The following is a 57671-nucleotide window of genomic DNA, read 5'->3' as shown; positions in this document are numbered from 1 at the left end:
ACTTGCGGGCCTTCGGCATCTCCAGGAACCTCGTCCCGGCAAGGGACCTCGACGTACCTGTCATGAGGCGCAGCTCAACCCTCCGCTCTGAATTGTCCTTGAAGCTTCCCGCTCATGCAGTCGCGCCGGAGTTCTGCGTGTAGCGGAACGGCGTGCCGTCTATCCACATGCGGTGCAAGACGACGCCAATGCGTCGAGCAAGTGCAATCATGGCCCTCTTCGCTCCACGCCTGTGCGCTACTTTAAGTGCCCAAGATTGCAGCCAGTTCGGGGCACCACGGTGCATCAGGATCATCGCTGCCTGATACAACGCGGTTCGGAGCCCGCGATCACCAGCTCGCGTGATTTGTCCAACGATGTCCATCTCTCCGGATTGCGTGCGCCTCGGCGTAAGTCCCGCCCACGGTCCGACATCCTTCGACCGCGCAAAGCGGGTCGGATCATCGATCGCGGATTTGACTGTCAGGGCGACGATCGGACCGACACCCGGCATCGTCATCATCAAACGGCAAACATCGTCGTGTTTTGTCAGACCCGCGATTTTGGCATCCAAGTCAGCCAACTCGGCGCGCAACTGGGAACGCGCGCGCAGAAGAGCCTCAGTCGACGCGGACAGGATTTCATTTTGCTCAACCAGTTCCCTCACCCGGGCCTCGTACCTGATCCGGGTGACATGCCCGAGCTTCAGACCGAAGTTTCGCAGAACACCCCGCATCGAAAGCTCAAGGTTGATGATGGCCTGCTGAACTGACTTGCGCGCCGTCAGCAACGCGCGGATTTCCTGGGAGGACACAGATTTGCGGTGCACGGGCCTGTACCATCCCATTTGAAGCAAGCGCGCAATGCCCTGGGCATCGCGCCTGTCGGTCTTGATCGGCATGGCTTTCAAGGCTGCCTTCACTAATCGTGTTTCCATCATGACCACGTCAAAGCCAGCTTCTTCCATTCCCTTGCTCAGCCATTGGGACAAAGGTCCGGCTTCGAGCCCGATCGCATCGATCGAATATGACAATGACGCTATTGCACGTACCAATGCCTCAGGCTCGCTCTCCGCCTGTAATTCTTCAACAATTCTCCCCTGTGGCCCCAGCACACAAATCGCCGTGCTTGCCAGAGATACATCCAATCCGATAAATACATTCATGTCGTTGCCCTTCTATTCTTAGGAATTGAGGCGCATGGAAACATACGACCTCGTAGACGCGCTGCAGGCGCATCAAGGGCAACGGCACTTCAGATCATACTGACAAACAAGCGAAACCTGTCCGATTCGCCGAAAGCCCCATTACGGCATCTTTCCCTTTGGAGGGGTCAGCGGGCCTTCAGATTGTGCATCGTTTGTGAGGTTGGGCCCCCTGCCCTACCAGTCGGATGCCATCATAATGGTGAGCACGCGCATGGTGGTTGCAGGGTTGTCAGGAGTCTCAGCACCATACCGGAAATCGCTATCCGCTTCATAAAGATCGATTTTCCAAAAGACCTTTTGCCCCCGAATATCCACGGCCCCGAAGTCGTGGCATCCGTCAGGATCATTCTCGGGCTCAAAGACCTCAAACTCACCGATCGCCTTCACTGCTTCGTCCATGAACCCGTCTTCCGCTTCCATCAACGAGCGCGTGACATGCATACGACCGGGAATGGCGATGTTTGGAGGCGTTCCAAGACACGCGAATTTGCGGAAGGCATCGTTGTGCGCGGCAATCACAGTGATGTCGGGGCGATCTGTTGTCGAGGCTTGGGATGTGGTCATGGGTCTGTCCTTTCGAGGAAATTGAAAACACAAAACCAAAAGCTTGCTTTCACTCTTTGAGAACCGCCGCCTGCGACCGAGCCAAACTTCTCAAGCGGCCTGATCGGTGGCCCCTACCCTGCCCGCTTCCGACCTCGCGATCAGATAATCGCAGGCCTTCTGGGCATCGGCCGCATGTTTGAAGATAGCGGTCTTGTCCGAGCGCAGCACACGCAGCCAGTGATACAAGTACGACGCGTTCAGCTCTAGCGTATGCGCAGTGAACCCAAGCTCCTGCCCCAGAAAGCAGGACGTCAACTCGGCCACGATCTCTTCGCGGGAATAGGCTGTGTTACCAAATCGGCTGAGACCGTAGTCTCGGTTCAAGCGATGCGGCGCCTTGGTGGCATGAGCAAGCTCGTGCGCCCAAACCCCGTAAAAGTTCAGCGGGTCCTTGAAGCGCTCGATGCTTGGCATGAACACCTTGTCGACCGGCGGATTGTAGCGTGCCTCGGTTCCACCAAAGACCGTCGTAATATCGATGGCATCAAAGAACGCCTGCATATGCGGGATTGGCGCAGATGGCGCAGATGGCGCATGATCGGGGACCGAACAGGCATCCGGGTAAAAAGCGTCCGGCAAGCCTTCAATCTGGTCTGCGTTGAACACGCGATATGACTTCTGGAAACGAAAGACGCGGGCTTCTTCGGTATCGCCATCATTGGTGTCTTGCTCATCGTCCGACTGCGTTCGACTCTGGCCATAATAAACAACGACAGACGATCGTTCGCCTTTCCGGATCTTTGCTCCGAGAGTATTCGCCTGCGGCACAGTCATCCAGAACGGAGAGGTATATCCGGCCATCAACGTGCGCATGGTGAGCAGGAAGTTGTTAACGCCCTGATAGGGTTCAGAGTTGTGGCGCAACGGACGCGCACTGCCGCCAGCGGTCCAAGGTTTGCGCCAAGGAAGAACCCCGCGTTCTATGATGCGGATGAGTTCATTGGTGATGGCTTCTGATGCGTCGAATTTAGACGTGCGGGAACGGGCCATGGCTGGCCTCCTTTCGATGTTGAACTTGATTGGGGGAGTTAGGTTAGGTCGCGTGATTGATGCGCGGGTCATTGACGATACGAGCGCCAAGGCGTTCGACAAGATCCAGATATGTTAGAAGCGGTATCCGGCTGGAGGACTTCCAAGGTTCTGGATCAACCGTGCCATCCATTGTGACTTTTGGCAGGTTTGCGAAGGCGATGATGTCGCGAACGGTGCGGCAGTCGATCAGAGGCGTTCCAAGCCGGACAGCCAAGTCGGCGAGTGGGAAGCGTTCAACGGGGGCGTAAAGCGAGACTGTTGTCAGGCCGAGGTGAAGGATGGTCCCTCCCCCGCCGCAGCTGACATAGGCATTGGGGTTGTTGATCGCCGCCCGCAGGCAGCCAATATCGCGGCTGATTGTTTGGCGTTCCAGCCGATGCGCCGCATCAAGGTCACCAGTTCTTCTTAGCTCTCGATGTCGCCACCACGACCGTGCCTCTGCGCGCAGGATGCGCAATACTTCTGTTTGCATGCGAGGTTCCTTGTCAGGACAGACAGACCGGAATCCGGTCCAGACCCGTCAGGAACACCCCACAAGGGTCCATCAGACGGTCCTAAAACAAGAAGGAAACTTTCACTTTTCGGCAGCACTACTAACCAAAACAGTGTCTAACGGCCCCTACAGACTCTTTTTTCTTCTCATGGGCTGGAGCAATGTGTCCCAGGCCAAAGTCCCATTGGTAAGTCCTTGCAGTAAGTGGAATGCATAGCCACGAGGTTTCTTAATGCTTTCTATGCGCTCTAATAAGTAACCTAGGGTCATAAATGTTTTTGCTGGACCAAGTTTTTTAATGTCGAACCAAAGGTTACCTAAGTCGAGATGGTTTGCGATATCGCTCATTCGACGTTCACAATCTGTTTGGCTACGTGCTGTTCTCAGTTCAGCGCAGAGTCTAGGGTAGGCGCGTTCCATTTCGTCTGGACCAACTTCAATCCTAAATGAATCTTCTTCTTTAACTGACTGATTCAAATGAGGTTCTTTGTGCCCCTCATTTTTTGGGGCTGTGTCCCTCAAATTGTCTGTCTGATCAGGAGTAACTTCTTCAATGTGAGTGGTAATATTCTTCAACAAGGCCGTTAGAGCTTCTTCGGGCGAACGCCTGCGCAGGAGGTTTCGAGCAGTGTTGAAGAAGGCTTCAAGATCTGGGCGGGCCGGGAGATACCTCTTGAGGCTTGCCAGCGCGATTGCACACTTGTCTCGTAAGATTGATAGATTAGCATCGCGTTCTTTATGCGTTTGATTTATTTGAACAAATTCAGAATATCGCGCTGATAGCGGCATCAAAGAAAGTCCTGTGGCGAGCACTATACGGCCACTTGTGTCCCGTCGAGCCCATCTTTTACCGTTGGCGCTGGAGCGGCGCGACAGGAGGCCAAGAGAGACGAGTTTGGTGATGTGCCGTTCTACGGTTTGAACACTAACATGTGTCCGCCTTGCCAAGGCAACGTTGGATGCAAAGCAGATATGCCCGTCATCTTGTGCGGCAGAAATATGATCGCCCTTGATGAAGGAGATCATGGCACGCAGGAGGGAAATCGATGTCCCCTTGAGCCCCAAGGGCTCTCGAATGTCTTCTATGACCTGCAAGAGTGTCCACTTTGACGGGGCAATATCTCGCTGCCCCGCTGAATATACTGGCGAGTGGGCTCCATTTGGAGCCAGTCCTGTCATTGTTTTCATGATTTTGTCGGCAGACAAAAAATTCCCATGCGCTCGGAAGCGTTTTTTCTTGTTCGATGATTCGGGGACTGCTACCGTTTAGGTGTCTAGTCTAACGGCGCTTACGCGCTGCAGCCCTCGAAGCTCCGGCTTCGGGGGTTTTCTATTCGCCGTCCTCCTTTCTGCTTTGGCCTCGGGTGTCATCCTGCGAGTTTACAGCTGTAAACTCCTTATAGGATTTGGTGATGATGTCTTCGAGATGGCGGTCGAGCCATGCCCCGAAGGCGGCATCCTTGCCAGTCTTTTTAACGGCAAGGGTGACGGAAGAATTGCTAGATTTGATCGTAACGCCTGGTGCGGGCGTGACCGCCCTGCCCTCTTTTGGGCGTGCACCGCGTCGGGCGATCTCTGCCAAGAGCCGCTCCAGGCGATCATCTGATGAGAGATCAGAATCCAGTTTCGAGAGAATTGAAAATGCGGCGCTTGCGGTAACCTTCTTCGCGATGAAGGCGTCTGCAAGCGCCGTCCACTTCGGACGGCCTGACTTTTGGGCAGCGCCAATGGCGTCGCCGACATCGTCTGGAACATTCTCGGTGACTTTGGTGAGGTGGGATAGCCCAGGGGCTGAAAGGCTCAAGACTTGCCGCACCGTCTTGGTGTTATGCCCCGCAACCTGAATAACGGCTGCGAAGCGCGCTTTTTCATAAAACGACAGATTGCGGCGTGCAGCATTCTCGAGGCCCTTGGCAAGTAAGGCTGAAGCGTCATCAAGGTCTTCGACATTGGCGCGAACCTTCAGTCCCAATTCACGACAAGCCTTGAGGCGGCGGCGGCCATAAATGATCTCATATCGTCCGTCGCTACTCGAGCGGCGCACAAGGATGGGCACCTGTTGGCCTCCCTCTTCGATGCTGGTCTTGAGGGCTTCGAACCCGTCCCCCTCTTCATCCGAGTTTACAGCTGTAAACCCGTCAAGACGGTCTTTCGGACCCCATTCATCAATCAGCTTTGGATCAATCTCGCGGATGGCGGATAGAGAGCCTTGGAGAGCACCAAGTGCCGGAGCGCTGGTATTTGGTTTGCGCTCAGAGGTGCGTGGACCAGAATCTGCAATCGTCTTGGCGATGCCGGAGAGACCTTGAAGGGATTTACGGGCCATTAGTTACGCCCCCATGATTGGTGGATCATTGCTTCTACCTCTTTGCCGACAGCATCCATTGAGTTTTTCGCGCGATCATAGGTTGCGCGCGTCATTTCTGATTTCACGACCTCGTAGATCGATTGTTTGAGCATGGTAGCGTCGCTGATCGCAGTGCTTTTGAGGGCGGTCGCGCCCATGACGCGATCTTGAAAGAGCGCGCGCATAAAGGACGTGAGCTGTTGTGATGGGACGTCTGTCGGCTCATCGCGTGTGATCAGGAACTTAAAGTGATCGTATTGCAATTCCGCGCCTGCTTCTTCGATGACGCCCATATAAGCACCCGCCAGTTCCAAGAACTGTGCGGTTGAGGAGACGTCGAGCATGGATGGCGTGAGGGGTACAATCAAAGAGGTCGCTGCCGCCATGCCGGAAATCGTCAGGAAGCCAAGCTGAGGCGGGCTGTCCATTAAGACGACATCATACTGGTCTTCGACTTGAGCGAGCGCACTTCTTATTCGTGTGAAAAACGGCTGATCAGGGCTCGAGTTTACTGCTGATTCCGTTTCAAACTCTGACAGGAGCAGGCGGGAAGGGGCGAGAGACAGCCCTGGAAAATAGGTTTCGACGATTGTGTCGGCAAAGGGCACGGGATCGTCGTACCTAATGGCATCATAGACAGTTAGTCCGTCAAATTCGATCTCTGGGCTGATTCCGCACATGGATGTCAGTGAGCCTTGGGGGTCTAGATCAACAGCCAAGACCTTATAGCCTTGCAGTGCGAGAAAATGGGCCAAATGGATTGTCGTGGTACTCTTACTCGAGCCGCCCTTGAAGTTCATCAACTGCCAGACTTGTAGCTTATCTCCATCCCTCCGGCCGGGAAGATAACGACCCTTTTTGCGAGAGGTTTGTTCGAGGATCTGGCGGGCATTCCAGATGTCGCGTGCGGTATAGTAGCGACGTCCAGCGCGGATCTCTTGAGGCTCGGGCAGGGTGCCTTCACCGTGTACTTTGCGCATGAATTGACCCGATACACCCAAGAGTTCGGCGGCCTCAGGCGCGCTGAATAGGCGTAGGGATTTCGTGTTGTCGGGCGCGAAGGCCGACAACAAATGTTCGCGGATCGCCGTGGTGAGGCGCTCTGAAATATCGGTTGCCAGCTCCGACGGTCGGTTGGTAACGATTGGTGTCACGGGAATCATGTGGTTGCCCCAAATTGCTCAATATGGCTTTTTTCGCGCCACTTGGGGATAAAAGCTGCGATTCACAGCCTTAAGTCAATGCTTTTTTGCCTATTTAGTGTCTAATGTGCCGTCATCCGCTATATGGTGCAGCGTAGTGGATCAGTTTACAGCTGTAAACTTTGAGCGTATTTGGCTGGTTTCTCCACTTTTCCGCGGACGAATTTATCGTTGATTTGGGTTGCTGTTGTCCCCGGCTCGCGAAGCTGGGGTAAGTAACTCGTATGATTTAGATGGTCGTATCGGAATAGGGCAGGGGGGCTGCTTCGCATGCCGGTGGTCCGCGAGAGTGAAGAGGTGATGGTCCAAATTGCTCCGTTGATGGATCATCTTTCTAATTGTGAGTTCCTTTAGGTAGCGCAAAGGATCGTATCCCGAATGGGCGGAGACGCTGATTTTGCGGCTTCGGGCGCAGCCAAGAGCCTGGTCAGCGCCTAAGCGCTGATGTGCCAGTATCCTTGACTGAAGAGTCTGATCCAATCTCTTGCGGTAGCGGAATCATCAGAGACCTGTTCGCGTTTGGGGTGAAACCGGCTCGGATGAGGAGCCGTTGGGTCCGGAAGCAATCGCTCGGTCCGTGTAGATGCCTTCTCACAATCGGAGTGGTCGGCGCAGAAAAGCGTGATCAGTGGGGAAAGCAGATTCGGAATTGGCCTTCCAGATGCCAGAGTTGCACAGGTGCGCACGGATTTTAGATTGAGCCGAATTCTGTTGAGAGTGCTTTTCTGGTCCGGCCCGCGCTCCATTCTATTGCGGCGGGGTAGGGGGCGACTGTGGAGATGTCGGTGGCAGTCGAGCTGATCGACCGGTGCTGCTCCCAGACACAAGCTCGACACGGCACTTTGTTTCCGCTTATCAAGTGGTACGCCGTAGCTGATGGTTCGTGAGTTCTGGAAAGCTGCAAGAGACCCAATTTTAATGCAATCACGGCGTTCTCTGCCTCTTTGGTTTGGGACAGTTGGCCTTGATATCTTTTGCCAACTCATTTTTGACGAGCCTTCAGGAAGGTACGCGTACCAAAATTGAACGACCACAACATGGTCTTGGTTGTGGCTTTTGTGCGCGTGGCTACGTGTGAGGCCTCTTCGGAGTGGCGCTTTCGACCTAACTTTCGCGCATGTCATGTGCGGGATAGTTGGAATTTCTTGACGGGTGCCATAAAAAAATCTAACTATCTCGTATCTCAAGTGCGCGAAAGTTAGAATATTGCTCTATCTCATTGGCGAAAACCTCGACAAGGACCGTGCTCACTACCAAGCTGAGACAGGAAAACTTGTTCAACTTATGCGAGGCATCTATGTCGACGCCGACGCAGACATAGATGCAATTGTTCTGCGGAATGCGGTGCGGATTGCGCATTATCTTTATCCAAAGGCGTATCTCTCGGCAGCCAGCGCCACTCTGCTCGCACCTACGCGAGATGGTCGCTTATTCATAAGCGGGAAACGAAATCAGCGTACTCGGATCAGGTCTCTGGAGATCATCCAGAACGTAGCGCCAGATCAGCCAGCGGTCGCGACTGCCATTGTCGATGATGGGGCAGGGGAGTTCAAAGTCGCCGTCTCGTCGATGCGGCAGCGATTTCTTGAAGCTTTTCGGCAACGCAGCGAGCACGCCAGCGCGATTGATGAAGGGATGCGGACCGAGATCGCCGCGCGTCTTATTGAAGAATACGGCAGCCCGTCTGCCGCGGCGGATGCGGTTTGGGCGCTAGCGCGCGAAAACAAATGGTATCGCGAGGGGGAGCATGCAGAGCGATATTTGTTGCGTTCTGCTGTTGCGGTGGATGTTCGCAACGAAGCAGCACTAACGTTCTCGGTTGCTTGGCATGGGCAAATCGTCGGTCAGCTGGGTCATGACGGTTTTGAATGGCGATGGCAGCCGCAAGACAATTTCAACTTGCCGCTCGTGCAACAGCGGGTTCCTGGCAGGCTACCCCCCTTCATCCTCTCACTGTTGCCTGAGGGATGGCTCGAGAAGGTTCTCAAAGACAATGACGAGCGTGCGGTTCTGCGCTCGGGCAAACGATATATGTCCAACATTACGATCAGCGAAGACGCAACCGAGCTCGCATCGCTCCCCGTAGACATGCTATCCGTGTCGTTGTCCCGATATGCCCGCGACGGTTTGTTTACCGGAAACTATGCCGGCCCCGGGCGCGGCAAGCTTGAAGCAGATTTCGAGGCCGGGCTGGCGCGCCTTTATGAGCGGGCGGACACACCGCGCCTGTCTGGCGTTCAGATCAAGGCGCCAATGTATTTAGCGCAGGATGGCCAATTGTCGCCGAGCGCGGGCTTGCCGTTCACTCACATTTTGAAGCCGGCGGGAACTAGCGGATTTCAGGCGCTTCCCGTGATCGAGTATCTTGCCATGACTCTTGGCCGTGCTTCAGGGTTGGCGTCACCCGACATTGCTTTGGTAGCAATGCCGGATGACATGCCCCCTGCTTTACTGGTCGAGCGCTTTGATATTCGCACATCGCCCGAGGATGAACGCCGCTTTGCTTTGGAGGATCTGTGTTCGGTCCTCGATCTGCCCCCCGATGCGAAGTATGATGGAACAATCGAGAGGATAACGCGTGCTGTTCGACCGCTGTCGACATCTGCCGGGGAAGATCTTCAGTTGGTCATCAAGCGCGCCTTATTCGCTTGGTTGATCGGCGACGGCGATATGCACCTGAAGAATTTAGCGCTTCTAAAGATTGCCGACCCTGTTGCGGATCGCTTCAGCACAATTCGCCTCGCGCCGCTCTATGATGCGGTCACGACGCGGGTGTTCCCGAGTCTTGAACATGATCGCATGGCCCTGAAGCTGAACGGCAAAGATGATCGCTTGCGGCGTCGTGATTTTATGCAGGTGGCGGCGATCGCCGGCTTGGCTGCAACCGGTGTGGGCGAAGAGATTGATCATTTCTTGCAGGGCTTCGCCGAAGCCATAGACAAGATTTCTCTGCCTGATCTTCCCGGTATGGACCGTGATATCGAGGAGCGGGCAGAGGCTATGATTGCCCTTTGCAGGGAGCGGGTTGCGGCATTCACCTAAGTATAGCGGCTTTGTACTTCGGTAGAGCAAGGCGAGAGCGCTGAATTTAAAAAGGAAACTGTACTTCTACCTAAGCGATAGTGATTGCATCGCAAATCACGCAATCTAGTGTGTTCCGAAAGAGGGTTTCGTTAATGTCATCAATACTAAAGCTTTTTCGAGTTCTATTTTTTTACGCGCTCTATTTTTTGTTGTGCATGGTTGCCGTAGTGACCGTGTTGCAAGGTTGGCCTATTGGCGGTCAAATGCTCTTTGCCTTCGGCTTACCTATCGTTTTGGTCTGGTGGCAAGAAAAGAGACGATCCCGAAAAGTGGAAGCCAAAGTGCTTGCCGCGGAAAGCACAAACACAAGAGTAACTCAATCCGAGCCAGTGGCCCGCGTAAGTGCCCACGAAAAACGCACCGAGCGTGAGCGAGAGAGAACGCGCGAAGCGAATGCTCTTCAATCATCGTCGACAGCGCTGCCCAAACCACCAAAACAGGACTACTCGGAAATCGTGCGTGCCGGCCAGTCTGCGGCACCAGCACTTTCGGCAATCGCAAAGCAGTATGAGAACCCGCGGCCAACAGCACACAAGACGCAAACGAATTCACGTAAAAATGGCTGGATACCAGCGGCAGAGACCGTGACCGTTGCTGCGCGAGATATTGGCGGAATGGTCTATGTCGGCACGCCGCCATTGCTTAATCACCATGGCTATCGCGACAAATGCAGGGCCTACATCGACCCTTCTCTCTCCGTCGCGAGGACAGGGGACGATAGGGCAGGGGAGGGCATGTCATACTGGCCTGGGTATTCTGATATTTCAGCACGAAGCAGGGCGACCTATCTTGAATGGTTGGCGAGCGGCCGTTCTGATTCATCTTATGATCCGGGCTATATGTTCTTGTATTTTTACGGGTTGGAACGGAGATTTTTCGTCGATCAATCCAATGCTGATGCAAAGGATATCATCGCAGAAGTTCGGAGATTGATTTCCGTCTATCCCGAAAACCATTCGGTGAAGCGATACTTGGGAGAATTTCTTGATATCGCGACACTTGCCGAAACTGAGTTTGAGGCGCTGGAGCCGATCTTTGAACGCCAGGGTTGGGAGCTTCCTTTTTCGCTGAAGTATGCGATTGGCGCTCGTCTTGATAAGGGAGAAAACCTGAGTGCAGACTGGGTTCTGAGCTGGTTGATGTGCCATCCAGAAAGCCATTTGCGCACGCCAGCAACGCGGTGCCGTGATGAATTCCTGGCGTTGTTCAAGATTCGGTTCGACGATCGCTTTCCAAATGGGCTAAAGGTCAGCAAGCCGCGCAAACACCTCAAAGCAACGTATCGCGCAGCCTCAAGCGAGTTCGAAGGGACTCTCAATCCGACAGCCGACGGCAAACCCGTTCCTGATATTTCCGGATTGCGAAAACCGATCGAGATTGCGCAGGAAGTTGCAGATGAAGTCATAAACGATCTTGATAAGCTGAGCCGCTATCTTGGTCGGAACCCCGAGGGCAGGGGAAGCATCGAAGCGCACGCCCTCTTGCCACTAGATCTGTGGAGCCTGTTTCCGTCGACACAAATGGAAGCGCTGAAAGAGTGGGCGAGGGGGATCATGCAGAGCGGCGGACTTATTCCGCTGGCCGACGTGATCGAAAAGCTTGAAGGACAGCGTAGCACGAAGATTGGCAAGCGACAGCTAACAGGGGCGGCAGATGCTTTGGCGCGTCTTGGATTTGGGCTCGCACCTGATCCACGCTTTGCACTGCGTTCACCGAAACCGGAAGAACCCGTAGTTCTGTTTGATCTTGGCGAGCAGATCGAAAAGCTGGAAGATGTTTCGGCAAGCTATCAAACAGCGTTGATGGAGTTGGCTCTTGCCTCGTTTGTTGCCCATGCAGACGGGCGTATCGCCGATGCTGAACGCAAAGCGTTGGAGGCTCAAATCGCATCTGTTGAGGGGCTGAGTGAGCAAGAGCGGCACCGCCTTCAAGCAAATATGGTATGGTTCCTTGCTGTGCCGCCTGACATGACGCTGCTGCGCCGCAAACTCAAAGATGTTGGTGTGGAAGACCAAAAGGCGATGCGTGCGGCATTGGTGGGTGCGGCACACGCCGATGGCGTCATTCAATCCGAAGAAGTCGCCAGCATTGAAAAGGTGTACAAGGCATTGGGCCTTGATCCATCACTCGCCTATTCCGACCTTCACGCTGGAGAGATTGCAGACGCGCCACGCACTGTTCGTGCGGCCCAGCCGGGCAATTCTGGAGAGGCCATTCCTGAACGACAAAAGGCAACCGGGCCCGTACTGGATGCATCGCGGATCGCGGCCATCAGATCAGATACGGCGCGGGTGTCTTCTGTCCTAGGGCAGATATTTGAGGCTGAGGAAGAGGCAGAAGAGGGCAGGGACTCCAAGAGTGCAACGCTGTTTACCGGGCTAGATGCAAAACATGGCGCTTTGCTGTTGGATTTGGTGGGTCAAGAGAACTGGACCGAGGACGCATTCGAGCAGCTTTGTGGAAAGCATGGATTGATGCCGTCAGGTGCATTGGAGGCCGTCAACGAGTGGGCCTTTGAGACACATGATGAAGCCTTGTTGGATGAATATGATGGTTACGACGTGTCTCCGGAAATTGCGGATGCGGTAAAACAAAAATTAGAAGGGGAGGAGCGTCATGTCTAAATTAAAGCCACGTGAGCGCGATGCAATTGTTCAGGCGTTACGGGCGGGGGTCGTGCCAAAACTGGGCCTGCGTCATATTCAGGTAGGGCGCGTTCGCGAGATCGAAGAACTTGTGAAGGACATGGAACGTATCGCGGACGGCGGCTCCGCCATCCGTTTTGTTATCGGGGAATATGGATCCGGCAAAACCTTCTTTATGAACCTGATCCGTTTAGTGGCTTTGGAAAAAGGGCTGGTGGTGATGTTCGCTGATCTTGCACCCGACCGGCGTATTCACGCGACAGGTGGACAAGCGCGCGGCCTCTACGCAGAGATGGCGCGCAACCTGTCAACGCGCACAAAGCCCGATGGTGGTGCTTTGGCCAGTGTGGTTGAGCGGTTTGTCAGCCAAGCGCACCGAGACGCCGAGGAAAAAGACGTGCCAACGGGCACCATCATACGTGAGCGTCTGAGCCATTTTGAAGAACTTACTGGCGGCTTTGAATTTGCAGAGGTCATTCGCCGGTATTGGGAAGGCCATGAGAACGGGGATGACGAACTTAAGTCCGCTGCTCTGCGTTGGTTGCGGGGAGAATTCGCAACCCGCACGGATGCGCGCAAAGCACTTGGCGTGCGCACGATTGTCGATGATGCGAGCGTTTACGATCATCTCAAGCTGATGTCGGCATTTGTGTGCGAGGCGGGTTACAAAGGGCTACTTGTCGGCCTTGATGAAATGGTGAACCTGTTCAAGCTGACATCGTCCCAAGCGCGCAATGCGAACTACGAGCAGATTCTTCGGATTCTGAACGACGTACTTCAGGGCAGTGCCGAGAATCTTGGGTTTCTCATGGGAGGCACGCCAGAGTTTTTGATGAACACACGCCGTGGGCTTTATAGCTATGAAGCCCTGCAATCGCGGTTGGCAGAAAACACCTTCGCCCGCGATGGGCTCGTCGATTTGTCGGGGCCGGTTGTGCGGCTGGCCAGCCTGACGCCGGAAGATCTGTTTGTTCTGTTGGCCAATGTCAGACGCGTGATGCAGGATGATGAAACTGCCTTGCCGGATACAGCGCTGGAAGCCTTTATGAACCATTGCTCTGATCGGATTGGGGAAGCCTATTTCAGGACGCCGCGCAATACCGTCACTGCTTTTGTGAATTTGCTGTCCGTGCTGGAGCAAAATCCAGGCGTTGAATGGAGTGACCTGATCGAGAAGATCGACGTCTCAGAAGACCGAGGCGAGGATATGAGCGAAGTAGAGGAAACGACTGGTGCTCAACCTAATGGTGACGACGATTTGATCAGCTTCAAGCTCTGAGCCTCTAGGATGAGTAGCGCCTTTGACCAACTTGCCCGCCCCGTCCAGAAGTGGATCAGACAGCAGGGGTGGCGTGAGCTGCGCGACATTCAAGCGCGTGCAATTCGGACTATTCACGAAACTGACAACGACCTCATCGTCGCGGCATCGACGGCCGGTGGTAAAACAGAGGCCGCATTTTTTCCGTTGATCTCTCAGGTGCTGGATGCACCGGCAGAGGGCGGCGGGTTCGACTTGCTCTACATCGGACCACTCAAAGCGCTGATCACCGATCAGGCGGGGCGGCTCGAAGGCATCTGTCAAGAGGCGGAGCTTCCAGTGGTGCCGTGGCACGGCGATGTGTCGCAATCAGTCAAAACGCGCGCGATGAAAAACCCTAAGGGGATACTATTGATCACGCCAGAGTCGCTGGAGGCATTGTTTGTCCGTCGGGGCTTGGAAATCGCGCGCCTGTTCGGTGCAACCCGAGCTGTGGTAATCGATGAATTGCACACTGTGCTCGATAGTGAGCGCGGGGTGCAATTGCGGTCCCTGCTGACACGTCTTGAGTTGGCGATCAAAAGGCCCATCCGCCGGATTGGACTATCTGCGACGCTCGGGGATATGGATCTCGCCCGCGCTTATCTGCGGCCTGACAATGCGGAAAACGTCGCATTGATCGAAGCGGAGGGTGGAGAAGCTGAACTTAAACTCCAGCTGCGTGGCTATCTTTCCGGTGGAGAAGACGACAACACCCCATCTGCCACGGATGCTGTCGCAGCGCATTTATTCGAGCATCTAAGGGGAAGCGACAATCTTGTGTTTGCAGGCTCCCGCCAACGTGTCGAGATCTATGCTGACCGGCTGCGTGATCTTTGCGAGCAAGAGCACCTTCCCCAAGAGTTCTACCCGCACCATGCCAGCCTTTCACGCGATCACCGCGATTTTGTTGAACGGCGCCTGAAAGACAGCAGCAAACCGACCACAGCTGTCTGCACGTCCACACTAGAGCTTGGCATCGACATCGGCGATGTGACCTGTGTCGCCCAAATCGGCGCACCCTTCACCGTCGCAGCCCTGCGGCAGCGATTGGGACGTTCAGGACGTAGGGAGGGCCAGCCAGCCATCCTTCGACAATACGCGGTAGAAACGAGGCTCACTTCGGATAGCAGCTTTGTGGATCGTCTGAGACTAGGCCTGATCCGGTCGATTGCGATGATTGATCTGTTGTTGGAGGGCTGGTGTGAACCACCCAAGCCGCAAGCGCTGCATCTGTCGACACTTGTCCATCAAATCCTTTCAGTGATCGCACAACGGGGAGGGGCTCCGGCAAATATTCTATACAACGTGCTGTGTCGCGAAGGCCCGTTTCGGCAAGTCACCACAGCTATGTTCACTGATGTGCTGCGCGCGCTCGGTAATCCTGAAACTGGCTTGATAGAGCAAACGGACGGGGGGTTGTTGCTCTTGGGCCAAAACGGAGAGCGGTTAGTCGAGCATTATAGCTTTTACGCGGTGTTCAAGACGCCCGAAGAATACCGGCTGGTTTCAAACGGTCGGGATCTTGGGACATTGCCAATCGACAACATCCTCTCACCTGGGATGATGCTCATCTTTTCCGGACGCCGTTGGCTGGTTCAGGAAATCCATGACCGGGAAAAGGTAATTATGGTCAAACCTGCCAAAGCAGGTGTGCCGCCTGTCTTTGGTGGGGACCCGGGCGAGATCCATGACAAGGTAATCGCGCGCATGTTCGATGTGTTGGAGGGCGATACCAAGCCCCTCTACATGGACGCGAATGCGTTTGAAATGCTTGAGGAGGCGCGGCTGAACTATGCGCAGATGGGGTTTGCTAACGGGTCGCTTGTCAATTTGGGGGAAGAAACATCAATTATCGCAACACGAGTAGGGACAATGAAAACGACAACCTTGGCGCTTGCGCTGAGAAGCTTTGGGTTTTCTGTCGAACAATATGATGGTTTCCTTCAAGTGGAAGCTGGGGAAGAAACTCCGCCATTAACCGAGGTTCTCAACAGGATTGGGGAGGGTGAAGATGTTGATCTATTTGCAGGCGCTGGAAACCTGCTGACCGAGAAGTTTCACCCGCATTTGACGCGCGAATTATTGGAGTTGGATGCGATTTCATCTAGGCTTGAGCCAAAATGCCTTGAAAGTGTAGTCACAGCTCTTGCTGCCAACGCTAGGGCGAGAAGTTGAAGTTCGGTGTGAATTCCAAACTGATTTTTTGGCTGACCAGAGCAAGCGGCTTTCAGGCCCGTCCTTGGCAATCCGATCTCACTATGATCTTCATTTAACTGATTGTAATATAATAAGCGAAAGAACGCAGGTAGAATCGTGAGTTGCTGTTATCGAACACATATCGACGCTGTTTTTCAACTTTTTGCCGCGGAGGTATGCTTTTGACAGATCGCAGCGCTGTTCCCACAATCCGTGGTTATTTTTATCAGTTTGATCGCTCGATCCTGAGCATTCTTGAACTCGCCGAAGCTACGGAAAGCGTGGCAATTGAATGCATCGAAGACATCGATGTGCGAACAGCGACGGACTTCACTGCTGTCCAATGCAAATATTACGAGAAGACCGAATACAATCATTCGGTAATCAAGCCAGCCATAATTTTTATGCTTTCGCATTACAAAGACGGTCTTACGGCAGGCCGGCCTTCGATAAAATATAAGCTCAGTGGCTATTTCGAGTCCGGTCAAAGCAAACTCGTCATGCCGTTCAATATTGATTTCCTCAAAGAAAATTTCCTCACCGTTACATCGAAAAAAATCACTGAAAAAAAACATGAGGAATTGAACGTCAGCGATCAAGAGCTCAAGGGCTTCTTGGAAGCCCTCTCGATCGACGTAGATGCCGCAAAGTTCGACGACCAGTTCAATACCATCATCGGTGCGCTCGCCAAGCGGTTTGATTGCTCGCTCTTTACGGCCGAGTTCTTCTATTACAACAGCGCACTTCGCGTTATCAAGGAATTGTCGACCCAAACCGATGAAGCCTTGCGCATCATCACAAGGCAAGAGTTTCTTGAGCGAATAGATACATCTTCAATCCTCTTCGACGAGTGGTTCGTCGCCAAGAGGGGAAAAGCCAAGTATTATCAAAAGCTCCGCAATGAATTTTTCGTCAATGGATTGAATATCTCATCGGCAGATCGGCTCTTCATTATCCATGTGAGCGAAAGTTCGTATCAGAGGGGCGCTGTTAAAGGCCTGCTCAAGACAATTTCACGGAAGTACTCCAAACTATCACCGCGAGAGGCGAAACCGTTTTCGCCGTACGTTTTGCTCTGTGGCATCGACGATGCAGAGATCGCAGCCCTTAAGCAGGAGTTGCACAATGAGAGTCTTCGTTTCCTCGACGGATATGATTTCAAAGACGCCGAGTTTGACGGAGCCTCAATCTCTCGCTCTGCGACTCACAGCAACGGTCCTGATTTGCGAATATTTTCCTACCTGTTTGAAGCACAACAGACTTTTCAATCTTTCCTACGATCCCGGGAAATTTATGAATTTTATGAAATCACGCCCGTGGCTGACTTTGGCGACGACGCCATAAAGCACGTTAGGCTCCAAGTTCCAGACTATAAAGATATCGAAAGCATAATTTAGGGGTAAATCTATGAGCAATGTAAAAGCTGAAGTGGTCGCGGTGTTCCCTGACAAGGTTAAGATTGTTGTCGATGATCTCGAAAATTTTCGTGTAGCGGAAGAGTCTTTGCGGGTTGGATCTTATCTTAAGATATCTGACAACGAAAACGCTGTTCTGATTGCAATTATTGAAAATTTTCAGATTCAGGCTCAAGACGACGGTAGCCGGGACTACGTGATCGACGCGTTTCCGCTCGGTGTTCTGCGCGATAAAAAATTCGAACGGGGCGGTGACGCCCTTGCAATCCCACCAAAGACGGTTGAGCCCGCCACTATAGACGACATCCGGCTCATCTATGGCAGTGCATTACCTTTAAACGATCGCTTTTGCTTTTCAAGACTGGCGACGAACCAAGAAGTTGAAGTTCCAGTCGACGGGAACAAGTTCTTCAATAAGCATATCGCTGTAGTCGGTTCGACTGGTTCCGGGAAATCTCACACAGTGGCGAAGATTGTTCAGAACGCTGTAGCTGAGAAGGGCGATTATGCCTTGAACAATTCGCACGTGATCATATTCGATATCCATTCCGAGTATCGAGCGGCTTTTCCGGACGCGAATTTTTTGGACAGCGCAAATCTTGTGCTTCCCTACTGGATGCTGAGTGGCGAGGAACTGGAAGAGTTCTTTCTTGATACCGAGGCGAACGATCACAACCAACGCAACGTGTTCAAAGATGCTGTTCTTCAGAGTAGGAAGGCCCAGTATTCTGGTGCCGAAGACGTCAAGGAGCGGATCCATATGGATACGCCTCTTCCTTTCAACATCCGTGATGTTCTCAAGCACGTGATTGCTCGGAATGGCGAGATGATTGATACTGGCGAGGTCTTCGCCTCCGGAGCAAAGAAGGGCCAGACGAAGTTCACCCAAGGTAGCCTCAATGGGCGCCTTACAAATTTTGTGAACCGGCTTGAGAGCAAGATCAACGACCGCCGGCTCGAGTTTTTTTTGGGGGAGAAGTCGCAAACCATCACCTTCGAAGAAACGCTCCGCTCAATTCTCGGCTACAGTACAGAAAAGCCAAAAAATGTTACTGTTATCGATCTGAGTGGCGTCCCTTTTGAGGTTCTTAGCATTACGGTTTCGCTGATCTCGCGTTTGATTTTCGAGCATGGATATTTTTACAAGCGGTTGCGCTCTGCGGCTGATCCAAACGAGAAGATCAACAATGACGCGCCCATCCTTCTCGTTTACGAGGAAGCGCACAAATATGTACCGAATAGCGATCTTTCCAAGTTTCGTGCGTCGAAAATGTCAATCGAACGCATTGCCAAGGAGGGACGGAAGTACGGCGTTACTTTGCTTCTCGCGAGCCAAAGGCCATCAGAGATCTCCGAAACCATTTTCTCGCAGTGCAACAGTTTCATTGCGATGCGTCTGACTAATCCCGTTGATCAAGGATATGTGCGTAAGCTTTTGCCGGACTCACTGGGTTCTCTGATCGACAAAATGCCAGCCTTCAAGCAGGGAGAGGCGCTGCTTGTCGGAGAATCGATCGCACTTCCATCTGTGGTGCAGATTGATGTTTGCACAACTGGGCCGGCATCGACGGACATTCCCTATTGGGCTCTATGGAAAGAACAGTGGAAGGACCTTGCCATCCATGAGATCCGGGACGAGTGGCTGCGGCGCTAATAGTTCAGGCAGTCTGCGCTTGGATACAGATAAGTGCTGGGCGCAGTCTGTGCGACTTGTATGAGCAAGTGATTGGCTAATCGATCAGAGAAACGTAGTCAAAGGCTGGCTATTTCTATCGATGAACGACCTTACTGAGAAGACCAACTGATAACTTGTTGTATCAACAGAAAAGCCGCATCTTTCGCGGAAACACGGACGGAACATAATGCGCCTTCTCGTTTCAGCTGACATTCACCTTGGATCACCCATCCGATCCGTGGCGTTACGCAACCCGGACCTCGGCGACCGGCTGAAACAGGCCAGCCGCGATACTTTTGCCGAGATCGTCGATCTGGCGATATCGGAACAGGTCGATGCGTTGGTGCTGGCGGGCGACATCTTTGACAATGGTTACCCGGACCTGAAATCCCGCGCCTTCCTGATTGCCCAGTTGGCGCGTGCCTCCGAAGCTGGTGTGCCCACGGTGCTGATCAGGGGTAACCACGATGCGCTGTTAGATCACAAGGCGCATGGAGATTTGGGGCCGAACATCCATCTGCTGCACAAGGGCGCACCAACGGTCGAGATCGGCGGCACGGCTTTCCATGGCCTCTCCTTTGATGCGGCCCATGTGGCGAAGAGCTTCCTTCCCGATTATCCGCGACCGGTGCCGGGCAAGCGCAACGTGGGGCTGATGCATACCTCGCTTGACGGTGCCCCGGGCCATGATCCCTATGCACCCTGCGCCGAACGGGACCTGATGGCGCATGGGTACGACCTCTGGTGCCTCGGGCACATTCATGCACCTTTTGAGCGGGTCGATGGACCGATTCTGGCGGTCATGCCCGGTATCCCGCAGCCGCGTCACTCTGGCGAGCGCAACGGTGGTACCGTGACCTTTGTGTCGCTGGGCGAGGGCACGCCGGAGTTCGAACGCCGCGCCATTGGGCACCTTGGCTTTTCCGAATGTGCGCTGGATCTGAGCGCCTGTGCTGACCAACAAGAGGTCTTGCGCAGCTTGGGAGACGCGTTGATGTCCGCGCAAGTGCCGGAACGCGATATGGCGGTGCGCCTGCACGTCACTTCGGATCGCCACGGGACAGAACTGGTGACGGAACTGGCGGCCGAAGTGCTGGATAGCATCGATCGCGTATTCCTCGACAAGGTCAAATCTGTCCCGCCGCCCCGCAAACCGGGTGCCGAGACCGACGATCTTGTCCGCCTCATGCAGGACGAACTGGCCGAAGAAGGCTTTCGACAGGCCGCCCTGCAACAGCTTGAAGAACTACGCCTCGCCCTGCCATCCGAAATCATGGACGAGTTGGATGAGGGCGGGCTGGATACGCTTCTGGAGGAAGCGATTGCGGAAGTCTCTCTGACATTGCACGCGGGGGCCTCGCAATGAGGCTGAACCGGTTAGACCTGATCCGCTATGGCCGTTTCAAAGACGCCGAGATTACCTTTCCAAAGCGTGACGAAGGCGTGTCCGACGTGACAGTGATCTTTGGTCCGAATGAGGCGGGCAAGTCCACGGCCTATCACGCCTTTCTGGAATTGCTCTTCGGGTTCAAAGGCGGGGCGCACCCTTATGCCTTTCGTTTCGACCGAAGTGACCTTTTGGTAGGAGCAGAACTTGACCTGCCTGGCCGCGGGGTCATGGCTTTGCGCCGAAATAGCAAGAGGTCCCAATCGCTGTTGGACGCAAATGACCGCCCAATAAACGAGGCGATCTTGTCGGGTGCTTTGTACGGCTTGACGCGAGATACATACGAGGAACGGTTTTCGCTCAACGAAAAGGGTTTGCGGGAAGGCGGAGAACGGATCGCCGGGGCGCAAGGGGACCTTGGCCAGCTCCTGCATGCGGGTCTCTCTGGCCTGACAGGCATGGCACAAACGCTGGACGCGTTGGCGGAGCGGGCCGACAAATTTCACAAGAAACGCGGTCGAGGGAACGCTCTTAAAACAGGCAGTGACCGCCTGAAAGAGATTGGTCGCGAGCTGAGGGCTGATCGCCTGACGACCGAGCGAGAGCGCAACCTGCGTCATGATCGGGACCGGGCTGCGGCGGAGTTTGAGGGGGTCGATGCCGAGCTGCGGCAAGCCCATCAAAGACAAGCTGCGTCGAAAGCCGCAGAGGTCTGGTACGATCTTACCGAGGAGAAAGGGCAGCTGACAGAGGCCTTGGTCGATTTCCCCGACGGCCCCGAGCTTCCTCCTGGCGCGGCAGAGCGCGTGGCGGGCCTTGTCGAAAAAATCGCGGCGCAAACGATCCGGATCACGGAGGCGGAAGAAGAGATCACCAAGCAAGATCGGATCATCGCAGACAATCCGGTCGACATGCTGGCCCAACTGTTGACGGCAGAGTTGGAACGGCTCGATCAACTGACCATCGACGGAGCGCCGCTGATGGGGCGGGCCAGCACTGCGCGGGCCGATCTTGCCCGGCGCAGCGAAGATCAGGAAAAACTCAGTAGCCAAATAGACACCGTTTTGCGGCTCCTCCAGGTGCCAGATGCGCCGGCATCCACAATTGCCTTGGAGGCAAGCGTTCTTGAGCATCTCGCGGCTGCAGTCCAGGAGTGCTTGACCGCTAGTATTTCAGCGGACGCCGCGCGAAAGGCCGTCGAAGCAGCCCGCGTCCAACAGGGCGATGCGCCCGCTGAACCGCAAGACTTGACTGCGCTGCGAGCCGCCTTCGATCTTTGGAAGACTGTGGCCGATCTTACCGCGTTAGAGACTGATCAAAGCCAAGCTTTGGCGCGTCTGACTAAGGTCACTGCTGGTCTGCCGGGGTCCTGGAAAGAACTGATCTCCGAGGGCCTTCCGACGCGCGAAACGCTCGACGAAGTCGGTCGGAACTGGGCGGCCCTGGCCGCCGACCTTGCGTCGGCGAGCAATGACCTCGACGCGCGCGCGGCAGAACTGGCCGAGGCGCGGGGCGACCTTTCCGCGCATGAGGCTGCACCTGACGCTGTTGACATCGTCATTACCGAAGAGACCCGGCGTCGGCGTGACATGGTATGGCAGCAGCACCGGGGCGATCTGACCACCAAGACCGCGGATCAATTCGAGGCGGCGATGTATGCTGATGATGGCACCCGCGCGCATTACCTGACCGGCGCAGAGGCCCGGCAGCGACTGCTCGCGGCACAAAGTCAGGAGCGGACCGCCGACGCAAGGCATGGAACCGCAAAGACGCGTCACGACGACCTGGTCACTCTCCGTGACCGCCTGTCGGAGCGCTGTTCCAGATTGGCGCTTGCACTAGGATTGGAAGAAGACGCGGCCCCCTCAGCCTTCAGCGCGCGCCAGCAGACACTGAACGCAGCGGCCGAAGCTGCTGCCGATCATTCCAATGCGAAAGAAGCGTTAAGAGCCCGTCTTGCCCATCAGGAGGCGGCCCGCGACGCGCTGATTGGTGCTGCGCGGCCCCTTGGACTTGACCCTGCGAAAGGTGCTCTACCCACTCAGGTACAACGCGCATTGACTTTGGAGGATAGTGATCGCAAGGCTTGGGCGAAATGGCAGGACGGCGAGAAGACTATAGCCAAGCTGGACAGCAAGTCGGAGGAATGCCGAACCGACTGCGAAACGGCGCAAGGGAAGCTTGACCGGTTGACTGCGGCGCTGCCTCTGCCTGATCACTCTCTTGAGGCAATTCGAGCCGCTTTGCCGCACCTGCGCAGCCTGCAGCAGCTTTATGGCGAGCATCAAAAGCTTTCCGCTCGGATCGAGGCCTTAGAGAAGGCGGTTGCCGCCCTTGCCGATGGCGCGCAGAGTCTGAATCGGATTTTGGATGATCCTGAGGAAGAGCCTGATATCGACCCCGTTCGAGTCATCGACCGTGCGCGTGTGCGCGTGGCGGCATCCATGCGGGCTGACGAAAAACGAGCTGAGGCCACATCGCGACGCGATGAAACCGCCAGCTTAAAAAGCCGCGCAAAGACCGAATTTCAAGCCGCAATCGGTGACCTAGATGGCTGCTTCAATGGGCAGGGCGGGCAAGACCTCGCGCCGCGCGACAGGGTCGCAAAGTTGGTTGAACGTGATCGTCTGCGCGCAGATAAGGCAACGGCGGACCGCGATCGGCAGAAGGCCCGTGATAGTGTAGACGCCGATCTCTTTGCAGAGGAACTGAACCGGATGCCGGACGCCACACGCGCAGCAGAGCTGGAACAGGCGTTGAAAGATGCGCAGGACTCCCGCGATACCGCCCGAGACGCGCAGCGCGAGGCTGCCCGCCTGTATCGCGAAGCTTTTGAGGCTGCCGACCGCAGCGATCTCGCCACCGAACAGGCGACACTGCTAGAAGAACTCCGGAGCGGCGCGCGTCAGGCGGCTGTAGCTCGGCTCGGGGTGCTGGCGTCGCGCGGGGCGCTGCGTCGACTTGCGGCAGAGCGGCGCAGTGGCATGCTGCGCGACGTCGAAGAGGCCTTTGTCACCATGACCGCTCCCAAGTGGAAAGGAGTTGATGTTTGGAGCCAGGCGGAAGGCGAAAAGCTCGTCGGTATCCAACCTAACGGCAGCACGGTTCCAGTTGAACAGATGTCAACGGGCACAATGGGTCAGTTGTATTTTGCGCTGCGCCTCGCTGGATATCGCAGCTTTGCCCGCGAGCCGGGCCCACTGCCGATGATCCTTGACGACATCATGGAAACCTTTGACGATACGCGCGCGCGAGCGGCCTTGCGGCTTTGTGCCGAGATCGGCACGAACGGACAGGCAATCCTCTTCACGCATCACGCCCATCTGGTCGAATTGGCACGCGACACCATCAAGGGGGTGACTGTCGTGAACATGCCAGACTGACAGGTTTGAGTAGGCCCCGGATTTACTCTTGCAAACTGGTATGGAAACAGGAAAGCAGAGTTCAACACTATCAGCCGAAGAGGTCGCCTGTGCCCGAAGAAGTATCCAGAACTTCGTAAAAACCAGACATGTGCAGTAAGAAGTCGTCGCCTAGGCTTCGGTAAGAAAACTCAAACGTTTCAATCGCGACGCGACGCTGTCCCGCTACCTCGGAATATTCGACAAGTTGGAGAAAGTGTGGCTCGGAATGAGGTGGCGACGCAAGTGTGCTGACTATCGCCATCCGCTGGTTTTGCTTAAGGGCTGGTTGTTTATAGGGATAGACGAAAACACAAAACACGCCTTTATCTGTCTTATAGCTAAAATCTGGTGCGATAGTTGCCTGTCGTTTACCGAAAGAAACCGTCTTGCGACCATCTTTAACATGTTGCGCTCGATCAAAAGGTATTGACTTGCACAGCGCATTGAAAATCGACAGCTTTGCTTTGGCCTCGCCGGGACCATCAAGAGACTCCAGAAATTTCTCAGCCTGCTCGTGAGGAATGCCTTTTAGATAGGATATGCACGTCGAGTATAGGCTATCGTAGTTCCAGGTTCCTCCAGATTGTGCATCATAGTCATCAATTTTGGCTTTCAAGCGTGCCACTTCCTGCGCTGTACCCGGCTTTCCATACGCACTTGGGTTGAATTCGCGAACGCCCCGTAGAAAATCTGTCTTTGATTTTTGTGGCAAGCAGAAGCTCCTGTCTATTTCACCTTATCAAAATCTCGAACCCACAAATTCTGGTGCAAGCGGGATGGCATTCTCGTTAAGATGCTTCCGGATAGTCTCTCTGTCTGAATGGTCGAAATAGTAGGGTCCGACGAGTTCCTTCTCGACAGCTTTTGCTAAGTCTGTGACATCGCTGGCTAGACGAAGCAGCCCTGTCCACTTTGCGTCCTCATCGAGAATCCTGCGGGTCTTGTCCGGGGTCATGAGAGCAATCGCCGTACTACGATCTTTGCTTAATTCATCAAGCCAGCGTTCAACACCTGACAGTACCATCAGATCGCGCGCTACTTGGTGGGTAATATAATGGCTGGGGCAATGGTAGATCAGGCTACCGATATCGTAGCTGCTCAGCTCGATGTCGGCATCAGAGTCGTTTTTGAGGTTCTTGGCCAACCTGATACCCATACGCGCTCCGTCGTTCGTTAATCCCGCCTTTGCCTCAATTTCAGCAATGTACCGAAATGGATAATTTTCAATATGCTCCAGAGTGTATTTGTTGACGATTTCTACGCCGCGAGACGCTTCATCAAGAGACCGCTGATAGTCTGCCGAGTCAAGCCAGTTAGCTGGAACGACATCTACTTTACGTCTGAAACCGCCATCGCTGAGTGCAATGGATTTCGCGGGTGTTTTATCGACAGTCGCACCCCAGAAGCGTCGATCTAGGACAATTTCTGATTTGCGCCGCAGGTCTAAAACGGTGTCTTTCACATTTCCTGAGAAATCGACGTAGGATTTCAGACTGCTTACGCACGGGCTCACACGCAAACAACGCCCTTCCATTACAAGAAGATCAACGTCGCTGGCACCTCGGATATGGACATTAAGCGGGACGGAACCTTGAAGTTTGAATTCCGGATAGAGATGCTCATCGCGAAGCCCTTCACTTAGGTTCCGTTCAACTTTCTCTGCTTCTTCATGCGAAATCTGCGTGGACCGTGGATCGACCTCCTGCATCGATCCTAAAGCATACTTCGTTGCCTTGTTGGCCGTTCTCTTCTCATAGGCTTCGCCATGCCCGGCAGACATTAGGACGGTGTTATTGTCATCCATTCGGCGCGAACGGAGCCGCGAAAGTCGTTCGTCAAAATCACGCGGCATCCGGCGCTCTCCTTTTCAAATTCATAGTTCCATGCGTGAAGCGGCCGCCGCCGTTGAAATACGATCCCTCAGCCGTTTGGAGATCAGGTGCGAACAACAGGTCGCAGTGACCTATGTGTGCCTGAAGCTCCGCCTCACCTGGTTTTGGTTTATTGCGGTAGCTATAGATTAGTCTGAATCCAGCGCGACCTTCGGGCAGGATGGCCGCTGAAACGCTATGAGACTGGCTTTGCGCTGTCTTTAGCCAAACGAATATTCGCTCATAGCGCTGTGTGATCTCGATCTTTCCCGCCCAGTCCCATTGAGGTTCGTTATCCTGGTCATACGATTTGCCTTCTAGATCCCATGATCCTGATATGTCGGGAATGCCAACCACCGAACGGACACCCTTCCAACGCCATCCAGATCGGTCAAAAAGCAAGAAAAGAGCACCGAAAACAGCAGCCCCAGTCAATGGCCAGAAGACAATTTCAGGCACATCTATCAGACCACGATCTTCTGCCAATGCAAGCAGCAGGCCGACACCGACGACTAGCCCGCCCGCGATCAGGCCAGCTGCAAAGGATATCCACATCCCAATTTTGGATCGGCTGTGACCGACAACGGAGTACTCATGTTCAGCCAAGGTAGAGACCTCATGATTTTCGGCCCATATTGTGAGTCGGGGCCGCAGGACCCCAAGATGTACCCCACTCTGCGCAAATTTTCAATCCGAAGGCGTAGATGTTTTCACTTTTTGTTCTAGCCGTAGCTGAAGGTATACTTTGTCGGGTTTTCGTAAGTTACGATATGCGACTGGTCACCATAATTCCTAGTTATCGTTACCGATAGACCGAGGGGCTGGCGTCTGATGAGGTCAGATCCAAAATATTAGATAAGAAACCTTACAAACCGTCAGTAATTGACCTGTTCGAAGCCGTAGTTTCCTTCGTAATCACGCCAATCAACGAAGACCGAGCGATGGAAAATGCTCGGGCAATTGTATCCCCATCGTTCAAGGCCAGTATGTGCCTCAGGCAGTGCCGTTGGAGCAGACCGAGCCCATGAAAAATCACCTTGGGTTCCATAGGTGCCGAGGTAAATGGTAGCAGATCGGTTGCAGTCTCCGTCGCGGCCGGACTCGTTTTGGCGTGCATATCGGACATCGTAAACGCGGATTGAGCGTACAAAGTTGAATTGGGGGCCGCTGATGTCGATGTCGGCGCGGTCTTGGACCAAATGGAGCGCAAATCCTTCCGGAAGCAGATGAGGCTTTGGTCCGGCAATGTCGAAAACGGCATTTTCAGAAGGCAGAGGTTCGGTTGCTGGCGACAGAAGTGGTCGCGGGCGATCCTGACTAGTGAACATGATATCGTAGAAACGACTTCGATTATCTGACGGGGCATCTGGATCATAGGATGCGCCCATTGGGCACCGCCAAATCTGCAATGGCGGCTCAACGGGCCAAGGCGTGATCCGGCGGATGAATTCAGCGCGTGCACGGGCACATGGAACTGACGCTGGCCAGCCGCCAGAGAGGCACAGCAAAATTGCGCAATCGATCTGATAAGTTTGAGCCTGCACACGATTGGCAAGGCCTACGGACGAACCAACAAGTGCAAGTACGGCGACAATTGAGTATTTTCGAAATCTGCGAAGCATGTGAAGCATCCTATCGAGTAGGGTGCAAGCAGCATGACTTCATTAGTATATTATTGCAACTCTAAATATATTATTGATAAAAGACGCATAATCAGTCTTATGTTAAATATAGCGTAGCAAGCTGGATATTAAGCAAATAATATTGGCTCAAATTGGCAGATTTCGCGGTAGCAGATAAAAATTATGTGGACCACCACATCGTTGAATTGATCATTCTGCAGCAACATTACCCGTTTCAAACGCCCCTTCAGATTGCCACCGTTGCGCAATTTCACCTAAGGATTCGAGCACTTGGCGCAGATCGTCACCTCGCTCAGTCAGACCATAGGTAACCGCGGGTGGGATCGTTTGAGTCTGATCGCGCCAGATCACTCCGGCCGCCTGCAACATTCGCAACCGCTCCGTCAGCACACGGGTTGAAATTCCCGGCACTGCCCGTTTCAGCGCCCCAAACCGCTGTGGCCCAACATCGTTTAGGACCCAAAGAATATAAGTTGTCCACGGCCCCATCAGCAGGCGCAAAATGGAGTCCATGGGACATGCGGGCGGTATTTTCTGTTTCATTTTGAGTTTCTCCAAGGGTAGTTACCTTTACGTGCCTACTTCCCTTTAAAAACTAAGGCGCTTTATAATACTAGAGTGAAAAGAAAAACCTAGCAAGCATGGGCGGGCTGGATCGTCAGGCTTCGCTCGCAATAAAGACGAAAGGATGCAGTACATGCCCCGGATGCCGACGATGTTCATTCCACACGGTGGAGGCCCATGTTTCTTCATGGACTGGGACCCGCCAGAAACCTGGAACCGACAGCGCGAGTTCCTTGCGGATTTACCGGCAACATTGCCGGATGCCCCCAAGGCGTTGCTGGTGATTTCAGGCCATTGGGAAGAGCAGCAGTTCACAGTGCAGAAAAACCCGGCCCCGTCGCTGTTGTTCGATTATAACGGGTTTCCACCTCACACCTACGAACTGACTTGGCCCGCGCCTGGCGACCCCGCGCTGTCCGACAGGGTGCAGACGCTTGTCGAGGCGGCCGGGTTCCCCTGCCCCGTTGATGAGGCGCGCGGTTACGATCACGGCGTGTTCATTCCGCTCAAGGTGGCCTTTCCGCAGGCAGACATTCCCTGTGTGCAGCTTAGCCTGCGCAGCGATCTTGACCCAACTGCGCATATTGCGGTCGGGCGGGCACTGGCGCCGTTGCGCGACGAAGGTGTGCTGATCATTGGTTCGGGCAACACCTATCACAACATGCAAAAAATGATGCGTGCGATGCGGGGTGGTGTCACCGATGCCGTGAACGGGCAGGAATTTGACCGCTGGCTAAGCGATACGGCCACCCGCACCGATCCAGCAGAGCGTGATCAAATGCTGGCTCAGTGGGACGCCGCCCCTGGTGCCCGCGATGCCAACCCGCGCGAAGAACATCTGATTCCGCTGCATGTTGTCGCGGGGGCCGCCCTTGCCGACAAAGGCGTGAAAACGCTGGAGGATCACGTGCTCGGAGCAGTCGAAAGCGCGTTTACCTTTGGCTGAATCCCATCAGACGCTTGAACATCCAAATCCAACCCGAAAAATCGAGGAATACCCAATGACAAACATTCAAAACGGCCCTTTCATCGTCACCGGTGCATCCGGCCAGCTTGGCCGACAGGTCATCGACAATCTGATTGCGGCCGGTGCCGGTCCGATCATCGCCGTTTCGCGTTCGCCGGAAAAGCTGGCCGATCTGGCTGACAAGGGCATCGAGGCCCGTAAGGGTGATTTCAACGACCCCGCATCGTTGAGCGCGGCTTTTGCGGGTGGCAAGCGTCTGCTGATCATTTCGACCGACGATCTGGAACCAGGCAAGCGACTGGCAGCGCATAAAAACGCCGTTGCAGCCGCGACGAAGGAAGGGATCACACATATCGTTTATACGTCATTGACAAACCCGGTTGAGGAAAGCCCGATCACGTTCGCCAAAGATCACAGCGACACCGAAGCGCTAATCAAGGACACCAGTGTCGACTATACCATCCTGCGCAACAACCTTTACACCGATCTGGTGCTGATGGGTGGTGGGCAAAGCATTGGAATGGGGCAACACTTCGCCGCTGCTGCTGAGGGGAAAACCGGCTATGTTACTCGCGCCGATTGCGCCCGCGCCGCTGCAGCGGCCCTGATGCAGGAAACCGGTTCAAGCGTTTTGGACATCACCGGCCCCGCGGCGCTTTCCCAAAGCGACATCGCGGCCTTCCTGTCGGAAATCTCGGGCAAGGATATCCCCTATATCCCGATCTCAACCGACGATCTGGTCCAGGCAATGATCGGCGCTGGCTTGCCAGAGTTCATGGCAAAGGTTTTTGCGTCCTTCGACGAGGCGATGGCCAAGGACTATCTGAGTGTTGCAACGGGTGATCTGGAAAAACTGACCGGACAGGCCGGCCAGTCGGCGCGTGATTTCCTGATTGCCAACAAGGCGGCCCTGCTCACCCCACCGGCGCAATAAGGAAACCATGATGAAGCTTTACAACGCCAATTTCTCGCCCAACGCCCTTCGGGTGCGGGCGGTTGCCCTGGAACTGGGGATCGATCTTGAGATCATCGAGGTCGACATACGCGGCGGCGACAACCGCAGCGTGGAATTCCTGTCGATGAATCCCAATGCCAAGGTGCCGGTGCTGGCAGACGGCGATTTCGTGATATGGGAATCCCGCGCCATCAATTCCTATCTGGCAAGCAAGAAACCCGAGCGCGGTCTTTATCCTGACGACCCAAAGGCCCGGGCAACGGTGGATCAGTGGCTTTACTGGCAGACAATTCACCTTGGTCCGGCAATTCAAAAGTTGTCGTTCGAGCGGTTCCTGAAAGCGAAGTTCGGCATGGGAGAGGCGGATCAAAGCGTCATAGACGCCGAGTTGAAGAACGTAGATCAGTTCCTAGCAGTGCTGGAATTCGGCCTTGCGGGCAAGGATTGGATCGCGGGCGATCTTAGCGTTGCGGATTTCGCGCTGGCCTCGACATTCATGTACCGTGTGCAGTCTGATATCTCGCTTGACGATCTCCCGAACGTCGCGGCCTGGATCGAACGGCTTGAGGCGCGCGCTTCGTGGAAGGAGGCGTTTGCACCTGTTCGGGCCCTATTTGGCGTTTAGAATCCACGGAAATATCTGCGGGGGCGAGGTATTCGCCCCCGCCCCAAAGAAGGCCATATCGTGCAAATAGGCATATACACATTCGCAGAGTCGGGCGCCGATCAAGCTGGCAGCGTCAGCCCTTCCCAAAGGCTGCGCAATCTGGTTGAGGAAATCGTGCTGGCCGATCAGGTCGGGCTGGATTGGTTCGGCGTTGGCGAACATCACCGCCCCGACTATGCAGTTTCAAATCCTGCTGTAGCGCTGGCAGCGGCGGCTACACAAACCAAAAACATCCGCCTTTCCAGCGCCGTCACTGTGCTTAGTTCCGATGATCCGATCCGCGTCTTCCAACAGTTTTCGACGCTGGACAACCTGACCCAGGGGCGCGCCGAGATCATGGTCGGGCGCGGTGCCTTTGTTGAATCCTTTCCGCTGTTTGGTCATGCGCTGGATGACTACGACGGCCTTTTTGCTGAAAAACTCCAGCTTTTGATGATGGTGAACGAAGCCGAACACATAAGTTGGCCTGGCACAAAACATTTGCCTGCGGTCGATCATCAGGGCGTCTATCCACGTCCCTATCAGGACAAGCTGCCGATCTGGCTGGGTATCGGGGGAACCCCACAATCGGCGGTGCGGGCCGGCACACTTGGCCTGCCTCTTGCGCTTGGTATAATTGGCGGGGAACCTGTGCGGTTTGCGCCTTTGTTCGATCTTTACCGCTCTGCCGCCACCAAGGCCGGGCACGACCCGGCCATCTTTGAAACCTCACTGAATGTGCATGGGTTTGTGGCCGAAACCAGTCAAGCCGCCCGCGACATTTACAGTGGCCCGCATAACGAGGTCATGACCCGACTTGGCGCAGAACGCGGATGGCCCCCGGCAACCCGTGAACAGTTTGATACCATGAGCGGCCCCAGCGGCGCGTTGTTCGTGGGCGGCCCCGCAGAACTGACCGACAAGATCCTCGCCCATCATGAAATCTTCGGCTTTACACGGATTACCATTCAGATGGCGATCGGGCGGCTCGATCAAAAATCCCTGATGAACGCGATCGAGATCCTGGGAACCCGCGTTGCACCGGACGTCCGCAAGGCTCTGGGGTCCTAACCATATAAACCAGAAAGGCTGGAAATGTTTGAACTGACGCCCCGCATCGGCCCGCGACCAGAGACTACCGATTGCGCGCCTCACGAGCAGGTAAGCCAAAACCCCGATGCCAGTACCTATCAAAAGCTCAAAGAGCGCGCATTTGATTTTCCCTTTGTCGAGCGTCGCCCCAGCATTATCTCTGTCCCCGGAGCCGAAGCTCTTTGGCTGGCACATGATCATGCCCACGGCTGTCAAGAATCTTTTATGGTGGGAAATGAGTTTGCCCATGTGCATCCGCATTATGACGGCTCCATGCATCTGATGCTGCCAATCGAATGTACGCTTGAACTGTTCGCTAAAGGATGGGGCGAGCCGCACCCGATGGCGGCCTCAGGCATGATCCCCGCAACCGCCGTCATGGTGTTCGCCGCGCGGGACACAGCCGAGATCGAAACAGCATTGAAAATCCTCGCTACGTCTTATGATTTCGCGCGTGGAAAACTCTCAAACCCCGCGTCGATCCGGCTGTGAAGCTGGCTCCCCCATGTTTCTGAACGCATTTAGCGCCCGAGCTGGCGCATTAAACCTGAGCAAAATCTGCGAACTTTTGAGCGGAGGACGAGGCGAAATGAGTTTCGGTCAATTTCAGATGTTCGTGACAAGTCAGAGTAGTTACACGTGCCAGATCGATACCGTGGGGTTTCGTGCCAATGGCACCGCAAAGTGCGTTAACCTCTCAGTTCAACAAACACGTTAATTCATCCGGAATCCAGTTCTTGCCGTCTAAAGCCGCTTGGCAATTTCTTCCAACATCACTTCGGTTGCGCCGCCGCCAATGGCCTGAATACGCGCGTCGCGAGACATCCGTTCAACCGGGGTTTCGCGCATGTAGCCCATGCCGCCGTGAAACTGAACGCAATCATACATCACCTTGTTGACCAGATCGCCGCAATAGGCCTTGACCATCGAAACCTCTTTGACACAATCCATCCCCTGAGCGTCTTTCCACGCCGCGCTGTAGACTAGTTGCCGGCCAGCCTCGACCTGGGCGGCGCGCTCGGCAAGTCGGTGACGGATCACCTGTTTGTCCCATAGAACACCGCCAAAGGCAGGACGATCCTTCACATAATCCAGCGTCAGTTCGATGGCTTTCTGCGCCTCACCCATGGCCATCGCTCCCAGAACCGTTCGTTCGTTCTGAAAGTTCTTCATGATGGCGTAGAAACCCTTATCAACCTCGCCCAGAATATGGTCGCCTGTGACACGGACGTTGTCAAAAACCAGTTCGGCAGTATCCGAACACAGCCATCCAGTCTTGTTCAGCTTCTTGCCGACCGAAAATCCCGCTGTGCCTTTTTCGACTGCAAAGATCGTGACCCCGCGCGAACCTTTTGCTTCGGTGTTGGTTTTGGCAGCGACGAAAAACAGATCGCCATGCACACCATTAGTGATGAACATTTTGGTACCGTTGATCACCCAGCCATTGCCGTCGCGGACCGCGCGTGTGCGCATTCCTGCCACGTCTGACCCGGCACCGGGTTCGGTTACGGCAACGGCACAGACGCTTTTGCCTGACGTGATACCCGGCATCCAGCGTGCCATTTGTTCGGGTGTACCTACATTGGCCAGATGCGGACTGGCCATATCCGTGTGCACCAGCAGGTCAGCTGAAAAGCCTCCGAATGTGCAGCGGCCCAGCTCTTCTGCCAGCACGACGCTGGCCATCGTATCCAGATCCGCTCCGCCATATTTCTCAGGGTAACGCATTCCAAGAAAGCCCAGCTCGCCCATCTTGGCGAATACCTCGCGCGGGACTTTGCCTGCTTCTTCCCAGGCGTCGCCGTGCGGCACGATCTCGGCCTCGACAAAACGGCGGATTTGCTCGCGCAGCATGGTCAGTTCGTCGGAAAAATATGGGTTGGTCATGGTCATTCCTCGGGGTCGATGGTGATCAGCACGGCGCCCATATCGACGTTTTCTCCGGCTGCATAATTGACTTGGGCGACAGTGCCCGCACAGGGCGCGGTCAGGGTTTGCAAAAGTTTCATGGCCTCGATTACAACAACCGGTTGTCCGGCGATGACAACATCACCGGGTTGGGCCAGAACGTCCGAGACAAGGCCGGGCATCGGTGCGCGCACCTGATTGCCGCCACCCAGTGCGGCCTCGCCAACCCCTTGAATGATCCTGTCGCTGTCCAGAACAACAAACGAGGCGCGACCGGTTTGACCATCCAACGAAACTTTCTCACCGTCGATTTCGGCGCTTGCGCTATGGCGCATGCCGTCAGTTTCATAAGACAGTATGCCGCCACGCAGGCTGGCGTTTTCCATTTCAATAGGGGCCAGATCATGAAGGGTGACGATATAGGTCCCGTCGCGCCCCTCGATGCGGGCATCTTCACCGTTGATCCGGTAAATGGCGCCACCTGGTCGACCGGACGGTTCGGTCACGCGCCAGGCACCCAATGCGGTCCAGGGATCATGTCCGCCCCGGTCATTGCTGGCCAGAAAGTTTGTCAGAACGGCCTCGGCCCACTGATGGTGGCCGGGTATGGGCGCGTGCCAGCCATCGGGATAAGCCGCACCAAGGGATGCGGTGCTGTGCGTTCCGGCGACAAAATCCGGCAAGGCCAGAAGATCGCGCAGAAAGGCGATATTGGTGCCGGGCCCGGTGATGTGATACTTGGCCAGCCCCTGATCCAAAAGCCGGATCGCCGACGCGCGATCCGGTGCCAAACTGATCAGCTTGGCCAGCATGGAATCGTAATAATGGCTGACAATGCTGCCCGCGCGCACACCGCTATCGAGCCGCAAGCCGGGCATGTCGGGGGCGGCGTAGCTGGTGATTTTTCCGATCTCGGGGCGATAGTTGTTGGCCGGGTCTTCGGCGGCGATGCGGGCCTCGATCGCCCAGCCGGAGCAGGTGATATCGTCTTGCGCGAACGGTAGCGACTCGCCCCCGGCGACACGCAACTGCCATGCGGCAATGTCGATGCCGGTGACCGCCTCTGTCACCGGATGTTCCACCTGCAGGCGGGTGTTCATTTCGAGAAAATAGTATTCGCCGGTATCGGCATCCAGCAGGAACTCAACCGTACCCGCGCTGTCATAGCCGATGCCCTTGGTCAGCCGCACCGCGCTTTCCAGAAGGCTGGCGCGAACGTCGGCTGGCAGTAGTGGCGCAGGTGCCTCTTCGATCACTTTCTGATGGTTTCGTTGCAGCGAACAATCGCGTTCAAACAAGTGGCGCACATTACCCTGCTGGTCCGCAAGGATCTGCACCTCGATATGGCGCGCGGTGCCGACATAGCGTTCCAGCAAAATCTGGCTATCGCCGAAGGCAGCCTCAGCCTCGGCCCGAGCGGCAATCAGTTCGGTGGTAAAATCGGCCAGATCATGCACCTGTCGCATACCGCGCCCGCCGCCCCCGGCGCTGGCTTTGATCAATAGCGGCACGCCGATGATATGCGCCTCGGCCAGCAGCCGGTCGTCGGACTGATCATCGCCGTAGTAGCCCGGCACAACCGGCACGTTTGCCGCAACCGCAACCGCTTTGGCCGCGATTTTTGAGCCCATCAGCGCAATGTTTTCCGGCGACGGTCCAACGAAGACCAGACCGGCATCAGCGCAGGCCTGCGCGAAACCTGCATTTTCGGCCAGAAACCCATAACCGGGATGAACAGCCTGCGCGCCGGCCTGTTTGGCAGCCGCAATAATCCGGGCACCATCCAGATAGCTCTGGGCGGCCTCGGACGGGCCGATATGCACCGCCGTCTCGGCGGCAACCACATGCGGTACCTCCCTGTCCGCGTCGGAATAGACTGCGACTGCGCGCAGGCCCAGACCCTGACAGGCCCGCACAAGGCGCAGGGCAATCTCGCCCCGGTTGGCGATCAAAACGGTTGAGAAATTCATTTGCCGGTCCGCCATGGGGGCAGTGTCTTGCCCAGAAAACTGTTGATGCCGGTGGTGCCTTCGTCGGTTTCCCATGCGTCCGCCAGGCGATCGGCGGTATAAATCATGCTGTCGTTGATACTGTGGCTGGCGACGTAGGCAATCAGTCGCTTGGTTTCACCGACTGCACCCAAGGCCGCCTCAAGATGGTCGGCGATGATCGAGTCAATCCGCGCGTCCAGATCGTCAGGCGTTACCGTTTCGTTCAGCAACCCGATCTTTTCGGCATTTGCTGCGCTGAACAAGGCCCCCGACAGCATCGTGGCCCGCGCATTGGCCGCGCCGATGCGTGCCACCACATGAGGCGAGATATTGGCCGGGATCAGCCCCAGACGCACCTCTGTCAGACCAAAGCGTGCGGTATCGACACCCACGGCGATGTCACAAACTGAAATCATCCCGACCCCGCCGCCATAGGCCGGGCCCTGGATCCGCCCGATCAGCGGTTTGGGCAGCGCATTCAACGCATTCAGCATATGCGCCAGCTTGCTGCTTTCGCGGATACGGGTGGCACGGTCGGCTGCGGCATTGCCTTTGAACCAGTTGAAATCACCTCCCGCGCAAAAGCTTTTGCCTTCGCCGGTGAGAACAACAACCCGGACGCTGTCATCCGACGCCAACAAATCTGCGGCTTGTTTGAGCTCGTCAATCAGCTGACCGTTCAACGCGTTGTGCTTGGCAGGCCGGTTCAGCGTCAGGCGCGCCACGCCGCGCGTGTCCGTTTCAACAGTGATGGTCTGGAATGTCCGGCTGGTCATAGTACGGTCCTACATTCGGTAAACTGGGGAGTGTCCCATTGCATCAGGTGTGCTGGACACGATCGACAGACAAAGACCCAACACATCACGGGTTTGCGCAGGCTCGATGATGCCATCATCCCAAAGCCGTGAGGTGGCGAAATACGGGTCCGATTGTTCGCCGTACTGGGCGCGCACGCGGGATTCGATTTCGTCCAGTTCTTCTTGCGTGGCGGTGGGGGCTTTGACATTGGTCCGGCGCAGTTCCAGCATCACGTTGCTGGCGATATCGGCCGACATCGTGGCCAGCACCGCGCTTGGCCATGCGAACAGGAAGTTCGGCCGAAAGCCGCGCCCGCACATGCCGTAATTGCCCGCGCCATAAGAACCGCCGACGATGACCGACAGCTTGGGCACCCGCGCGACTGCCTGTGCGTAAACCATCTTGGCGCTGTTCTTGGCTATGCCTTCGCGCTCGGCGACAGTTCCAACCATGAAGCCGGTGATATTATGCAGAAACAGAAGCGGGATGTTGCGCTGATCGCAAAGGGTTATGAAATGCGCGGCTTTCAGTGCCGATTGCGATAATAGCGCGCCGTTATTGCCGATTATCCCTACCATATGACCATGTATGCGGGCGGTGCCGCAGACAACCGTTTCGCCCCATTCAGGTTTGAATTCGCTGAAACCGCTGTCATCCACGGTGCGCGCAATAATTTCGCGCACGTCATAGGGCATTTTGGGATCGGCGCTGATCACCCCGCCAAGCTCTGATGCGGGGTATCGCGGCGACAGCACCGGCGCGACCTTTGCTGGCTTACGCTCAAAATTCGTCTCGCCGATCAGGGTGCGGGCCAGCGCCAACGCCTGGTCTTCATCCGCCACCAGATGGTCGCTTACGCCAGAGATCCGCGTGTGCATCGCGGCGCCGCCTAGAGTCTCGCCGTCAACCTCTTCGTTGATCGCAACCTTGACGATTGACGGGCCGCCCAGATGGATGCGTGCGTTGCCATCAACCATGATCACCTGATCGCTGAGCGCCGGAATATAGGCACCACCGGCGGTACAGCCGCCAAACACCACCGATATCTGCGGCAATCCGGCAGCCGACATGCGGCACTGGCGATGAAACGAATTTCCGAAATGGTCGCGGTCGGGGAACACCCGGTCCTGTTCCGGCAGATAGGCCCCGCCGCAATCCACCAGATAAAGGCAGGGCATACGGTTCTGTTCGGCGATCTCCTGCGCGCGCAGGTGTTTTTTCACTGTCTCGTGGAAAAAGCTGCCGCCCTTGACGGTAGCATCATTGGCGATGATAACCACATGCTTGCTCTTCACAAGGCCGATACCGGTAACGATTCCGGCCGCGGGGACCTGATTGTCATACTGGCCCCAGGCGGCAAGTGGCGACAGTTCCAGAAAGGCCGTGCCCGGGTCGATCAATCGGTCGATCCGGTCGCGCACCAGATGCTTTCCGCGCTCATGGTGGCGGGCGCGCAGCTTTTCCGCGCCGCCAGTTGTGGCAAAGGCCATGCGTGTTCGCAGAGTTCCCAACAAGGTTTGTGATTGCGCCCAGTTTTGTTCAAAAACCGGGGATCGGGTATCTATCCGGGTTGCGATGCGGCTCATGTGTTGTCTCCGCTTTGGCTGAGAATCCCGTTCAAGAATGTGTCGGCATAGTCATCGGCAAGATCCTCGGCGCTGCCCTTCTGGGGGTCGAACCATTCAAGCGTCGCGTTCAGCGCGCCGATCAGCAGCAAGCGAAACCGGGGCAGATTGACATCGCTGCGGATCGCGTCCCGCACCTTCAATTCTGACAACAGATTATCCAGGAAAGCCTCATAGGCGCGGCGAACCGGTAGGTTGGCGTCGCGCACTACAGGTGGCACTTGGCCGAAGATGCGCACGTTGGCCGAGGTGTAAGCGCCATGTTCCAGCAAAGCACATAGATGCCCACGGAGTACTGCACGAAATACGTCACGCGCGGGCGCATCTGCACTCAAGGCCGCCACCCTGTCGCGGACCTCGTCATGAACCGCTTGGATTCCTGCATCAAGAATTTCCGTGATAATGTCATCTTTAGAGGCGAAGTGATAGTAAATGCTGCCGGCCTTGATCCCCGCGGCCTCGGCGATCATGCGCAGAGATACCGCCCCGTATCCTTGGCGGCCTAACAGCAAGGCGGCCGCATCCAGAATGCCCGTGCGGCCTACCTCGGCGTTTTGTGCAACTGTTTTCGAGAGTGCCATCGTGCCCTACAAAAATTTACCTACCTAACACTTGTTAGGTGTCGGGCGACATCCTGTCAACCCGGTTTCAAAGTCAGGTAAAATTCTTGTGGCCAATGATATAGACCGTGCCTGTAAAGGACGCTATATGCCCTGCCGTGTCGCCGCTGACCGTCACTTCGTAGACCGCGATCTTGCGAGACCGAGAAACTTCGGTTGCTGTCGCGGTCAATACATCCCCAAGCCGGGCTGCGGCGTTGTAGGTGATGTGAACGTCAATGCCTGCCGCCAGTGTGCCATAGCTGTTCGACGCCACCCCAAAGGCACAATCCGCGACTGAAAAAATCGCGCCGCCATGGCAGGTTCCGTTGAAGTTCAGACTGTCCTGACGGACCGGCATCCGGACAATTGCATGACCGCGACCCATCTTGGCCAGTTCAGCGCCCAACGACTGCATATAACCGTCGCGCGCCACAAATTGCGCCTTCAACAGTTCAAATGACGGTAGGTCGGTTGCAGAATCATCCATTGTCTTGGCTTTCGCATAGTCGCATCAGGACCTTTGTAATTGCATCGTCCAGACCGATCCCTGCCTGTTGAAGGTCCGAAACCACCGCGTCGATGGTTGCGCATGTATCGTTCAGAACGCGATGTTCTGCATATTTGGCGACGGATTGTGCCAGCAAGCGCCGGGTACGCCCGCCAAGGGCATCACGCGGGCCTTTCATTTTGCGCGTCGCGGCCCGGTGATCGACTGCGTCGGCCAGTTCGCACAGGCCCGTCCGATCGACTGCATTGGTCGCCAGGACCGGCACTTTCCAGTCGCCCGGCGCACGCAGGGCCAACATTGCCTGCAACTGACCAACTGTCCGTTTGGCCAGCGGCAAATCGGACTTATTGACGACCAGAATGTCGGCGATCTCGAGAATGCCTGCCTTGATCGCCTGAACGTCATCCCCCAGGCCCGGCGCCGAGATGACAATCCTGACATCCGCCATTTCCGCCATCTCGACCTCGGATTGCCCTGCACCCACGGTCTCCAGAACGATCACGTCAAAGCCCGCAGCGTCCATAAGGTCAGCCACCCGCGCGGCCGAAGCCGACAGGCCGCCCAGATGCCCCCGCGATGCAAGCGAGCGGATGAACACGCCGGCGTCCATCGTGTGCTCTGCCATCCGGATCCGGTCACCCAGAACCGCGCCGCCGGTAATCGGGCTGGAAGGATCGACAGCGGCGACTGCGACTGTCCGCCCCCGCCCCCGCATTTCCCCGATGAACGCATTCACCAGCGTCGATTTTCCAGCACCCGGCGGGCCGGTAAAGCCAACCACGATCGCGCGGCCCAGATGCGGCTGGATTGCTTTCAACAGCGCACTGACAGTTGGACCATCACGCTCGACGATGCTTATTGCGCGGGCAAGTGCGGCGGTTTGTCCGGCCAACAGACGCGCCAAAAGCCCCGGCTTTTCGGCGGTTTGATCCTGCACGGTGATCAGGCGACTACAAGCGGTTGGCCAAAGCCCAATTCGTCCCGCAACACCTTGACGATTTCACCCAGTGTGGCGCCAGCACGCACCGCGTCGATCTCGGCGGCGAAGACGTTGATATCTTCGGACCGCGCGGCCTGACGCAATTCCTGCAATGCATTGTTCAGCAAAGCGGGGTCGCGGGCAGCCTTGATCTTTTTCAGCTGCTCTACCTGTTGTTTCATATGTACCTGCGAGGGGCGCTTCAGGAAAGGTCGGGCCGAGGCGTCTTCATCCTCTTTGAATGCGTTGACGCCGACAACGATCTGTTCGCCGCTGTCCACCTGATCCTGGAATTCAAGGGCGCTGGCCCCGATCATTTCTTGCACAAAACCGCTTTCGACGGCCTTGAACATGCCGCCTTCCGCGTCAATTTCCGCAATGACATTCAGGATTTCCACCTCCATCGCATCGGTCAGGGATTCAACGTAATAGGACCCACCCAACGGGTCGATCACATCGCACAAATGCGCCTCGTGTTTCAGGATATTCTGGGTGGAAACGGCAACCTTGGCAGAGTCTTCGGTAGGCGTTGACAGAACTTCATCATAGCCGTCCGTGTGCATGGATTGCAGCCCGCCAAGGATGCCGGCCATTGCCTGTATCGTTACCCGCGCGATATTGTTCAGCGGCTGTTGCCGGGTCAGATCGCAGCCCGATGTCTGGGCGTGAAACTTGAACCGTTTGGCGCGCGGATTGGTGACCCCGAAACGATCGCTCACAAGCCGGTTCCAGATACGCCGTCCGGCGCGGAACTTGGCCACTTCTTCAAAGAAACTGATCGAGATGTCGAAAAAGAAGGTGAACCGTTCAAGGAATTTTTCCGGGTCCATCCCGCGCGCTTTGCAATCCTCGGCGTATTGGATGGCGGTGGACAGCGTCAACCCCATCGCCTGTGCCGGGGTCGCCCCGGCCTGTTGCATATGCTGGCCAACGATCGAAAAGGCGTTCCAGTTCGGCACATGCTCGGCCAGATAGGCGGCGGTGTCCAGCTGCACCCGGCGGGCACCTTGCAAAGACAGGCGATAGAACATGTGGTTGGCGACGAAATGCGAGATGTAGTCGCTTTGGTTTGACGTTCCGGTGACCTTTTTCCAATCGATCCCGCGCTTTTCGGCCACCACCAACATCTGCGCCAACATGGTGAACGGGCTTGGATCGTTCAGACCGATCGAAATCTCGTCAATCGGGATGTCTGCCAGACATATGTCCATGTCCTCTTCGGTATTGATAATGGTCCCGCAAGTGCCCAGAATTTCTGGCTCTACCTCATCACAGTCGATCCCCCGGTAGACCGAATTGCACGGTATGATGCTGAGTGCGCTGGCCCCTGAGGCCAGTATTTTCTTGATCCGCCCATTGAAATCCACCGGACGGCCCAGCCCGATCAACTGGCGCTGCGACCATGTGCGCCCGCGATGCATCGTTGGATAAATGCCGCGCGTCATCGGATCGGCGCCTGGAAACCCAAGTTTTTCGTTATAGGCACCATCGGGATCGTCCGACGGCCAGTAAAGCGGTTCGACCTTGATGCCAGAGCGATTTCTGACCGGTTTGTCCTCCCCGATCAGGGCGTGATAATTCTGTTGCCACTCGTCAAATGCAGCTTGGTGTGTACCTTTTCCGGTCGACATCACGGGCTTGGCTATCTTGTTCATCACTTCTGCCTTTCTCTAGTCCAAAGGGCGTTCGTTGCTGGCGGCGATTGCAAGTCTTTCCACCTCGGTGACAATGTCTTCGCGCACGGCTCCAGGGTGAAACACCTTCGAAACGCCTGCGGCCAACAGATTCGCTTCATCTTCATCGGGTACAATGCCGCCGACTACGACGCGCACATGGCCCAACCCGGCCGCATCCAGCGCGACCATCAGCTTTGGAACCAACAGATGATCGGTTGCCAAAGAGCTGATGCCGATGACATCCACGTCCTCTTCGAGCGCCAGCGCCACAACCGCGTCGATGGCCTGCCAGGGGTTGGTATAGATCACTTCCATGCCCGCATCGCGCAGATAGGCCGCGATGATGCGACTGCCGCGGTCGTGCCCGTCCAGTCCGATCTTGGTAACCAGCACCCGCGCAGGGGCCAACAGAACGTCATTCATCCTCAATCCTCCTCGAAACTGGTTCACCTGACGCATCTGTACGGGCCGCTTCGCTGGCCCCTGCCCCGACCAGCGGCACGTGCAGATTTTCGATGAATTTACGGGCAAGTCCGGCTGGTGTATCGCGACCCTCGCGGTACCAGACTGGCGTGTGATTCATTGCGCCAATCAGCATCAGCCGCAGAACGCTTCGGTCGGTCTGTGGCGGCAATGGCAACGCATCGCAAAGCCTCGTGAACCGCGCCTCGTATTGCCGACGCAAGCCAACCAGAGTCTTTTCCGCGTCGCTGAAATCTGACGGCAACGTTCTGATCACGACATGGGCATAGCTGCTTGTACCCAGCAGCATCGCCAGGTGCGCCTCGCAGGCGGCCTGCAAGCGCACCCAGGGGTCCGCGCCCGCGGCCTCCAGGGCTGTATCCACACTGGCGCTTATCCGCTGCACGCCTTCTTCGAATACGGCGACAAGCAAATCATCTTTTGATGCGAAATGATAATACAGCGAACCGGGCAACATGCCGGTTGCCTTGGCGATATCGCGCGTTGACGTACTGGCAAAACCCTTTTCAACAAACTGCTGCGCCGAGACGTCAAGAATGAGTTCTCGGCGATTGTTGCTTCTGGCTTTGGGTGCCAAGGCTGTCATCGTGATTCCTTAAATAAGCAAACGATTGCTTGGTTATTTCGCCAATTGTCAAATTTGTCAACAAAGGCTTGCAGTGAAATGCCTTGCATCAATCAGATCAGTAAACCTTTAAGCAGTCTCGCCGAAGGCTTTAGCCCGAGCTGATCTGAAAAATGGGGCTTTCCGGCGCATTCAGACGAGCGTGTTGTTTTACTTCGACAGTCCGCCAAGAAGCAGTTTTTGCAGAATTTCGACAAGTTCGGGCAACGAGATATTTCCCTCCTGCCCCGCCTTTTTTGGGTCAAACCATTCAACGGTCCAGTTCAATGCACCCAACATGACCTGCCGCAAAGGGACGATCCTGATATCGGAACGCAAGCAACCGGAGTCTTGCGCATCTTTCAGAATGCGGTCCCAAAGCTGCGCATATTCATGGCGCACTGGCCAATGGCGAGCGCGCACATTACTGGGCAGTTGACCATAGATTCGAATATTTGCCGAAGTGAATTCACTGGCCTGAAACAGACACTCCATATGTGTCTTGATCGCTGCAGACATTCTGCTCAGGTCATCAGGAAACTTTTCCCAATCAGAAACGGTCCTAGTCACACCCTTCAATAGATCGCGCAGCCCCAAATCCAGCACTTCATCTAAAATGTCATCTTTTGACCCGAAATGGTAGTAGATGCTGCCGGCCTCGATCCCAGCCTCGGTCGAAATGGCCCGCATTGTTGCCGCTTTGTAGCCACGGTCGCGGATGATCCGCGCGGCCGCAGATAGCACTTGCATACGTGTACGTGCTGCCTTGTTGGTATCGGCTTCCGGTTCAAAAATCTGCCGGTCGCGATGCCGGGGGACAAGAACCAGAGCGTGCTCTTTTGTGGCCATCCCATCCAGCAATAGCCTTGTAACCCGCTCGGACAGTGTTGCGACGGGAAAACGCTCCGTGTCATACCATTCGACCGTCCAGTTGAGCGCGCCGAGCACGAACTGGCGTACAGGCCTGATCGCGATATCGGTGCGAATACAGCCATTCTGCTGGGCTTCTACCAAGAAACCGTTCCACAGGTCGGAATATGCGCGTCGCAGCGGCCGGTGTTTTTGGCGTAACTCTTTGGGTAGCGTCGGAAAGTTGCGAATATTGGCGGATGTAAAATCGCTTTCAGACAAAAGAAAGGTCAGGTGTGTATCGACCATCTCTGACAGGACCTGTCGGAAATCCTTGTCCTGCGCCCTAGCCTCGGCCAGAACCCGCGACGCCTCGACATAAAGGCGGCGCAACCCAAGCTCCATAACTTCACCCAGAATGTCTTCTTTGGACGAAAAGTGGTAGTAGATGCTGCCAGCTTCCATATTTGCAACTTTGGCGATTTTGCGCATGGTCGCGGCATTGTACCCTTCATTGCGGAAAAACTGTGCCGCCGCCGCGAGGATCGTCTCTCGCGTCTGCTCGGACTTACTTGGCTGTCCGTCATGCAGCACAGCGTTTTGGGGTTTGGGCGTCATATTCATGGGTAAATACCTCTGGACACACCGATATCAAGCAGATAAATTCAAACAGATGTTAGATTTTAGCCCGTGCGCGACTAAACAGCAAGGGCCCAAGAGGAGTTACAGGATGCGTGGACTGCAAGGTAAAAGAGTGATCGTCACAGGTGGTGGCAGTGGGATTGGACGCGAAGTGTGCAAACGTTTCGCCGAAGAAGGGTCCGAAGTTGCGGTGTTTGACCTCAATGCGGACGGCGCGGCCGAAACCGTATCGCTTATTGAGGCAAATGGTGGGAAGGCCAGCGCCTACACGGTTGATATCGCGGATCGCGCCGCAGTCGATAGCGCTGTAACTGCATTCGAAGCGGGCGGGCCTATCGATGTTCTGGTCAACAATGCGGGCTGGGATGTCGCAAAGCCGTTCCTCGATACCGATGTCGCGCTCTGGGACAAGATCATTGCAATAAACCTTTATGGGCCGCTGCATATGCATCACGCGGTACTGCCCGGAATGGTTAAGAATGGGGGCGGTCGCGTGGTCAACATTGCTTCGGATGCCGGGCGTGTCGGATCGTCCGGGGAAGCGGTTTATTCGGCTTGCAAGGGCGGAATCATCTCTTTTTCGAAAACAGTCGCACGCGAACTGGCCCGCAAAGGTGTGCAGGTGAACACCGTATCTCCAGGGCCGACTGACACAGCGTTGTTTGCAAGCTTTGCCGAAGGCGAAGCCGGCGTAAAGATTGCCGAAGGCTTGAAACGCGCCATTCCGATGAAGCGACTTGGCCAGCCCGAAGATTACCCTGGGATTGTCTGCTTCCTAGCGTCGGAGGACGCTGGGTTCATCACAGGTCAGGTCATTTCCGTGTCGGGCGGCTTGTCCATGCACGGCTAGGCATTTTAGTCGGGCGCGTGCGCCCCCTGGAAGGTAAATAAAAGAACTACCTCCTCAACTGGCCGCGCTACGGCGCGGCCTTTTTCACAAGGTCCGACATGTTTGATCCCGCCGATGATATCCGTAAAAACAGCAATCTTGCCGGTTTTCTGAACCATTGTGGCGCGGATACATACGAAGACCTGCTTGAACGGTCCAACGCCGACCCCGATTGGTTTTGGTCTAAGATTATTGATCTTGCCGGTATCCGGTTCTCGCATCCCTTTCATACACTGCGTGACTTCACCGGCGGCCCCGAGAATATCCGCTGGGCCACCGGTGCCACGCTCAACCTGACGCAAACATGTCTCGACGCGCGAATTGACCTTGGACTTGGCGGCAAGACCGCTATTGACTGGGTGGCAGAAGACGGGACCACCCGCAGCTGGACCTACAACGATCTGGCCGAGCAGAGCGCCCGTGTCGCCGGCGCTCTGGCCGCCCGGGGCATCGGCGCGGGCGATGCGGTTGGCATCTATATGCCGATGATCCCTGAAATTGCGGCCGCGTTTCTGGGCATTGCCCGGTTGGGAGCCATCGCTGTGCCGTTGTTTTCCGGTTTCTCCGCTCCCGCAATCACCGCACGGCTGAACGACAGCAACGCCCGGGCTGTGCTGACAGTTGATGCGTCACCGCGCCGGGGCAAGCCGGTGGCGATGGAGCGGACACTGGTCAGTGCGATAGACGATCTTCCGTTGGTGCAAACGGTCATCAGCCTGCGCCGATTCGGGGGAACATCCGCCGATCCGGCCCGCGATCTGGACTGGCATGACACTATCGCAGCGGCCGATCCGACCTTCCCCGCCGCTCCCGTAGACGCCGCAGGTCCCTTGATGATCGCCTATACTTCGGGCACAACCGGCCGGCCCAAAGGTGTGGTACACACGCATCTGGGAGTTCAGGCCAAAGCAACGACTGACTTCCTTCTGTGTCTCGACCTTCAGCGCGATGACCGGCATCTGTGGATGACGGATATGGGCTGGGTCATGGGGCCGCTGACCCTGATTTCGGTTCTTCTGGCCGGTGCCACGCTGGTGCTTGCCGAAGGTGCCCCGTCAACGCCAGACGACCCGTTTCGCTTGCTGCGCGTTGCCGCCGAAACGAAGGTGACCCACATGGGCGTGGCGCCCACGCTGGTGCGTCAGTTTATGGTACAGGACCCTGCCCCGTTGGCCGGATACGATCTGTCGCCACTGCGCATCGTCGGATCAACCGGAGAGCCCTGGACCGACGATGCCTGGCTATGGCAACTGGCGCATATATGCCGCCATCGCGCAGCCCCGCTGAATATTTCCGGCGGCACCGAACTGTTTGGCGCGATCCTGACCTCAACGGTGTTGCACCGGCTATCGCCGGGCGGGTTCTCGACGCAAGCGTTGGGGGTTGGCGCCAAGGTTCTGCGCCCGGATGGGTCAGAGGCTGATTTGGGCGAGGTCGGTGAGTTGGTGGTGGCCCAACCACCCATGGGGCTGACGCCGACAATCTGGCAGGACAAGGCGCGGTATCTGGAAACCTACTGGTCCACCTTCCCCGGCGTCTGGTGCCACGGCGACTGGGTGCGTCATGATGCTGATGGCACATGGTATATTCTGGGCCGATCCGACGACACTCTGAACATCGCCGGCAAACGCATCGGTCCGCCCGAGATCGAGGCGGCCATGACCCTGACCGGCAAAGTCATCGACGCCGCCGCCATCGCTGCGCCAGATGCGTTGAAAGGTGTCGCCGTTGTCGTTGTCTGCGTCGCAGCCCCCGGCGTGACCCCCGACGCGGCATTGGTCGACTTTCTAAAAGACGCAGTGGGCACAGCGGTCTCAAAACCGTTCCGCCCGCGCGAAATTCATTTCGTCGAAGCCCTGCCAAAGACCCGGACGATGAAAACCATGCGCCGCATCGTGCGGGCAGCATTTCTGGGCGAGGATCCGGGCGATCTGTCGTCCGTGCAGAACCCGGAAACCATCGCCCCAATCGAAGCATTGCAAGGAAAACAGACATGATCGTTATTTTCGGTGCCACTGGCACGATTGGCACACACCTTATTTCTTCGCTTTCGGACAAAGGCATCGCCCTGCGCGCCGTGACCAGCGATGCCTCGCGGATTGCGGCGCTCAAGGCGCAGGGTTGCGAGGCCATGGTGGCTGATTTCGACGACCCTGCCGCGCTGGCGCGGGCCTGCAAGGGGGCGCAAAAGGCGTTCCTTGTCACGCCCGCACATCAGGAAATGGGGCGCTGGAAGGCCAATGTGGTCCACGCCACAGCAGACGCAGGTGTGCAGCATATGGTCATGTCGACCGGGCTCGGGGCCTCGCCCAAGGCCCGGCTGACCTTTGGCATCTGGCATTCGGCCAGCCAGGAGTTGCTGAAGGAAAGCGGCATGGGCTGGACGTTGATCCAACCGACCTATTTCGTGCAGAATCTGCTGTGGCAGTCCGATAGCATCGCCAATGGAAACACTTACCTCGACGATGTGGGCGGACCCGTTTCCTGGGTCGATGCCCGCGACATCGCCGATGTGTCAACCGAAGCTTTGACCGGCGAGGGGCATCTTGGCAAAGCCTATGGGCTGACCGGCGACGAGGCACTGAGCGGCGACGATATTGCGGCGCTGCTGACGCAAACGCTTGGCCGCGACATCACTCGCCGCGCCGTTGGCCCCGACGAGGCGCGCGCCAATATGATAACATCCGGCATGGTCGCAGAGGTCGCCGATGCGATGATAGAACTGGCCGGACTTGCCCCGAAAGGATATCTGTCTGGCACCGAAACCACGGTGCAGGACGTTCTGGGCCGCCCTGCCCGCCGGTTCGCGGGTTTCATCACCGAGAACGCAGCCGCGTTTGGCCGGTGAATTCATCAATCAGGCGGATCAGAAGGTCTGCACCAGCCTGACCCCTTCGTCGATGGCGCGCAGCGCATCCAGCTCGGAGGCCTCTTTCGCGCCGCCAATCATGGTGGCAACAACGCCCTGATCCGTCAGCGCCTGATATAGCGCGCGCACCGGCTCCTGCCCGGTGCACAGAACAATCGTGTCGGCCTCGACGCTCATTGGCGCGCCATCCAGCGTGATGTGTAGTCCGGTATCGTCAATCCGGTCATAGCTGACACCGGTCAGCATCTTGACCCCGCGTTTGCGTAAGGCGTTGCGCAATATCCACCCCGTGGACACGCCCAAAGCCTTGCCCGGTTTACTGGGTTTGCGTTGCAGCACGGTCACTGCACGTGTGCCAGGAACCGGAGCCAGCGGATCGCCACTCAGCGCCCCGGGCCGGGTGAATTTTCCATCCACGCCCCAAACACTAAAGAACACGGCGCTTTGTTCTGTTTCGGCCGGTGCCGTGACCAAGAACTCTGCCACGTCAAAGCCGATACCGCCTGCACCCATCACCGCAACCCGCGCACCCGCGCGGCGTTCGCCTGACAGGATCTGCGCATAAGTCGCCACCTTGGGATGGTCGATACCCGGCACATCCGGAAATCGCGGCGTCACACCAGTGGCGATCACCACATGGTCAAAGCCGCCCAGATCCGTGGCTGAAGCAGCTGTGCCCAGTTTCACGACCACACCGTGTTTGTGCAATTGCGCCCGGAAATAGCGCAGCGTTTCGTCAAATTCGTCTTTGCCGGGGGCGGCGCGTGCCAGATTCAGTTGCCCACCCAATGTGTCGGCGGCCTCAAATAGGGTTACGTCGTGACCCAACCGTCCGGCCTCGGCCGCGCTGGCCAAGCCAGCCGCTCCGCCCCCGACCACGGCGATCTTTTTGGGCACGGTCGCCACATTGTCGTGGAATTCAGTTTCGCGCCCGGCGCGCGGGTTCACCAGACATCCTGCCACACGTTCCGAAAATATATAGTCAAGACAGGCCTGATTACAGGCGATGCAGGTGTTGATCTCATCCGTGCGCCCTTGTCGAGTCTTGCGGACGAAATGCGGGTCGGCGAGCATAGGGCGCGCCATCGAAATCAGATCCGCATCGCCGCTGGCGATAATGTCCTCGGCCAGTTCAGGCGTGTTGATCCGGTTCGAAGCCACGACGGGGATCGACACCGCGCGCTTCACATTCGCAGCTGCCTGACGCCACGCTCCGCGGGGCACAGGATATGCGATGGTCGGCACGCGCGCCTCATGCCAGCCGATACCGGTGTTCAGCATATCGGCGCCTGCAGCCTCGACTTTCTGGGCCAGCAACGCGATTTCTTCGGCAGGGGCACCGTTTTCAATAAGATCCGCAGCAGAAATCCGGTAGATAATCATGAAATCCGGGCCGCAGTGATCGCGCACGGCGCGCACGACCTCTACCGGCAAGCGATGGCGGTTTTCGACACTGCCACCCCAGTCATCGGTGCGCTTGTTGGTATGGGGCACCGTAAATTCGTTCAGCAGATAGCCTTCGGATCCCATCACCTCGACCCCGTCGAAACCGGCGGCCTGCGCATTGGCAGCGGCGGTGACAAAATTATTGATCGTGCGAACGATGTCTTCATGGGTAAGTTCACGGGGAACAAATTTATTGATCGGGGAGCGGATCGGCGACGGTGCGACGCAGTTTTCGACCTTGGCGTACCGCCCCGCATGCAGAAGTTGGGCGCAGATCAGTGCGCCCTCTGTGTGGACCGCATCACAGATGGGCCGCAGCGTGGCAGTTTCGACGGCATCGTCCATACGGGGACCGCCTGGCTCCAGCAACCCCTCGCTATTTGGGGAGAACCCTCCAGTGATAACCAGCGCAACCTCGCCACGCGCGCGTTCGGCGTAAAACGCGGCCTGCCTGGTAATTGGATCGGGCCCGGATTCAAGCCGCGTGTGCATCGAGCCCATGATAACGCGGTTGCGCAATTCAAATGCCCCAACGCGAAGCGGCGACAGCAAATTATCGAATGCGCTCGTTCTCTTTTGGTTCTGATTCATGGAGATCTCCCTTTACGGCTTGCCTCACTTTCTAACATTTGTTAGGTTTTATGAAAAGATAGAATCCGACACTCTGGGAGGAAATTTAGGAATGCAGTTTCAGCCAACAGAAGATCAAAAAACCTTTCGCGATCTCGCCGCACGGTTTGCGCGTGATAAATTGGCCCCTGGCTATCAGAAACGGGCCTCGGGCCATACGTTTGATCGGGAACTGATCCGTGAAATGGGCGCGCTTGGCCTGATTGCCCCTGACCTGCCCGAGGAATATGGCGGGTTGGGCCTGGAGTCCGTCACCGCCGGACTGATTGTCGAAGAGATCGCCTATGCTGATTTCAACGCCAGCTACATTCAGCTTCTTGGGTCTCTTATGGGCGGCATGGTCGCTAAGCATGCCTCGTCTGAAATCGCGGCGGAATGGGTGCCAAAAGTCATCTCGGGTGATGTGGTCATCGGGTTGGGTCTGACAGAACCGCGTGGAGGTTCGGATGCCGCCAACCTGCAGCTCAAGGCCGAAAAATTTGGCAACGGCTGGCGTCTGAGCGGTGAAAAAACCTCGATGAGCTTTGCCGATCAGGCCGATGCAGCCGTAGTTTTTGCCCGCACTAGCAACCCCGAGGGCGGATCTAGAGGCGTCAGTGCCTTCTTCGTAGACCTGACCGAAAAGGGCATCAGCCGTACCCATTTCGACGATATCGGAACCAAACCTGTCGGGCGGGGATCGGTGTTTTTCGATGATGTATATGTGCCCGCCGAAAACATGATGGCCGAACAAGACCGCGCCTTTGGCTCGATCATGGCCGGATTTGATTTCAGCCGTGCACTGATTGGACTGGAATGTCTGGGTGCGGCGCAGGCATCCGTTGATGAAACTTGGGCCTACGTGCAAGACCGCGAGGCTTTTGGCGCGCCGCTGGTACAGTATCAGGGCGTCAGCTTTCCGCTGACCGAAGCCGAAACCCAGCTGACGATGATGCGCCAGCTTTGCTATTATACGCTGAATCTGCGGGACCAGAACCTGCCACACACATCCGAAGCCGCGATGTGCAAATGGTATCTTCCCAAGACTTGCTGCGAGATCATCCATCAATGCCTGATCCTGCACGGGCATTATGGCTACACCACCGACCTGCCGCATCACCAGCGCTACAACGATGTGCTTGGCCTGCAGATCGGCGACGGCACCGCGCAGATCCAGAAACTGGTGATCGCGCGTGAAAAAGTCGGCCGGGTTGCGCTGCAATACGACAACAAATCCAAAGGGGCGGCGAAATGAGCACTCCGGTAACTGCTAGAATCGAAGGAAATGTCGGCATCATCGAGTTGAGCCGTCCGGAAAAGTTCAACTGCCTGTCGTTGGAGGTGCACGAGGGCATCGCTGCCGCCCGCGCCGAATTCGAGGCCAACCGCGAGGTACGCGCCATTTTGATTCGCGCACAGGGCAAGCATTTCTGCACCGGTGCCGATCTGACCGAGGTCAAGGAAAAGTTATACGATCCAGTCGCGCTGGACCATTTCATCGGCTTTGGTATGGACAACCTGCGCAAGCTGGAGCAATGCCCCCTACCCGTCATCGTCGCGGTTCAAGGTTTGTGCCTTGCAGGTGGGATCGAATTGATGCTGGCGGCGGATGTCTGTTTTGCCGCTGAAACCGCCCAGTTCGGCGACCAGCACGCCCAGTTCGGGCTGATCCCCGGTTGGGGCGGCAGCCAGAGGCTGACCCGGTTGATGGGGCAACGCCGCGCATTGGACCTGATGTTTTCGGCCCGCTGGCTGGGGGCGGGTGACGCGAAAGACGCGGGTCTGATCAACTACATCGTGCCGGACAGTGATCTGCACATAGCGGCGCAGGAATATTGCCAGACCATCGCAACCCGATCACGGCCCGGCATAGCCGAAATGAAACGGCTGGCGCGCGAAGGCGCAGACATGACGGTTGATCAGCAGATGCGACTGGAACGTGACGCTGCAGTGCGCGCCCTGCCTAGTGCGGATGTGGCCGAAGGTTTGGACGCCTTCGAAAGCCGCCGCACGCCTGATTTCAAACAATAGACCGGAGATCTGAACAATGGATTTCAACCTGAACGACGAACAGCGCCAGATTTATGAATATGGTGGCCAGTTGGCGCAAAGTTACGACAATACCTATTGGCTGGAACACGCGCGCCGCCATGAGTTTCCCAAAGAGATGTTTCAACAGATCGCCGATGACGGCTTTCTGGGCATCATGGTGCCCGAGGAATATGGTGGTGCCGGGCTGGGCATGACCGAAATGGCATTGTTCATGGAGGGCACAGCTAACCATGGCATCCCGCTGCTGATGATGGTGGTTGGGCCGACGATGTCGATGGCGCATCTGGCGACACACGGAACCGAATTCCACAAAAAAGAGCTGCTTCCAGCCGCTTGCAAGGGTGACATCCAGTTTTGTTTTGCAATCACCGAACCCGGTGCCGGATCGAACTCAATGAAAACCAAGACGATGGCTAAGCGCAACGGCAACCGGTTTTCTCTGTCTGGCGAAAAGACCTTCATCACTGGCGCGGATGTGTCGGACTACTGCCTTGTTGTGGCGCGCACCACACCGCTCGATCAGGTGGCCCGCAAGACCGATGGCTTTACGCTATTTGCAGTCGATCTGAAGAAAAAGGGCGTCGACATGCAACGGGTACGCATTTCAATCCCGTTGCCCGAGGAACAGTGGACCCTGTTCTTTGACGATGTGGACCTTGGCCCCGAGGATGTGGTGGGTCACGTCGACGAGGGGTTCAATATCCTGTTTGATTCGCTCAACCCCGAACGGATCGTACTGGGTGCCTTGTGCTGTGGTATCGGTCGCTTTGCGCTCAACAAGGCAGTGACTTATGCCAGTGAACGCAACGTGTTCGACCAGCCGATCGGCGCGCACCAAGGTGTGCAGCATCCGCTGGCCAAGGCCTATACCAATGTCGAAATGGCCAGCTTGATGACCCGGCGTGCGGCTTGGGAATTTGACCACAAACTGCCCGCGGGGGAATCATCGAACATGGCGAAATACGCCGCCGCCGAGGCCGGGATCGAGGCGGTGGATGCCGCGTTGCAGGCGCATGGCGGGTCGGGTTTCACCGAAGACACCGGCATCTACGAGATGTATCCGATGATGCGCCTGTTGCGCACCGCCCCGGTGAACAGGGAATTGTGCCTTAGCTATATTGGCAACAAAGTCATGGGTTTGCCCCGGTCCTATTAAGCCGGGCAAATGTGAATGGAGGGCGATGATATGAAATTCGCAATGCAGTACCGCCGCGCGGATGCGTTGGAAAAGGCAAATGCCGAATGCTGGCATGACATCGAAATGGCTCCGCCGAACGCGGTGCGCCGCGTCCAGGAGGAAAACCTGGTCGCGCAGATGGCTTATCTGAAAGAGAACTCCGATTTTTACCGCGATATTCTAGCTCAGGCGGGCGTCGCATTTGACGATATTCGCACCATCGAAGACCTGCAAAAGCTGCCCTATACGTTCAAGACCGACATCCGCGAAAGCCTTGCGTCGCGAAAGCCTTTTGGCCGACATCTGGCGGCAGACCCAAAAGACGTCATCCAGATGCAGGCGTCGTCCGGCACTACCGGCAGCCCGTCGTATGTGGCATTGACTGAAACAGATGTCGAAGTCTGGAACGAAATGTCGGCGCGGTGTTTCTTTGCCAACGGCATCCGCCCCGGTGACCTGGTGTTGCACGGGTTTTCGCTGGCCAAAGGCTTTGTCGGCGGTATTCCGGTGATGCAGGCGCTGCAATACATGGGTGCTGTTGATGTGCCGATCGGCGCTGATGGCGGGGCGGACCGGCTGTTGCGGGCCTGCGCCGACACCCGCCCGCGCTGTATCGTCGGGGCGCCGAACTTTGTGTTGCATCTTGGCGAAAAGGCCGAGGAAATTCTTGGGGTCAAAGCCTCGGAGCTGGGCGTCGAACGCATTATTGTCGGCGGCGAGCCGGGCGGCGGCATTCCTGCCATTCGCAACCGTATTGAGGAACTCTGGGGTGCCAAATGTTGCGAAATGCTGGGCGGCACCGATCTGGGCGTGGCCTATTGGGCAGAATGCGACGATCAATCCGGCATGCATATGGTCAGCATGGATCACATCATTACCGAACTTCTGGACTCGGATACCGGCGAAATCATCCCCTTTGACGAGGGCGCAAAAGGCGAAATGATCTATACTGCCATCACCCGTCAAGCCAGCCCTGTATTGCGCTTTCGGTCGGGGGACTTCATCGAAGTTCTGGGCACTTCCTGTTCGTGCGGTCGAACTGGGCCAAAAATCCGCTGTGTTGGGCGCACTGACGACATGTTGATCGTGCGCGGCGCGAATGTGTTTCCGTCCGCAATTCACAGCATCATCAATGACATGATGCCCGACACCAACGGGATTATGCGCGTGGTGGCCGATTTTGACGGCCACACCACTCAGGGTGCCCTGAAAGTGATCGTGGAGCGCGGTCCGGACAGATCGCCCCAGGACGATCCCGACCTGAAATCAACCATCGAAACCCGGCTACGAGAAGCGTTGGTTTTCAAAGCGGATGTCACAATCGTCGCAGCCAACACGTTTGAAAAGCCGGGTGCCGCCAAAGTTGCACTTACTCTCAGTGAATTTCCGGAGTTGCCATGACCCAGCTGAAAACGACGATCAACACAGGGTCGGAAGAGTTTCGCGCCAACGAGGCGCATTATCGCGGGAAACTGGACGAGTTGCATGAGTTGCGCCGCGCGCAACGCATCGGTGGACCAAAGAAGGCGCGCGAGCGTCATGTGGCCAAAGGCAAAATGCTGCCCCGTGAACGGGTAGAGCGGCTAATTGATCCGGGCAGCCCGTTTCTTGAACTGGGCGATTTGGCAGGGCTTGGGAAATATGAAGACGTGCCACCGGGGGCCAGCATCATCACCGGAATCGGGGTGATCGAGGGTCGCCAGTGCATGATTATCGCCAATGATGCGACTGTGAAAGGTGGAACCTACTTTGGCATGACCTGCAAGAAACATGTGCGGGCACAGCGTATTGCGTGGCAAAACCGACTGCCCGTGATTACACTGGTCGACAGCGGAGGGGCGTTCTTGCCCGAAATCGCAAATATCTTTCCCGACGAGGGCCAGTTCGGTTCGATCTTTCACCAGCAGGTTGGCATGTCGGGGGACGGCGTGCCACAGATTGCTGTGGTCATGGGGCCATGTACGGCGGGCGGAGCCTATATTCCGGCGCTTTGCGACGAGATTGTGATCGTGCGCGGCCAAGGCTTCATGTATCTTGGCGGACCCGAGCTAACTTTTGCTGCGACCGGCGAAAAGGTAGACGCCGAAACGCTGGGCGGGGGCAAAATGCACAGCTCGGTGTCGGGAGTTACCGACCATCTGGCCGAAGATGACGCCCACGCACTGGCCATCACTCGCCAGATAGTATCGCATTTAGGGGAAATATCGAGCCCCCGAAAAACCCCTGCCGCGGCCATCCCTCCCGCTTATCCGGTTGAGGATATTCACGGCATCGTCAGCCGCGATGCCAAAGTGCCCACCGACAACCGCGAGATTGTTGCCCGCCTTGTGGATGGTAGCGATTTTCACGAATTCAAACCGCTGTATGGCGACACCATGATGACCGGCTGGGCGCGCATTCATGGCCACGAGGTTGGCATCCTTGCCAACACTGGCGTGCTGTTCGTCGAGGCGGCACTGAAGGCCACGCATTTCATCAACCTTTGTGTTCAACGCGACATTCCGCTGGTGTTTCTGGTGGATGTGAATGGGTTCATGGTCGGCCGCGAGGCCGAACAGGCCGGCATCGCCAAGGCCGGGGCCAAGATGATCACCGCCATGTCGTCGGCCCGGGTGCCAAAATATACGGTGATTACCGGTGGGTCTTATGGTGCCGGCTATCTGGCGATGCTAGGCCGTCCATTTCAACCAGACGCGATGTTCATGTGGCCCTCGGGGCGCTCGGCAATCATGGGGCCGGAACAGGCCGCCAGTGTTTTGGCACAGGTGCGCGCGCAAATTCTGGCACGCGACAACATGACATGGACCCCTGAAGAAGAAGAAGTCTTTAAGGCTCCGGTTCGCAAGGAATACGAAGATTTCCAGGGTGCCTATAATTTTGCGTCAAATCTGTGGGCCGACAACGTGATTGAACCCTCCGAGACCCGTGATGTGCTGGCGTTGCTGCTGGATGTCGCCTCGCGGCGACCGAAAGTTGAAACCAATTTTGGCGTGTTCCGGTTCTGAGGAGAGTATCATGAAAATCAATACATTGCTCATTGCCAACCGTGGCGAGATTGCCTGCCGAATTGCCCGCACCGCGCGCGCGCAGGGTATCACCCCCGTGGGCGTTCACTCAGAGGCAGACGCGAACGCACTGCATGTGCGCGAAATTGGTCGCTCCATCCTGATCGGGGCGGGGCCGGCCAGCGAAAGCTACCTCAGGATCGACGCTGTGCTTGACGCCGCGCGCCAAGTGGGTGCCGATGCGATCCATCCCGGCTATGGCTTTCTGGCCGAGAATCCGGATTTTGCCAATGCTGTCGAAGCCGCCGGGATGATCTTTGTCGGCCCAACGGCCGAAACGCTGGATCGTTTCGGTGACAAGGCCAGCGCCAAAGACGCGGCGATTGCGGCAGGCGTTCCGGTGGTCTCTGGCGCGAGCGGTGCCAAATCCGACCCCGCCGAAATTGCCGCCGCAGTGCGCGAGATGGGCTTCCCGGTGCTTCTCAAGGCTGTTGGTGGCGGTGGCGGGCGCGGTCAGCGTCTGGTCGAAACTGAGAACACATTGGTGCAAGACATCGAAGGGGCCCTGCGTGAGGCGAAGTCCACATTCGGGTCCGAGGGCATGTTGCTGGAACGCTTCCTGCCTGCCGCGCGACACGTCGAGGTGCAAATTGCGGGCGACGGCGCGGGCCATGTGGTGCATCTGTTTGAACGCGACTGCACTCTGCAGCGCCGTCATCAAAAGGTGATCGAGGAAGCTCCGGCATGGGGTCTGCCACGTACCTTGCTTGACCAGATTGCAACGGATGCGGTGAAACTGGGAGAGAGCTTGAACTATCGTGGATTGGGTACGGTTGAGTTTCTGGTCGCGGGCGACAACTATTTTTTCCTCGAGGTTAATCCGCGGATTCAGGTCGAACACCCGGTGACCGAAGCGATCACCGGCCTTGATCTGGTGGCGATGCATCTGCGCATTGCCCAGGGCGCGGGCCTTGGGATCACCCAAGGTGATATCACCTGCACTGGCCACGCCGTCGAGGCGCGGCTGTATGCCGAAGACCCCGCCAATAACTTTGCGCCTTCAACCGGCAAGATCACCACCCTATCGCTGCCCAAGGGCATCCGCATCGACAGCGGTGTCGAAACCGGCGACGAGGTTAGCCCGTTTTACGATCCGATGATTGCCAAGCTTATTGTTCACGCGGTCGACCGCGAAACGGCGCTGGCCCGGCTGGCCGAGGCGTTAGATCACACCATCGTCGCGGGCGTT

46 protein-coding genes are annotated in these 57671 nt (G+C 56.4%); 22 read left to right on the top strand and 24 right to left on the bottom strand.

Annotation, left to right across the window (positions count from 1 at the left end; genetic code table 11):
* Positions 1–112: 112 nt before the first annotated feature.
* The 7 genes from KZZ06_RS17090 to repA form a co-directional block, all read right to left on the bottom strand.
* Positions 113–1144 carry an IS110 family transposase gene (locus KZZ06_RS17090; protein WP_047997789.1) on the bottom strand — a complete coding sequence of 344 codons (1032 nt, stop codon included), beginning with the start codon at positions 1142–1144 and terminating at the stop codon, positions 113–115.
* Positions 1145–1360: 216 nt separating this feature from the next.
* The gene (locus tag KZZ06_RS17085; RefSeq protein ID WP_089423424.1) at positions 1361–1750 is read right to left on the bottom strand and encodes a DUF3768 domain-containing protein; all 390 of its coding nucleotides are present in this window, start codon (positions 1748–1750) and stop codon (positions 1361–1363) included.
* Positions 1751–1840: 90 nt separating this feature from the next.
* A complete protein-coding gene (locus KZZ06_RS17080) occupies positions 1841–2782 on the bottom strand; it encodes an ArdC family protein (RefSeq protein WP_089423425.1) in 942 nt (313 codons plus the stop codon).
* A 43-nt stretch (positions 2783–2825) separates the two neighbouring features.
* Entirely contained in the window at positions 2826–3296 is a 471-nt protein-coding gene (locus KZZ06_RS17075) for a hypothetical protein (RefSeq protein WP_089423426.1), read from the bottom strand.
* 147 nt (positions 3297–3443) lie between these two features.
* Positions 3444–4523 carry a helix-turn-helix domain-containing protein gene (locus KZZ06_RS17070; protein ID WP_240311210.1) on the bottom strand — a complete coding sequence of 360 codons (1080 nt, stop codon included), beginning with the start codon at positions 4521–4523 and terminating at the stop codon, positions 3444–3446.
* 124 nt (positions 4524–4647) lie between these two features.
* Positions 4648–5643, bottom strand: a complete 996-nt coding sequence (gene repB, locus KZZ06_RS17065; RefSeq protein WP_089423427.1) for a plasmid partitioning protein RepB — start codon at positions 5641–5643, stop codon at positions 4648–4650.
* Entirely contained in the window at positions 5643–6827 is a 1185-nt protein-coding gene (gene repA / locus KZZ06_RS17060) for a plasmid partitioning protein RepA (RefSeq protein ID WP_089423428.1), read from the bottom strand. Before repA ends, repB begins: the two co-directional genes overlap by 1 nt.
* 1245 nt (positions 6828–8072) lie before the next feature.
* Between repA and KZZ06_RS17055 the strand changes: the two genes are divergently transcribed.
* The 8 genes from KZZ06_RS17055 (at position 8073) to KZZ06_RS17020 (ending at position 23951) form a co-directional block, all read left to right on the top strand.
* Entirely contained in the window at positions 8073–9908 is a 1836-nt protein-coding gene (locus KZZ06_RS17055; protein ID WP_205387938.1) for a type II toxin-antitoxin system HipA family toxin, read from the top strand.
* 134 nt (positions 9909–10042) lie between these two features.
* The gene (locus KZZ06_RS17050; protein WP_089423264.1) at positions 10043–12574 is read left to right on the top strand and encodes a TerB N-terminal domain-containing protein; all 2532 of its coding nucleotides are present in this window, start codon (positions 10043–10045) and stop codon (positions 12572–12574) included.
* On the top strand, positions 12567–13874 hold the full coding sequence (locus KZZ06_RS17045; protein WP_089423265.1) for an ATP-binding protein: 1308 nt from the start codon (positions 12567–12569) through the stop codon (positions 13872–13874). Before KZZ06_RS17050 ends, KZZ06_RS17045 begins: the two co-directional genes overlap by 8 nt.
* Positions 13875–13883: 9 nt before the next feature.
* Positions 13884–16070 carry a DEAD/DEAH box helicase gene (locus KZZ06_RS17040; protein ID WP_089423266.1) on the top strand — a complete coding sequence of 729 codons (2187 nt, stop codon included), beginning with the start codon at positions 13884–13886 and terminating at the stop codon, positions 16068–16070.
* A gap of 197 nt (positions 16071–16267) precedes the next feature.
* On the top strand, positions 16268–17488 hold the full coding sequence (locus KZZ06_RS17035) for a DUF4297 family anti-phage-associated protein (protein WP_089423267.1): 1221 nt from the start codon (positions 16268–16270) through the stop codon (positions 17486–17488).
* A 10-nt stretch (positions 17489–17498) separates the two neighbouring features.
* On the top strand, positions 17499–19160 hold the full coding sequence (locus KZZ06_RS17030; RefSeq protein ID WP_089423268.1) for an ATP-binding protein: 1662 nt from the start codon (positions 17499–17501) through the stop codon (positions 19158–19160).
* Between the two features lie 208 nt (positions 19161–19368).
* Positions 19369–20547: a DNA repair exonuclease gene (locus KZZ06_RS17025; protein WP_089423269.1), complete on the top strand. Its 1179-nt coding sequence runs from the start codon at positions 19369–19371 to the stop codon at positions 20545–20547.
* On the top strand, positions 20544–23951 hold the full coding sequence (locus tag KZZ06_RS17020; protein WP_089423270.1) for an AAA family ATPase: 3408 nt from the start codon (positions 20544–20546) through the stop codon (positions 23949–23951). The genes KZZ06_RS17025 and KZZ06_RS17020 overlap by 4 nt, the downstream gene beginning before the upstream one ends.
* 70 nt (positions 23952–24021) lie before the next feature.
* Here the strand turns inward: KZZ06_RS17020 and KZZ06_RS17015 are convergent, their stop codons facing one another.
* The 5 genes from KZZ06_RS17015 to KZZ06_RS16995 all read right to left on the bottom strand — a co-directional run bounded on the left by KZZ06_RS17015 (position 24022) and on the right by KZZ06_RS16995 (position 28044).
* A complete protein-coding gene (locus KZZ06_RS17015) occupies positions 24022–24684 on the bottom strand; it encodes a hypothetical protein (RefSeq protein ID WP_157729101.1) in 663 nt (220 codons plus the stop codon).
* A 27-nt stretch (positions 24685–24711) separates the two neighbouring features.
* Complete coding sequence (locus KZZ06_RS17010) at positions 24712–25824, bottom strand: hypothetical protein (RefSeq protein ID WP_089423272.1); 1113 nt, start codon at positions 25822–25824, stop codon at positions 24712–24714.
* Positions 25814–26449, bottom strand: a complete 636-nt coding sequence (locus tag KZZ06_RS17005) for a hypothetical protein (RefSeq protein ID WP_157729102.1) — start codon at positions 26447–26449, stop codon at positions 25814–25816. Before KZZ06_RS17005 ends, KZZ06_RS17010 begins: the two co-directional genes overlap by 11 nt.
* Positions 26450–26718: 269 nt before the next feature.
* A complete protein-coding gene (locus tag KZZ06_RS17000) occupies positions 26719–27465 on the bottom strand; it encodes a hypothetical protein (RefSeq protein ID WP_240311209.1) in 747 nt (248 codons plus the stop codon).
* Positions 27466–27675: 210 nt separating this feature from the next.
* Positions 27676–28044, bottom strand: a complete 369-nt coding sequence (locus KZZ06_RS16995) for a helix-turn-helix domain-containing protein (RefSeq protein WP_257884436.1) — start codon at positions 28042–28044, stop codon at positions 27676–27678.
* A 139-nt stretch (positions 28045–28183) separates the two neighbouring features.
* Here KZZ06_RS16995 and KZZ06_RS16990 point away from each other — a divergent pair, with 139 nt between their 5' ends.
* Genes KZZ06_RS16990 through KZZ06_RS16970 form a run of 5 tightly spaced genes read left to right on the top strand, consistent with a single transcriptional unit; the run spans position 28184 to position 32202 of the window.
* On the top strand, positions 28184–28996 hold the full coding sequence (locus KZZ06_RS16990; protein WP_138925277.1) for a class III extradiol ring-cleavage dioxygenase: 813 nt from the start codon (positions 28184–28186) through the stop codon (positions 28994–28996).
* Positions 28997–29051: 55 nt separating this feature from the next.
* Positions 29052–29951, top strand: a complete 900-nt coding sequence (locus KZZ06_RS16985) for an NAD(P)H-binding protein (protein ID WP_138925278.1) — start codon at positions 29052–29054, stop codon at positions 29949–29951.
* A gap of 7 nt (positions 29952–29958) precedes the next feature.
* On the top strand, positions 29959–30597 hold the full coding sequence (locus KZZ06_RS16980) for a glutathione S-transferase family protein (RefSeq protein ID WP_138925279.1): 639 nt from the start codon (positions 29959–29961) through the stop codon (positions 30595–30597).
* A 60-nt stretch (positions 30598–30657) separates the two neighbouring features.
* Positions 30658–31689: an Atu2307/SP_0267 family LLM class monooxygenase gene (locus tag KZZ06_RS16975; RefSeq protein WP_138925280.1), complete on the top strand. Its 1032-nt coding sequence runs from the start codon at positions 30658–30660 to the stop codon at positions 31687–31689.
* 24 nt (positions 31690–31713) lie between these two features.
* On the top strand, positions 31714–32202 hold the full coding sequence (locus KZZ06_RS16970; RefSeq protein WP_089423290.1) for a luciferase family protein: 489 nt from the start codon (positions 31714–31716) through the stop codon (positions 32200–32202).
* Between the two features lie 252 nt (positions 32203–32454).
* Here the strand turns inward: KZZ06_RS16970 and KZZ06_RS16965 are convergent, their stop codons facing one another.
* From KZZ06_RS16965 to KZZ06_RS16915, 11 genes are all read right to left on the bottom strand, one after another.
* Complete coding sequence (locus tag KZZ06_RS16965) at positions 32455–33597, bottom strand: acyl-CoA dehydrogenase family protein (RefSeq protein WP_089423291.1); 1143 nt, start codon at positions 33595–33597, stop codon at positions 32455–32457.
* A 2-nt stretch (positions 33598–33599) separates the two neighbouring features.
* Entirely contained in the window at positions 33600–35588 is a 1989-nt protein-coding gene (locus tag KZZ06_RS16960) for a biotin carboxylase N-terminal domain-containing protein (protein ID WP_254700588.1), read from the bottom strand.
* Positions 35585–36385: a crotonase/enoyl-CoA hydratase family protein gene (locus KZZ06_RS16955; protein ID WP_138925283.1), complete on the bottom strand. Its 801-nt coding sequence runs from the start codon at positions 36383–36385 to the stop codon at positions 35585–35587. Before KZZ06_RS16955 ends, KZZ06_RS16960 begins: the two co-directional genes overlap by 4 nt.
* Before the next feature lie 9 nt (positions 36386–36394).
* Entirely contained in the window at positions 36395–37993 is a 1599-nt protein-coding gene (locus KZZ06_RS16950; protein WP_138925284.1) for an acyl-CoA carboxylase subunit beta, read from the bottom strand.
* Entirely contained in the window at positions 37990–38613 is a 624-nt protein-coding gene (locus tag KZZ06_RS16945; RefSeq protein ID WP_089423295.1) for a TetR/AcrR family transcriptional regulator, read from the bottom strand. The genes KZZ06_RS16950 and KZZ06_RS16945 overlap by 4 nt, the downstream gene beginning before the upstream one ends.
* Before the next feature lie 73 nt (positions 38614–38686).
* Positions 38687–39121, bottom strand: a complete 435-nt coding sequence (locus tag KZZ06_RS16940; RefSeq protein ID WP_138925285.1) for a PaaI family thioesterase — start codon at positions 39119–39121, stop codon at positions 38687–38689.
* A complete protein-coding gene (gene meaB / locus KZZ06_RS16935; protein WP_089423297.1) occupies positions 39114–40079 on the bottom strand; it encodes a methylmalonyl Co-A mutase-associated GTPase MeaB in 966 nt (321 codons plus the stop codon). The genes KZZ06_RS16940 and meaB overlap by 8 nt, the downstream gene beginning before the upstream one ends.
* A 5-nt stretch (positions 40080–40084) precedes the next feature.
* Positions 40085–41776: a methylmalonyl-CoA mutase gene (locus tag KZZ06_RS16930; RefSeq protein WP_302664659.1), complete on the bottom strand. Its 1692-nt coding sequence runs from the start codon at positions 41774–41776 to the stop codon at positions 40085–40087.
* A gap of 15 nt (positions 41777–41791) precedes the next feature.
* On the bottom strand, positions 41792–42220 hold the full coding sequence (locus KZZ06_RS16925) for a cobalamin B12-binding domain-containing protein (RefSeq protein WP_138925286.1): 429 nt from the start codon (positions 42218–42220) through the stop codon (positions 41792–41794).
* Entirely contained in the window at positions 42213–42866 is a 654-nt protein-coding gene (locus KZZ06_RS16920) for a TetR/AcrR family transcriptional regulator (protein ID WP_138925287.1), read from the bottom strand. The genes KZZ06_RS16925 and KZZ06_RS16920 overlap by 8 nt, the downstream gene beginning before the upstream one ends.
* Before the next feature lie 189 nt (positions 42867–43055).
* The gene (locus KZZ06_RS16915; protein WP_254700589.1) at positions 43056–44357 is read right to left on the bottom strand and encodes a TetR/AcrR family transcriptional regulator; all 1302 of its coding nucleotides are present in this window, start codon (positions 44355–44357) and stop codon (positions 43056–43058) included.
* A 106-nt stretch (positions 44358–44463) separates the two neighbouring features.
* On the opposite strand from KZZ06_RS16915, the gene KZZ06_RS16910 reads away from it, so the two are divergent.
* The 3 genes from KZZ06_RS16910 to KZZ06_RS16900 all read left to right on the top strand — a co-directional run bounded on the left by KZZ06_RS16910 (position 44464) and on the right by KZZ06_RS16900 (position 48112).
* Positions 44464–45225: a glucose 1-dehydrogenase gene (locus KZZ06_RS16910; protein ID WP_089423321.1), complete on the top strand. Its 762-nt coding sequence runs from the start codon at positions 44464–44466 to the stop codon at positions 45223–45225.
* A 98-nt stretch (positions 45226–45323) separates the two neighbouring features.
* Positions 45324–47261: an AMP-binding protein gene (locus tag KZZ06_RS16905; RefSeq protein WP_138925288.1), complete on the top strand. Its 1938-nt coding sequence runs from the start codon at positions 45324–45326 to the stop codon at positions 47259–47261.
* Positions 47258–48112, top strand: a complete 855-nt coding sequence (locus KZZ06_RS16900; protein ID WP_089423323.1) for an SDR family oxidoreductase — start codon at positions 47258–47260, stop codon at positions 48110–48112. Before KZZ06_RS16905 ends, KZZ06_RS16900 begins: the two co-directional genes overlap by 4 nt.
* A gap of 18 nt (positions 48113–48130) precedes the next feature.
* On the opposite strand, the gene KZZ06_RS16895 is transcribed toward KZZ06_RS16900, so the two are convergent.
* On the bottom strand, positions 48131–50170 hold the full coding sequence (locus KZZ06_RS16895; RefSeq protein ID WP_138925289.1) for an NADPH-dependent 2,4-dienoyl-CoA reductase: 2040 nt from the start codon (positions 50168–50170) through the stop codon (positions 48131–48133).
* 91 nt (positions 50171–50261) lie between these two features.
* Between KZZ06_RS16895 and KZZ06_RS16890 the strand changes: the two genes are divergently transcribed.
* From KZZ06_RS16890 to KZZ06_RS16865, 6 genes are all read left to right on the top strand, one after another.
* Positions 50262–51443: an acyl-CoA dehydrogenase family protein gene (locus KZZ06_RS16890; protein ID WP_089423325.1), complete on the top strand. Its 1182-nt coding sequence runs from the start codon at positions 50262–50264 to the stop codon at positions 51441–51443.
* Positions 51440–52219 (top strand): enoyl-CoA hydratase/isomerase family protein, encoded by a 780-nt coding sequence (locus KZZ06_RS16885; RefSeq protein ID WP_089423326.1) that lies wholly within the window; start codon positions 51440–51442, stop codon positions 52217–52219. The genes KZZ06_RS16890 and KZZ06_RS16885 overlap by 4 nt, the downstream gene beginning before the upstream one ends.
* Before the next feature lie 16 nt (positions 52220–52235).
* Positions 52236–53396, top strand: a complete 1161-nt coding sequence (locus tag KZZ06_RS16880; RefSeq protein WP_089423327.1) for an acyl-CoA dehydrogenase family protein — start codon at positions 52236–52238, stop codon at positions 53394–53396.
* Between the two features lie 30 nt (positions 53397–53426).
* On the top strand, positions 53427–54818 hold the full coding sequence (locus KZZ06_RS16875) for a phenylacetate--CoA ligase family protein (RefSeq protein ID WP_138925290.1): 1392 nt from the start codon (positions 53427–53429) through the stop codon (positions 54816–54818).
* On the top strand, positions 54815–56422 hold the full coding sequence (locus tag KZZ06_RS16870) for an acyl-CoA carboxylase subunit beta (protein WP_138925291.1): 1608 nt from the start codon (positions 54815–54817) through the stop codon (positions 56420–56422). The genes KZZ06_RS16875 and KZZ06_RS16870 overlap by 4 nt, the downstream gene beginning before the upstream one ends.
* Before the next feature lie 10 nt (positions 56423–56432).
* A partial coding sequence (locus KZZ06_RS16865; RefSeq protein WP_219581292.1) for an acetyl/propionyl/methylcrotonyl-CoA carboxylase subunit alpha occupies positions 56433–57671 on the top strand: 1239 nt, incomplete at its 3' end.

The sequence above is a fragment of the Sulfitobacter sp. CW3 genome, assembly GCF_019392245.1.
Taxonomy (GTDB): domain Bacteria; phylum Pseudomonadota; class Alphaproteobacteria; order Rhodobacterales; family Rhodobacteraceae; genus Sulfitobacter.
This window is presented reverse-complemented; position numbering and strand designations above follow the sequence as displayed.

Excerpts from the sequence above, each read along its gene's own strand:
- repB (WP_089423427.1), bottom strand. The coding sequence starts at position 5,643 with ATGGCCCGTAAATCCCTTCAAGGTCTCTCCGGCATCGCCAAGACGATT.
- KZZ06_RS16905 (WP_138925288.1), top strand. The coding sequence starts at position 45,324 with ATGTTTGATCCCGCCGATGATATCCGTAAAAACAGCAATCTTGCCGGT.
- KZZ06_RS17090 (WP_047997789.1), bottom strand. The coding sequence starts at position 1,144 with ATGAATGTATTTATCGGATTGGATGTATCTCTGGCAAGCACGGCGATT.
- KZZ06_RS16880 (WP_089423327.1), top strand. The coding sequence starts at position 52,236 with ATGGATTTCAACCTGAACGACGAACAGCGCCAGATTTATGAATATGGT.
- KZZ06_RS17010 (WP_089423272.1), bottom strand. The coding sequence starts at position 25,824 with ATGCCGCGTGATTTTGACGAACGACTTTCGCGGCTCCGTTCGCGCCGA.
- KZZ06_RS16945 (WP_089423295.1), bottom strand. The coding sequence starts at position 38,613 with ATGGCACTCTCGAAAACAGTTGCACAAAACGCCGAGGTAGGCCGCACG.
- KZZ06_RS16890 (WP_089423325.1), top strand. The coding sequence starts at position 50,262 with ATGCAGTTTCAGCCAACAGAAGATCAAAAAACCTTTCGCGATCTCGCC.
- KZZ06_RS16910 (WP_089423321.1), top strand. The coding sequence starts at position 44,464 with ATGCGTGGACTGCAAGGTAAAAGAGTGATCGTCACAGGTGGTGGCAGT.
- KZZ06_RS17080 (WP_089423425.1), bottom strand. The coding sequence starts at position 2,782 with ATGGCCCGTTCCCGCACGTCTAAATTCGACGCATCAGAAGCCATCACC.
- repA (WP_089423428.1), bottom strand. The coding sequence starts at position 6,827 with ATGATTCCCGTGACACCAATCGTTACCAACCGACCGTCGGAGCTGGCA.
- KZZ06_RS17075 (WP_089423426.1), bottom strand. The coding sequence starts at position 3,296 with ATGCAAACAGAAGTATTGCGCATCCTGCGCGCAGAGGCACGGTCGTGG.
- KZZ06_RS17085 (WP_089423424.1), bottom strand. The coding sequence starts at position 1,750 with ATGACCACATCCCAAGCCTCGACAACAGATCGCCCCGACATCACTGTG.
- KZZ06_RS16940 (WP_138925285.1), bottom strand. The coding sequence starts at position 39,121 with ATGGATGATTCTGCAACCGACCTACCGTCATTTGAACTGTTGAAGGCG.
- KZZ06_RS17000 (WP_240311209.1), bottom strand. The coding sequence starts at position 27,465 with ATGCTTCGCAGATTTCGAAAATACTCAATTGTCGCCGTACTTGCACTT.
- KZZ06_RS16895 (WP_138925289.1), bottom strand. The coding sequence starts at position 50,170 with ATGAATCAGAACCAAAAGAGAACGAGCGCATTCGATAATTTGCTGTCG.
- KZZ06_RS17030 (WP_089423268.1), top strand. The coding sequence starts at position 17,499 with ATGAGCAATGTAAAAGCTGAAGTGGTCGCGGTGTTCCCTGACAAGGTT.
- KZZ06_RS16970 (WP_089423290.1), top strand. The coding sequence starts at position 31,714 with ATGTTTGAACTGACGCCCCGCATCGGCCCGCGACCAGAGACTACCGAT.
- KZZ06_RS16985 (WP_138925278.1), top strand. The coding sequence starts at position 29,052 with ATGACAAACATTCAAAACGGCCCTTTCATCGTCACCGGTGCATCCGGC.
- KZZ06_RS16920 (WP_138925287.1), bottom strand. The coding sequence starts at position 42,866 with ATGACAGCCTTGGCACCCAAAGCCAGAAGCAACAATCGCCGAGAACTC.
- KZZ06_RS16960 (WP_254700588.1), bottom strand. The coding sequence starts at position 35,588 with ATGAATTTCTCAACCGTTTTGATCGCCAACCGGGGCGAGATTGCCCTG.
- KZZ06_RS16990 (WP_138925277.1), top strand. The coding sequence starts at position 28,184 with ATGCCCCGGATGCCGACGATGTTCATTCCACACGGTGGAGGCCCATGT.
- KZZ06_RS16980 (WP_138925279.1), top strand. The coding sequence starts at position 29,959 with ATGATGAAGCTTTACAACGCCAATTTCTCGCCCAACGCCCTTCGGGTG.
- KZZ06_RS16955 (WP_138925283.1), bottom strand. The coding sequence starts at position 36,385 with ATGACCAGCCGGACATTCCAGACCATCACTGTTGAAACGGACACGCGC.
- KZZ06_RS17045 (WP_089423265.1), top strand. The coding sequence starts at position 12,567 with ATGTCTAAATTAAAGCCACGTGAGCGCGATGCAATTGTTCAGGCGTTA.
- KZZ06_RS16925 (WP_138925286.1), bottom strand. The coding sequence starts at position 42,220 with ATGAATGACGTTCTGTTGGCCCCTGCGCGGGTGCTGGTTACCAAGATC.
- KZZ06_RS17050 (WP_089423264.1), top strand. The coding sequence starts at position 10,043 with ATGTCATCAATACTAAAGCTTTTTCGAGTTCTATTTTTTTACGCGCTC.
- KZZ06_RS17035 (WP_089423267.1), top strand. The coding sequence starts at position 16,268 with ATGCTTTTGACAGATCGCAGCGCTGTTCCCACAATCCGTGGTTATTTT.
- KZZ06_RS17040 (WP_089423266.1), top strand. The coding sequence starts at position 13,884 with ATGAGTAGCGCCTTTGACCAACTTGCCCGCCCCGTCCAGAAGTGGATC.
- KZZ06_RS16965 (WP_089423291.1), bottom strand. The coding sequence starts at position 33,597 with ATGACCAACCCATATTTTTCCGACGAACTGACCATGCTGCGCGAGCAA.
- KZZ06_RS17020 (WP_089423270.1), top strand. The coding sequence starts at position 20,544 with ATGAGGCTGAACCGGTTAGACCTGATCCGCTATGGCCGTTTCAAAGAC.
- KZZ06_RS16930 (WP_302664659.1), bottom strand. The coding sequence starts at position 41,776 with ATGAACAAGATAGCCAAGCCCGTGATGTCGACCGGAAAAGGTACACAC.
- KZZ06_RS16915 (WP_254700589.1), bottom strand. The coding sequence starts at position 44,357 with ATGAATATGACGCCCAAACCCCAAAACGCTGTGCTGCATGACGGACAG.
- KZZ06_RS16950 (WP_138925284.1), bottom strand. The coding sequence starts at position 37,993 with ATGAGCCGCATCGCAACCCGGATAGATACCCGATCCCCGGTTTTTGAA.
- KZZ06_RS16875 (WP_138925290.1), top strand. The coding sequence starts at position 53,427 with ATGAAATTCGCAATGCAGTACCGCCGCGCGGATGCGTTGGAAAAGGCA.
- KZZ06_RS16900 (WP_089423323.1), top strand. The coding sequence starts at position 47,258 with ATGATCGTTATTTTCGGTGCCACTGGCACGATTGGCACACACCTTATT.
- KZZ06_RS17025 (WP_089423269.1), top strand. The coding sequence starts at position 19,369 with ATGCGCCTTCTCGTTTCAGCTGACATTCACCTTGGATCACCCATCCGA.
- KZZ06_RS16885 (WP_089423326.1), top strand. The coding sequence starts at position 51,440 with ATGAGCACTCCGGTAACTGCTAGAATCGAAGGAAATGTCGGCATCATC.
- KZZ06_RS16870 (WP_138925291.1), top strand. The coding sequence starts at position 54,815 with ATGACCCAGCTGAAAACGACGATCAACACAGGGTCGGAAGAGTTTCGC.